General features: G+C 69.7%; 49 protein-coding genes and 3 tRNA genes (2 of these 52 only partly in view). 26 read left to right on the plus strand and 26 right to left on the minus strand.

From position 1 onward, the window contains the following. A protein-coding gene (locus ACFYWJ_RS30375) for an alanine racemase (RefSeq protein WP_355276881.1) crosses the window boundary here: on the plus strand, positions 1–615 show its end. It extends 687 nt beyond the left edge of the window; the window shows 615 of its 1,302 coding nt (coding positions 688–1,302); the start codon falls outside the window, past its left edge; its stop codon occupies positions 613–615. A 101-nt stretch (positions 616–716) separates the two neighbouring features. Then, a complete protein-coding gene (locus tag ACFYWJ_RS30380; RefSeq protein WP_355276879.1) occupies positions 717–1,049 on the plus strand; it encodes a hypothetical protein in 333 nt (110 codons plus the stop codon). A 62-nt stretch (positions 1,050–1,111) separates the two neighbouring features. Here ACFYWJ_RS30380 and ACFYWJ_RS30385 read toward each other — a convergent pair whose 3' ends face one another. Beyond that, complete coding sequence (locus ACFYWJ_RS30385; RefSeq protein ID WP_355276877.1) at positions 1,112–2,773, minus strand: helicase HerA-like domain-containing protein; 1,662 nt, start codon at positions 2,771–2,773, stop codon at positions 1,112–1,114. A 102-nt stretch (positions 2,774–2,875) separates the two neighbouring features. Between ACFYWJ_RS30385 and orn the strand changes: the two genes are divergently transcribed. The 3 genes from orn to ACFYWJ_RS30400 all read left to right on the plus strand — a co-directional run bounded on the left by orn (position 2,876) and on the right by ACFYWJ_RS30400 (position 5,075). After that, entirely contained in the window at positions 2,876–3,514 is a 639-nt protein-coding gene (gene orn / locus ACFYWJ_RS30390; protein WP_355276875.1) for an oligoribonuclease, read from the plus strand. Between the two features lie 55 nt (positions 3,515–3,569). Further along, a tRNA-His gene (locus ACFYWJ_RS30395) sits at positions 3,570–3,642 on the plus strand. A 122-nt stretch (positions 3,643–3,764) separates the two neighbouring features. Beyond that, on the plus strand, positions 3,765–5,075 hold the full coding sequence (locus ACFYWJ_RS30400; protein WP_355276873.1) for an FAD-binding protein: 1,311 nt from the start codon (positions 3,765–3,767) through the stop codon (positions 5,073–5,075). Positions 5,076–5,077: 2 nt separating this feature from the next. Here ACFYWJ_RS30400 and ACFYWJ_RS30405 read toward each other — a convergent pair whose 3' ends face one another. Next, positions 5,078–5,605 (minus strand): CGNR zinc finger domain-containing protein, encoded by a 528-nt coding sequence (locus tag ACFYWJ_RS30405; RefSeq protein ID WP_355276871.1) that lies wholly within the window; start codon positions 5,603–5,605, stop codon positions 5,078–5,080. Between the two features lie 25 nt (positions 5,606–5,630). Between ACFYWJ_RS30405 and ACFYWJ_RS30410 the strand changes: the two genes are divergently transcribed. Next, positions 5,631–5,807 carry a hypothetical protein gene (locus ACFYWJ_RS30410; protein ID WP_355276869.1) on the plus strand — a complete coding sequence of 59 codons (177 nt, stop codon included), beginning with the start codon at positions 5,631–5,633 and terminating at the stop codon, positions 5,805–5,807. A gap of 108 nt (positions 5,808–5,915) precedes the next feature. After that, a complete protein-coding gene (locus tag ACFYWJ_RS30415; protein ID WP_218720864.1) occupies positions 5,916–6,269 on the plus strand; it encodes a hypothetical protein in 354 nt (117 codons plus the stop codon). A gap of 65 nt (positions 6,270–6,334) precedes the next feature. On the opposite strand, the gene ACFYWJ_RS30420 is transcribed toward ACFYWJ_RS30415, so the two are convergent. Continuing rightward, on the minus strand, positions 6,335–7,543 hold the full coding sequence (locus tag ACFYWJ_RS30420; RefSeq protein ID WP_355276868.1) for an Ig-like domain-containing protein: 1,209 nt from the start codon (positions 7,541–7,543) through the stop codon (positions 6,335–6,337). A gap of 353 nt (positions 7,544–7,896) precedes the next feature. Here ACFYWJ_RS30420 and ACFYWJ_RS30425 point away from each other — a divergent pair. From ACFYWJ_RS30425 to ACFYWJ_RS30435, 3 genes are all read left to right on the plus strand, one after another. Next, a tRNA-Lys gene (locus ACFYWJ_RS30425) sits at positions 7,897–7,969 on the plus strand. Positions 7,970–8,588: 619 nt separating this feature from the next. Then, positions 8,589–9,218, plus strand: coding sequence for a transglycosylase SLT domain-containing protein (locus ACFYWJ_RS30430; RefSeq protein WP_355276867.1), 630 nt, complete (start codon positions 8,589–8,591; stop codon positions 9,216–9,218). A gap of 74 nt (positions 9,219–9,292) precedes the next feature. After that, the gene (locus ACFYWJ_RS30435; RefSeq protein WP_355276865.1) at positions 9,293–9,637 is read left to right on the plus strand and encodes a hypothetical protein; all 345 of its coding nucleotides are present in this window, start codon (positions 9,293–9,295) and stop codon (positions 9,635–9,637) included. A 9-nt stretch (positions 9,638–9,646) separates the two neighbouring features. Here ACFYWJ_RS30435 and ACFYWJ_RS30440 read toward each other — a convergent pair whose 3' ends face one another. Further along, a complete protein-coding gene (locus ACFYWJ_RS30440) occupies positions 9,647–10,267 on the minus strand; it encodes a LysE/ArgO family amino acid transporter (RefSeq protein WP_355276863.1) in 621 nt (206 codons plus the stop codon). A gap of 72 nt (positions 10,268–10,339) precedes the next feature. Here ACFYWJ_RS30440 and ACFYWJ_RS30445 point away from each other — a divergent pair, with 72 nt between their 5' ends. Beyond that, a complete protein-coding gene (locus ACFYWJ_RS30445) occupies positions 10,340–11,239 on the plus strand; it encodes a LysR family transcriptional regulator ArgP (RefSeq protein ID WP_355276862.1) in 900 nt (299 codons plus the stop codon). A 25-nt stretch (positions 11,240–11,264) separates the two neighbouring features. On the opposite strand, the gene ACFYWJ_RS30450 is transcribed toward ACFYWJ_RS30445, so the two are convergent. Beyond that, positions 11,265–11,609, minus strand: a complete 345-nt coding sequence (locus ACFYWJ_RS30450; protein WP_355276861.1) for a zinc ribbon domain-containing protein YjdM — start codon at positions 11,607–11,609, stop codon at positions 11,265–11,267. Between the two features lie 23 nt (positions 11,610–11,632). Next, the gene (locus tag ACFYWJ_RS30455) at positions 11,633–12,436 is read right to left on the minus strand and encodes an alpha/beta fold hydrolase (protein WP_355276860.1); all 804 of its coding nucleotides are present in this window, start codon (positions 12,434–12,436) and stop codon (positions 11,633–11,635) included. Positions 12,437–12,537: 101 nt separating this feature from the next. Here ACFYWJ_RS30455 and ACFYWJ_RS30460 point away from each other — a divergent pair, with 101 nt between their 5' ends. The 3 genes from ACFYWJ_RS30460 to ACFYWJ_RS30470 all read left to right on the plus strand — a co-directional run bounded on the left by ACFYWJ_RS30460 (position 12,538) and on the right by ACFYWJ_RS30470 (position 16,400). Further along, the gene (locus ACFYWJ_RS30460; RefSeq protein ID WP_355277188.1) at positions 12,538–12,849 is read left to right on the plus strand and encodes a metalloregulator ArsR/SmtB family transcription factor; all 312 of its coding nucleotides are present in this window, start codon (positions 12,538–12,540) and stop codon (positions 12,847–12,849) included. Positions 12,850–12,939: 90 nt separating this feature from the next. Beyond that, complete coding sequence (locus ACFYWJ_RS30465; RefSeq protein WP_355276858.1) at positions 12,940–14,763, plus strand: phosphoenolpyruvate carboxykinase (GTP); 1,824 nt, start codon at positions 12,940–12,942, stop codon at positions 14,761–14,763. 2 nt (positions 14,764–14,765) lie between these two features. Further along, on the plus strand, positions 14,766–16,400 hold the full coding sequence (locus ACFYWJ_RS30470; RefSeq protein WP_355276857.1) for a SulP family inorganic anion transporter: 1,635 nt from the start codon (positions 14,766–14,768) through the stop codon (positions 16,398–16,400). A gap of 503 nt (positions 16,401–16,903) precedes the next feature. Here the strand turns inward: ACFYWJ_RS30470 and ACFYWJ_RS30475 are convergent. Next, positions 16,904–17,884, minus strand: a complete 981-nt coding sequence (locus ACFYWJ_RS30475; RefSeq protein ID WP_355276855.1) for a helix-turn-helix domain-containing protein — start codon at positions 17,882–17,884, stop codon at positions 16,904–16,906. 51 nt (positions 17,885–17,935) lie between these two features. Here ACFYWJ_RS30475 and ACFYWJ_RS30480 point away from each other — a divergent pair, with 51 nt between their 5' ends. After that, positions 17,936–18,322 (plus strand): cupin domain-containing protein, encoded by a 387-nt coding sequence (locus tag ACFYWJ_RS30480; RefSeq protein ID WP_355276853.1) that lies wholly within the window; start codon positions 17,936–17,938, stop codon positions 18,320–18,322. A gap of 261 nt (positions 18,323–18,583) precedes the next feature. Here the strand turns inward: ACFYWJ_RS30480 and ACFYWJ_RS30485 are convergent, their stop codons facing one another. Beyond that, complete coding sequence (locus tag ACFYWJ_RS30485) at positions 18,584–19,450, minus strand: hypothetical protein (protein ID WP_355276852.1); 867 nt, start codon at positions 19,448–19,450, stop codon at positions 18,584–18,586. A gap of 63 nt (positions 19,451–19,513) precedes the next feature. Further along, a complete protein-coding gene (locus ACFYWJ_RS30490) occupies positions 19,514–19,978 on the minus strand; it encodes a MarR family transcriptional regulator (protein WP_355276850.1) in 465 nt (154 codons plus the stop codon). A 69-nt stretch (positions 19,979–20,047) separates the two neighbouring features. Between ACFYWJ_RS30490 and ACFYWJ_RS30495 the strand changes: the two genes are divergently transcribed. After that, positions 20,048–21,025, plus strand: coding sequence for a pirin family protein (locus ACFYWJ_RS30495; RefSeq protein ID WP_355276849.1), 978 nt, complete (start codon positions 20,048–20,050; stop codon positions 21,023–21,025). A gap of 136 nt (positions 21,026–21,161) precedes the next feature. Beyond that, complete coding sequence (locus tag ACFYWJ_RS30500) at positions 21,162–21,458, plus strand: excalibur calcium-binding domain-containing protein (RefSeq protein WP_355276847.1); 297 nt, start codon at positions 21,162–21,164, stop codon at positions 21,456–21,458. Positions 21,459–21,525: 67 nt separating this feature from the next. Here ACFYWJ_RS30500 and ACFYWJ_RS30505 read toward each other — a convergent pair whose 3' ends face one another. Next, the gene (locus ACFYWJ_RS30505; RefSeq protein ID WP_373291758.1) at positions 21,526–21,759 is read right to left on the minus strand and encodes a DUF3618 domain-containing protein; all 234 of its coding nucleotides are present in this window, start codon (positions 21,757–21,759) and stop codon (positions 21,526–21,528) included. Between the two features lie 74 nt (positions 21,760–21,833). On the opposite strand from ACFYWJ_RS30505, the gene bcp reads away from it, so the two are divergent. Then, entirely contained in the window at positions 21,834–22,307 is a 474-nt protein-coding gene (bcp, locus tag ACFYWJ_RS30510; RefSeq protein WP_355276845.1) for a thioredoxin-dependent thiol peroxidase, read from the plus strand. Here the strand turns inward: bcp and ACFYWJ_RS30515 are convergent, their stop codons facing one another. Continuing rightward, positions 22,308–23,024 carry a TetR/AcrR family transcriptional regulator gene (locus ACFYWJ_RS30515; protein ID WP_355276844.1) on the minus strand — a complete coding sequence of 239 codons (717 nt, stop codon included), beginning with the start codon at positions 23,022–23,024 and terminating at the stop codon, positions 22,308–22,310. Positions 23,025–23,136: 112 nt separating this feature from the next. Here ACFYWJ_RS30515 and ACFYWJ_RS30520 point away from each other — a divergent pair, with 112 nt between their 5' ends. Continuing rightward, positions 23,137–24,096: an ATP-binding cassette domain-containing protein gene (locus ACFYWJ_RS30520; protein ID WP_355276842.1), complete on the plus strand. Its 960-nt coding sequence runs from the start codon at positions 23,137–23,139 to the stop codon at positions 24,094–24,096. 23 nt (positions 24,097–24,119) lie between these two features. Further along, entirely contained in the window at positions 24,120–24,896 is a 777-nt protein-coding gene (locus ACFYWJ_RS30525; protein ID WP_355276840.1) for an ABC transporter permease, read from the plus strand. Between the two features lie 58 nt (positions 24,897–24,954). Here the strand turns inward: ACFYWJ_RS30525 and ACFYWJ_RS30530 are convergent, their stop codons facing one another. Beyond that, positions 24,955–26,190: a hypothetical protein gene (locus ACFYWJ_RS30530; RefSeq protein ID WP_355276838.1), complete on the minus strand. Its 1,236-nt coding sequence runs from the start codon at positions 26,188–26,190 to the stop codon at positions 24,955–24,957. A 313-nt stretch (positions 26,191–26,503) separates the two neighbouring features. Between ACFYWJ_RS30530 and ACFYWJ_RS30535 the strand changes: the two genes are divergently transcribed. Beyond that, positions 26,504–27,121 (plus strand): TetR/AcrR family transcriptional regulator, encoded by a 618-nt coding sequence (locus tag ACFYWJ_RS30535; RefSeq protein WP_355277186.1) that lies wholly within the window; start codon positions 26,504–26,506, stop codon positions 27,119–27,121. A 13-nt stretch (positions 27,122–27,134) separates the two neighbouring features. Here the strand turns inward: ACFYWJ_RS30535 and ACFYWJ_RS30540 are convergent, their stop codons facing one another. Beyond that, positions 27,135–27,572 carry a holo-ACP synthase gene (locus ACFYWJ_RS30540; RefSeq protein ID WP_189032848.1) on the minus strand — a complete coding sequence of 146 codons (438 nt, stop codon included), beginning with the start codon at positions 27,570–27,572 and terminating at the stop codon, positions 27,135–27,137. 11 nt (positions 27,573–27,583) lie between these two features. Then, the gene (locus ACFYWJ_RS30545) at positions 27,584–36,922 is read right to left on the minus strand and encodes a fatty acid synthase subunit beta domain-containing protein (RefSeq protein WP_355276837.1); all 9,339 of its coding nucleotides are present in this window, start codon (positions 36,920–36,922) and stop codon (positions 27,584–27,586) included. Positions 36,923–37,293: 371 nt separating this feature from the next. Here ACFYWJ_RS30545 and ACFYWJ_RS30550 point away from each other — a divergent pair. Then, positions 37,294–37,375, plus strand: a tRNA-Leu gene (locus ACFYWJ_RS30550). 913 nt (positions 37,376–38,288) lie between these two features. Here ACFYWJ_RS30550 and ACFYWJ_RS30555 read toward each other — a convergent pair. The 3 genes from ACFYWJ_RS30555 to ACFYWJ_RS30565 form a co-directional block, all read right to left on the minus strand. After that, positions 38,289–39,146: an alpha/beta hydrolase gene (locus tag ACFYWJ_RS30555; protein ID WP_355276835.1), complete on the minus strand. Its 858-nt coding sequence runs from the start codon at positions 39,144–39,146 to the stop codon at positions 38,289–38,291. Between the two features lie 33 nt (positions 39,147–39,179). Next, entirely contained in the window at positions 39,180–40,790 is a 1,611-nt protein-coding gene (locus tag ACFYWJ_RS30560) for an acyl-CoA synthetase (RefSeq protein ID WP_355277183.1), read from the minus strand. 283 nt (positions 40,791–41,073) lie between these two features. Then, positions 41,074–42,138 carry an MCE family protein gene (locus ACFYWJ_RS30565; RefSeq protein WP_355276833.1) on the minus strand — a complete coding sequence of 355 codons (1,065 nt, stop codon included), beginning with the start codon at positions 42,136–42,138 and terminating at the stop codon, positions 41,074–41,076. A 242-nt stretch (positions 42,139–42,380) separates the two neighbouring features. Here ACFYWJ_RS30565 and ACFYWJ_RS30570 point away from each other — a divergent pair, with 242 nt between their 5' ends. Continuing rightward, entirely contained in the window at positions 42,381–43,004 is a 624-nt protein-coding gene (locus ACFYWJ_RS30570) for a TetR/AcrR family transcriptional regulator (protein WP_355276831.1), read from the plus strand. 33 nt (positions 43,005–43,037) lie between these two features. On the opposite strand, the gene ACFYWJ_RS30575 is transcribed toward ACFYWJ_RS30570, so the two are convergent. Genes ACFYWJ_RS30575 through ACFYWJ_RS30595 form a run of 5 tightly spaced genes read right to left on the minus strand, consistent with a single transcriptional unit; the run spans position 43,038 to position 47,765 of the window. Further along, positions 43,038–44,303: an acyl-CoA dehydrogenase family protein gene (locus ACFYWJ_RS30575; protein WP_355276829.1), complete on the minus strand. Its 1,266-nt coding sequence runs from the start codon at positions 44,301–44,303 to the stop codon at positions 43,038–43,040. Positions 44,304–44,326: 23 nt separating this feature from the next. After that, positions 44,327–45,208 (minus strand): SDR family oxidoreductase, encoded by an 882-nt coding sequence (locus ACFYWJ_RS30580; RefSeq protein ID WP_355276827.1) that lies wholly within the window; start codon positions 45,206–45,208, stop codon positions 44,327–44,329. 2 nt (positions 45,209–45,210) lie between these two features. Beyond that, positions 45,211–46,074, minus strand: coding sequence for a MaoC/PaaZ C-terminal domain-containing protein (locus tag ACFYWJ_RS30585; protein WP_355276825.1), 864 nt, complete (start codon positions 46,072–46,074; stop codon positions 45,211–45,213). 2 nt (positions 46,075–46,076) lie between these two features. After that, a complete protein-coding gene (locus tag ACFYWJ_RS30590) occupies positions 46,077–46,508 on the minus strand; it encodes an SRPBCC family protein (protein WP_355276824.1) in 432 nt (143 codons plus the stop codon). A 51-nt stretch (positions 46,509–46,559) separates the two neighbouring features. Further along, the gene (locus ACFYWJ_RS30595; protein ID WP_355276823.1) at positions 46,560–47,765 is read right to left on the minus strand and encodes a lipid-transfer protein; all 1,206 of its coding nucleotides are present in this window, start codon (positions 47,763–47,765) and stop codon (positions 46,560–46,562) included. A gap of 181 nt (positions 47,766–47,946) precedes the next feature. Between ACFYWJ_RS30595 and ACFYWJ_RS30600 the strand changes: the two genes are divergently transcribed. Further along, complete coding sequence (locus ACFYWJ_RS30600) at positions 47,947–48,942, plus strand: AraC family transcriptional regulator (RefSeq protein WP_355276822.1); 996 nt, start codon at positions 47,947–47,949, stop codon at positions 48,940–48,942. A gap of 233 nt (positions 48,943–49,175) precedes the next feature. On the opposite strand, the gene ACFYWJ_RS30605 is transcribed toward ACFYWJ_RS30600, so the two are convergent. Genes ACFYWJ_RS30605 through ACFYWJ_RS30620 form a run of 4 tightly spaced genes read right to left on the minus strand, consistent with a single transcriptional unit; the run spans position 49,176 to position 54,479 of the window. Continuing rightward, positions 49,176–50,879 carry an FAD-dependent oxidoreductase gene (locus ACFYWJ_RS30605; protein ID WP_355276820.1) on the minus strand — a complete coding sequence of 568 codons (1,704 nt, stop codon included), beginning with the start codon at positions 50,877–50,879 and terminating at the stop codon, positions 49,176–49,178. Positions 50,880–50,933: 54 nt separating this feature from the next. After that, the gene (locus ACFYWJ_RS30610) at positions 50,934–51,752 is read right to left on the minus strand and encodes an SDR family NAD(P)-dependent oxidoreductase (protein WP_355276818.1); all 819 of its coding nucleotides are present in this window, start codon (positions 51,750–51,752) and stop codon (positions 50,934–50,936) included. Next, positions 51,745–53,583, minus strand: a complete 1,839-nt coding sequence (locus tag ACFYWJ_RS30615) for an NAD(P)-binding domain-containing protein (protein ID WP_355276816.1) — start codon at positions 53,581–53,583, stop codon at positions 51,745–51,747. The genes ACFYWJ_RS30610 and ACFYWJ_RS30615 overlap by 8 nt, the downstream gene beginning before the upstream one ends. After that, complete coding sequence (locus ACFYWJ_RS30620; protein WP_355276814.1) at positions 53,580–54,479, minus strand: diiron oxygenase; 900 nt, start codon at positions 54,477–54,479, stop codon at positions 53,580–53,582. Before ACFYWJ_RS30620 ends, ACFYWJ_RS30615 begins: the two co-directional genes overlap by 4 nt. Before the next feature lie 151 nt (positions 54,480–54,630). On the opposite strand from ACFYWJ_RS30620, the gene ACFYWJ_RS30625 reads away from it, so the two are divergent. Beyond that, positions 54,631–56,361, plus strand: coding sequence for a GMC family oxidoreductase (locus ACFYWJ_RS30625; protein ID WP_355276812.1), 1,731 nt, complete (start codon positions 54,631–54,633; stop codon positions 56,359–56,361). 13 nt (positions 56,362–56,374) lie between these two features. Next, positions 56,375–56,733, plus strand: the 5' portion of a protein-coding gene (locus ACFYWJ_RS30630) for a TetR/AcrR family transcriptional regulator (protein ID WP_355276811.1). It continues 280 nt past the right edge of the window; 359 of the gene's 639 nt are visible here — the first part of the coding sequence; its start codon is at positions 56,375–56,377; the stop codon falls past the right edge of the window.

Consider the following 56,733-nt stretch of genomic DNA (forward strand, 5'->3'; position numbering starts at 1 on the left):
GTCGGCGAGCTGGCCTGGATCGACAACGAGTACGGCATGCTGCTGACCCACCTCGACATCGGCGGCGGGCACGCGGTGGCCTACCGCAGCGGCGACGCCGAACTGAACCTGCGCGAACTCGCCGACATCCTCGACGACGCGCTCGACGCCGCCTGCGCCCGGCACCGCTTCCCCCGGCCCGCGATCACCATGGAACCGGGCCGCGCGATCGTCGCCAGGGCAGGCGTCACGCTGTATCGGGTGCTCTCGATCACCGAGACGGCCGAGGGCGGACATCGCGTGATCGTCGACGGCGGCAGCTGCGGTGGGCAGTGCCGCGGGCAGGGTGGCGCGCTGGTGGTCAACCGGCATCCCACCGGCGCGCAGCTGACGGCGTCGATCGCGGGCAGGCACAGCGAATCCGGCGAACTCATCGCCACCGAGGTACGGCTGCCCGCCGATCTGCGTCCCGGCGAAGTGCTCGCGCTGCCGTGCACCGGCGCGTACCACCACGGGCTGGCCTCGACCTACAGCACCGTCGGCAGACCGCCGATCGTCGCCGTCGCCGAGGGCCGCGTCCAGCAGCTCCGGCGCCGGGAGACGACCGCCGATCTGCTGATGCGTGAACTCGGCTGAACCGGGCATCGGGCGCCGTCAGGGGCTGGTGGCGACGCCCGTACCGAGCCTAGGATCGGACATGTCGGGGAAATCGAACAAATCCGACCGACGAGGCAGCCATGAAGACCGACACGACACATCAGGCAGGCATGCGCCGACTGCTCCTGGGTCTCGCGGTAGTGGGTGCGACCCTCACCCTTCCGCTGACGGTGGCGGCACCCGCCATCGCCGCGCCCGCCGTCACCCCCGGCGTGGTGCAGACCGAGTATCCGCGCTGCGACGACTGGAACCACCGCGGCTGGGAGTACTGCGACCGCGACCGCGGCTACCGCTGTGACAACGACTGGTACGGCCGCGACCACCGGTACGACCGCAACTGGGAATACTGTGACCGTGGCCGCGGCGGCGGCTACCACAACTGGTTCCCCTGGGGATGGTTCGGCAGCAGCTGAGACCCATCGCCCCGCATCGCACGACCGGGGACGACCGCCGGCCGTGCGATGACCGGTGCTCGCTAGCGCCGCCGCGTGCCGAAGATGCTGCGGCTGATCTCCCGGCCCGCCGCACTGGCCGCTGACCGCAGGAAGCTCTTCACCGCCGGGTTCTTCATGATCCGCTCGGCCGCCGAATCCTCTTCCGGCTGTGCGCGTCCCGATGCCCGCGGCGCTTCGGGGGCCGGATCGGCGGCGGCCACACTCGCCAGCAGCATCTCGTAGGCCGATTCGCGATCGATGCTCTGTCCGTACTTGCCCTGCAGCGGACTCGACAGGGCCTTGGACTTGATCGCCTCGTCGCCGATGGTGTCCATCAGCGAGCGCGGCGGCGCGATCTTGGTCCAGGCCACCGGGGTCGGCGCGCCCTTCTCCGAGAGCACGGTGACCACGGCCTCGCCGGTGCCCAGCGAGGTCAGCGCCTCCTCCAGGTCGTACACCGTCGACTTGGGATAGGTCCGCACCGTCTTCGACAGCGCCTTCTGATCGTCGGGGGTGAACGCGCGCAGCGCGTGCTGGATGCGCGCGCCGAGCTGGGACAGCACCGGATTCGGGATGTCGGTGGGCAGCTGGGTGCAGAAGAACACGCCGACGCCCTTGGACCGGATCAGCTTCACCGTCTGCTCGACCTGCTGCAGGAACGCCTTGGACGCCTCGGCGAAGAGCAGGTGCGCCTCGTCGAAGATGAAGACCAGCTTGGGCTTGTCGACGTCGCCCACCTCGGGCAGCGTCTGGAACAGGTCGGCGAGCACCCACATCAGGAAGGTGGAGAACAGCACCGGACGCGCCGCCTGCTGGCCGAGCTCGAACAGCGTGATCACACCCTGGCCGCCCGCGGTGCGCAGCAGATCGGCCGGATCGAGTTCGGGTTCGCCGAAGAACGTGTCGCCGCCCTCGGCCTCCAGATTCACCAGAGCGCGCAGGATCACTCCCGCCGTCTGCGCCGAGACGCCGCCGATGCCCTTGAGGTCTTCCTTGCCCTCGGGGCTGGTCAGATGGGTGATCACCGCGCGCAGGTCCTTGAGATCCAGCAGGGCGAGGCCGCGCTGGTCGGCCCAGTGGAAGATCAGGCCGAGCGTGGATTCCTGGGTGTCGTTGAGGCCGAGCACCTTGCTGAGCAGGATCGGGCCGAACGAGGAGATGGTCGCCCGGATCGGCACGCCGATGCCGCCGGTGCCGAGCGAGACGAACTCGGTGGGGAAGCCGCTGGGCGCCCAATCGGTGGCCCCGGTCTCGGCGGCTCGCGCGGTGATCTTGTCATTGGTCTGACCCGGTTCGCTCAGGCCGGACAGGTCGCCCTTGATGTCGGCCATCACCACGGGAACCCCCGCCCGGGACAGGTGCTCGGCGATGCCCTGCAGCGTCTTGGTCTTGCCGGTGCCGGTGGCGCCGGCGACCAGACCGTGCCGGTTCATCATCCGCAGCGGAATCCGCACCCGCGCAGCGGGATCGGTGACGCCGTCGACCATCACGGTGCCGAGTTCGAGCGCGGGTCCGTCGAAGGCGTAGCCCGCCGCGATCTCGGCGGCCGCGCCGGACGCCGCGGGCGCCTGCGCCGTTTCGGCGCTCGTCGCGGCGGCTTCCGCCTCGGCGGCTTCCGCGGCCGCGGCGGCCTCCGCGGCGACCCGCGCCGCTTCCTCGGCCGCCTTGCGTGCCGCTGCCGCCTTCTCCTGGGGGGTGGTCATTCGCGCGTCCTCCGTCTGGTCACAACTGCCGTACGCAAGAAATGCTCGAAACGTCTGCCGGGGAATTCCAAGCAAACTGTATCGCCCGTTAGGGTGGCTCAGGTGTCAGACAAACTCTTGGTCTGGATGGATTGCGAGATGACGGGGCTCCGCCTCGACAGCGACAAGCTGATCGAGATCGCCGCGCTCGTGACCGACAGCGACCTGAACATTCTCGGTGACGGTGTCGACATCGTCATCCACGCCGACGACGCGGCGCTGGCCTGCATGCCCCCGGTCGTCGCCGACATGCACGCGAAATCCGGTCTCACCGAAGAGGTTCGGCGCTCCACCGTGACCCTCGAGCAGGCGCAGGCCGAGGTACTCGACTACATCCGCCAGTACGCGCCCACCGCGCGCACGGTGCCGCTGTGCGGTAACTCGATCGCCACCGACCGAGGCTTCATCGCCCGCGACATGCCCGAACTCGACGAGCACCTGCATTACCGGATGGTCGACGTGAGCTCGATCAAGGAGCTGTGCCGCCGCTGGTACCCGCGCATCTACTTCGGGCAGCCGGAGAAGGGCCTGGCGCACCGCGCCTTGTCCGACATCAAGGAATCCATCCGCGAGCTCGAGTACTACCGCCGCACCGCGTTCGTGCCGCTGCCCGGCCCGTCCACCACGGAGATCGCGGCGGTCGCCGAGGCCGTCACCGAGGCCGTCGATGTCACCGGAACAAGCCCACGACCAGCCGATTAGGGCCTGAGGGCCGGGACAGGCTACTATTTACCGCGCCGGTGAATAACCGGTGATGGTGACTGTAGTTCAGTTGGTAGAGCACCAGGTTGTGATCCTGGCTGTCGCGGGTTCGAGTCCCGTCAGTCACCCCTAGTAAGAAAGCCCGGTCCGCACGGACCGGGCTTTCTGCATTCCCGGCACCTTCATGTCACACTCGCGGCCCCGCCGTCGTCGACTCGGTGGACCACCGAGAGAAGTGAGGATTTCGACCATGGGTATCGACGAACTGCGCGGCACCGTCCAGGGCACCGTGCTGCTGCCGGGTGACGCGGACTTCGAGCAGGCCGCCCGGCCGTGGAACGTGGCGGTGACCCAGTCGGTCGGCGCCGTCGTCGCGGCCGCCGACGCCGACGACATCGCCGCCGTCGTGCGCTGGGCGGCCGGCGCGGGCCGCACGGTGGTGACCCAGCCGACCGGCCACGGCGCCACCGGCGACATCGACGACGCCGTGCTGCTGCGCACCGGCGCGCTCGACGACATCGCGATCGATCCGGCCGCGCGGCGGGCCAGGGTGGGGTCCGGCGCCCAGTGGGGCCGCGTGCAAGCCGCCGCGGCGGCGCACGGGCTGTCCGGCCTGGCGGGCAGCAACCCCGTCGTCGGCGTGACCGGCTACACCCTGGGCGGCGGCTTCGGCTGGCTGGCCCGCGCGCACGGCTGGGCGTCGAACGCGGTCCGCGCGTTCGACATCGTCGACACCGACGGTGTCCGGCGCCGGGTCGACGCCGCGTCCGATCCCGACCTGTTCTGGGCGCTGCGCGGCGGTGGTGGCGATTTCGCGATCGTCACCGCGCTCGAGTTCGATCTGGTCGAGCTGCCCCAGCTCTACGGCGGCCGGTTGAGCTGGTCGGCCGAGCGCACGCACGAGGCGTTCGAGCTGTTCACCGCGCTCACCACCGACGCGCCCGCCGAACTGTCGGTGTGGCTGCAGCGCTATCAGCTGCCGGGCGCGGCGCCGACGGTCGCGATCGACTTCGCCTACCTCGGCGACCCGGCCGACGGCCGCGCGCTGACCCGGGGCCTGGACGCGCTGCCGGGCGCGCTCGTCGACACCAGGGCGGCGATGACGGCCGACCAGCTCGGCACCATCACCGCCGAGCCGACCGATCCGAGTCCGTCGCTCTCGCGCGGCGAACTGCTCACCGACCTCGGTGACGCGGTGGTGAAGACGCTCATCGACGCGCCGGTGGCGCCGCTGCTCAACATCCAGCTCCGCGGCCTTGGCGGAGCGCTCGCCGCATCCGGCCCGCACGACGGCGCCCGCGGGCCGGTCACCGAGCCCTACGCGCTCTATCTCCTCGGCCTCGGCCTGCCGCATCTGGTCGACGACGTCACCGCGGGCTTCGCCACCATCCTCGACGAGCTCGGCCCGCACCTCACCGGCGCCAAGCCCTACACCTTCCTGGCGCCCGGCGAATCGGCGAGCGCGGCGTTCGACCCGGCGACGCTGGCCCGGCTGCGCCTGCTCAAGCAGGACCGCGACCCGCACGGCGTCCTGCGGGCCAACTTCCCGGTTCTGGGCTGACGCTAGCGGGCGGCGGCGCGGCTCGCCCGATGCCTGCGCACGGCCGAGCGGTTCGCGCAGGCCGGGCTACAGAAGCGCTGCCTGCCGTTGCGTGAGGTGTCGGCGTACACCCGCGCGCAGCCCTCGGCCGCGCAGCCGCCGAGGCGGTCCATGCCGAGCCCGGTCAGGTGCAGCGCGGTGCCGACGGTGATGAGCGCCGCGATCTGCCGGTCGGTGGGGACGCCGGGATCGCGGAAATGCAGGTGCCAGCCGTCGCCCGCGTGATCGGTCAGCCGGGGCGCCGAGGCGTACTCGCCGAGCAAGTCGTTCAGCAGCGCGGCGCGCGCGGTGTGGTCGGCGCAGTCCAACACCCGGCGCCAGCGCGCCAGAAACGCCGTCACGGACGCGAGATCGGCGGCGGTGGGCGCGGTGGCCAGCACCAGTCCCGACGCCACGCAGCGCTCGCCCAGCTCCGCAGCGTCGGCACACGGCCGGTTGAGCAGATCGACGCCGAGCTGCACCGGCTCCCGTCCGTAATGGTTGTAATGCACAATGCCATTACATCAGACTCGAAGCATGACCAGCCACCCCACGCACACCTGGCGGATCGAGTCCTGCCACCGCACCAGCGAGGGCCTCGTCGCCTATCAGCGGTGCCGCTGCGGCGCCCGCCGCGTCGTCGTCGGCGATCCCGGCGTCAGCATCTCGGGCGAACTGCGCGGCCACGACGACGGGCTCGCCGCGACCGCCTGAGGCTCTCCGACCAGGGCCATGACGAACATCACGTTTGCCCGCTACACTCTGGACCACTGCCCAGATGTGGGGCATATCTCGTCAGCGTTCGACCGGAAAGACCACTTGATGAAGCGTTCCACCGTCGTCGCGGCCTTCGCGGCCGCCACCGCGCTCGGCCCGATCGCGGGGACCGCGGCGGCCGAGTCGCCCGGCCTGCCCCTGTCCCCGTATGTCGCCGCCGCACCGACGGCCACCGGCGATTTCGGCCTGCCCAGCGACAAGCCCGAGTCCGGCTCGGCGCAGAGCGGCTCGACCACCGGCGTCGAGACCACCGGCTCGTCCGGCACCGGCTCGGCCGGCCTGCCCAATCTGGACCGGCTGCTGTTCGGCGGCCGCATCCTCTGCGGTGCCCTCGGCAGCGCGCTGGCCGTCGCGGGCGAGGCGATGATGGACTGCGCCGACCTGCCGACACCCGCCTGACCCACCCCGCAACGAAACGAAGGGCCACCGGAAATCTCCGGTGGCCCTTTCGTTTGTCGGGTGGATCAGGGGGCGTCGGCGTTGCCCGCCTTCCATTCCGGCCACGCGATGTTCCAGTCGCCGAGGCCGTCGACACCGGACAGGGTGCCGCCGACGGTGTTCTTGATGATCGTGATGTCACCACGCTTGGCGTTCTCGTACACCCAGCGGGCGTTCGCCGGGCTCAGGTTCAGGCAGCCGTGGCTGGCGTTGGAGTAGCCCTGCTGTCCGATCGACCACGGTGCCGAGTGGAAGAAGATGCCGCTGTAGGAGATTCGCGTCGCGTAGTCGACCGGGGTGCGGTAGCCGTCCGGCGAGTTCACCGAGACGCCGTAGGTCGAGGAGTCCATGATGATCTTCTCGTGCCGGTCGCTGACGATGTAGATGCCGTTGTCGGTGGGCGTGGAGTCCTTGCCCATCGAGGTCGGCATGGTCATGATCACCTGACCGTTGCGCTCCACCGTCACCTGGTGGGTGTTGTCGTCGGCGGTGAAGACCTGCGCGTCGCCCACGGTGAAGAACGAGTGGATGTTGTCCTGGCCGAACAGACCCTTGCCGAGGTCCTTGCCGTAGACGTTCACATCGATGGTCACCTTGGTGCCCGGTGCCCAGAAATGCTCTGGGCGCCACCGCACTTCGCGGTTGTTCACCCAGTAGAAGGCGCCCTCGACCGCGGGCTCGGTGGTGATCTTGATGGCGTCCTGCGCGGCCCGGCGATCGGGGATGTTCTCGTCGAACTGGATGGCCACCGGCTGACCGATGCCGACCACTTCGCCCTCGCCGGGGAGCAGGTACGGCTTGGTCTGACTGTTCGGGGAGCTCGTGGTGAAGCTGAGCGTGGTCGAGTTCACGCCGCCGAGGCCCATCGCCGAGGCCGTGAGCTGGTAGGTCTTGCCGTAGCCGAGCACCTCACTGGTCGCCCAGGAGCGGCCGTCGGCGGCCAGCTGGCCCGCGACCGCGCGGCCCTCCCGGTTGGTGAGCGTGACCTCGGTGAACTTGCCGTCCTCGACCTGGAAGGCCATCGGCATGCCAGGCGAGACGCCGACCTGCCCGTCCTTGATGGTCGACACCAGCTTCGGCTTGATGAGTTCGGTGATCGGGTTGCGGTCGATCGCGACCTCGACCCCAGCGCCCTCGGCGGCCGAGCAGGCGGACGCGCCGAGCGCGAACACCGCCAGCAACGCCACCGGAACGATCGTCCGCAGCGACCGATGTCGCCCCCGCGTCTTACTCATGTCAACCCCGTTTCCGTACCGACGCAATAACTGTGTGCGCCGCAGATCCCACCGACGCCTATCGCTCGTGCCATCCGCGCCGGCGGGGGCGGACGAGATCGTCGTCCCGCCATTCTGCCAGCCCGCCCGGTCGCCACCAACGGGAAAGGCCCCGCGACACGACCAAGTCACAATCGTTAGATACGCGGCGGGGCCTCCGCCGTTAACAACGCGAAGGGCTCAGCATTGCCGCTGGTCAGAGCCCGATTTCACTTTCCGGCCCCAAGCCTGTTAATGTTTGTTCCGCACCGGAGAGCGGGGCTGAGAGAGACACCGAGAGGTTCTCTCCCAGAGTCGCGGTCCGAGCAAACCAAGCGCCATTAGCTCAATTGGCAGAGCAGCTGACTCTTAATCAGCGGGTTCGGGGTTCGAGTCCCTGATGGCGCACAACAGACCGCATCCCGGCAGTTACCGCAACTGCCGGGATGCGGTCTTTCTACGTCCGGGTCGCCCGTTCGGTAACGGTCACGAGGTCGTTATCGAAATGCCATGGACACCGGTCGTCACATCACAGCAGTCCCGATCCGGACACGCTGGAGCTGCGCAAACGCTCCCGAAACCAGATTTGGGCAAACTTTTTCTGTGACGCGCGGCACATCGTTCGAGGCGGCAAACCCCCTGCATAGATAACGATTCTGCAACTGCGCGGGGAACCGACCAAGATCGGCAGCGTTTGCCGTTCAGATTCCGTTTACCTTCTGTTCACCCGTCGTGACCATTCTGCAATCAGGTCACAAACAGACCTGCGGTTTGGTTAGCCCCGAGGTATCCAACTTCCGGAGCACAGAACCGAACAGCGCGTGGTCTCCCCGCAGCCAGCTGTGGAGCACCGTGCGACGCGCGGACCGCCATCGAGCGAGTCCGACCACTACAGCGTCGCACATTCCCATACAGACAGAAACAACACATCGCCTGACCGGCGTGCGCCGCTGCGCGCGCTGCGCGATCCACCGCGCCCCCATCGGGGCCCGCGGTCGCCAGACAGAGATGAAGGAACAGAACAGCAATGCTCAACAAAGACAAGCTCAGCACCGTTATCGGCCGTCGTTCGCGCCGTGAGGCGTTCACCGTGGCGGTCGCCGCGGTCGGTCTGGTCGCCGTAGCCGCGTCCTCCGCCGTCTCCTTCGCCGACGACAGCGTTCCCGAGCGTGCTGCCATGGTCGTCGAGCAGGCGGAGAGCATCCCCGCCGTCGGCGCCGCCCCCGCCGTCGAGGCGATCCCCGCCCCGGCCCCCGCGCCCCAGGCCGCTCCGGCCCCCGCGCCCGCTCCCGAGGCCGCTCCGGCCCCGATGCCCGAGCCCGCCGCCCCCGTCTACCCGGACAACCTGGACGGCTGGATCCGCCAGGCCCTCGACATCATGGCCGCCAAGGGCATCCCCGGCAGCTACGAGGGCATCCACCGCAACATCATGCGCGAGTCGACCGGTAACCCCCAGGCGATCAACCTGTGGGACTCCAACGCCGCGATGGGCATCCCCTCCAAGGGCCTGCTCCAGGTGATCGACCCGACCTTCGCCGCGTACCACGTCGAGGGCACCCCCTTCGACGTCTGGAACCCGGTGTCCAACATCGTGGCGGCCTGCAACTACGCGGCGCACCGCTACGGCTCGATGGACAACGTCAACAGCGCCTACTGAGCCAGCTGACGGGTGAACGCCCGCGCCCCGGTCATCGCCGACCGGAGCGCGGGCGTTCGTCGTAGAATCGCCGGGTGCCAGACAGCGCCGATCAGGCACCCGATCACGCGCATTCCGACGCGGCCACCGCCAGCCGCGTCGCCAAGGCCCGTCGGCTGGCCGGCTACCTCTGGGATCGCGATATCCGCGGTGCCGAACTGCTCGCCCTGCCCGCGGCCACGCTGCGCAAGCTGGCCAGGGCCGCCGACACCAATCCGCCGAGCACCGGCGAGACCTGGCAGGTGGTCGCTGACCTCCTCGACCAGAAGGACGCCTGGGCCGCCCGCAACCCCGGCCACGCCGCCGCGGTGCGGGCCAACGCCGACGAGAAGCTGCTCTGGGTGAAGCCGCCCGTCACCCCGTGGACCGCCGGGTCCTGAGCGGCGCCGTCAGGAGACGACCAGCCCGATCGCGAGCGCGAACATGATCACCGCGATCAGCGAATCGAGCACCCGCCACGCGCCCGGCCGCGCGAACAGCGGCCCCAGACGGCGCGCGCCGTATCCCAGCGCCAGGAACCAGACGACGCTCGCGAGCATCGCGCCCGCGGCCAGGAACCAGCGATCCGGGCTCGCGTAGGTACTGGCGAACGACCCGAGCAGCACCACGGTGTCCAGGTAGACGTGCGGATTGAGCCAGGTCAGCGCCAGGCAGGTGAGCACCGACGCCCCGACGGCCACCGAGGCGCCCGCCGCCTCGGCGATCAGCGCCGACGAACTCAGCGCCCGTCGCGCCGCCAGCAGGGCATAGCCGAGCAGGAACGCCGCACCCGCGTACCGCGCCACGATCAGCACCGCGGGCACGGCCTCGACGACGGTCCCGAACCCCGCGACCCCGGCCGCGATCAGGACGATGTCGGACGCCGCGCAGACCGCGATCACCGGCAGCACGTGCTGCCCGCGCACGCCTTGGCGCAGCACGAACGCGTTCTGCGCGCCGATCGCCACGATGAGCGAGAGCCCGAAGCCCAATCCGGAGAGGGCGGCCAGTGCCGCGGAGGATGCCGTCACGTCTTTCGACGTTAAGAGACCATCAATTTTCAGACCAGCTAATGATTCTTCACTACCATTAGAATTTCTTACATGGATCTCCAGCTGGACCAGCTGCGCGCACTGGACGCGGTCCTCACCGAGGGCACCTTCGACGCGGCGGCGCGGCGCCTGAGTGTCACCCCGTCGGCCATCAGCCAGCGGATCAAGGCGCTGGAGGAGGCGGCGGGCCGCATCCTGGTGCAACGCTCGAAACCGGTGCGCGCCACCGAATCCGGGCTCGCGGTGCTGCGGCTGGCCCGGCAGGTGGAGCTGCTCACCGGCGACACCGCCCGCGAACTCGGCGACGTCGACCGCCCCGCCGGGCGGCCGGCGCGGATCCCGATCGCCGTCAACGCCGACTCGCTCGAGACCTGGGTGATGCCCGCCCTGGCCGCGGTGGGCAGCGGGATCTGCTTCGAGCTGCACCGCGAGGACGAGGAACACACCACCCGGCTGCTGCGCGACGGCACCGTGATGGCGGCGATCACCGCGACCGCGACACCCGTCCAGGGCTGCAAGGTCGTCCCGCTCGGCGCCATGCGCTACCAGTCGCTCGCCCGGCCGGATTTCGTGGCGCACTGGTTTCCCGACGGCGCGCGTCCCGACGCGTACGCGCACGTGCCGATGATCCAGTTCGACCGCAAGGACGATCTCCAGTTCCGGCACGTCGGCCGCCGATCACCCCTGCCGATCGACCCGCCGATGCACTTCGTACCGTCGTCCAACGCCTTCGGCGACGCGGTGCGGCTCGGCATGGGCTGGGGCATGCTGCCCGACCTGCAGACCGAAAAGGACAGGGCCACCGGCACACTCGTCAACATCAGCGGCCACGCCCATATCGATGTCCCGCTGTACTGGCAGCAGTGGAAACTCGACTCCCCCGCCCTGAGCAAGACCGCGGCGGCCATCGTGGCGGCCGCCGCGGACAAGCTGATCCAGCCGACGCGCTGATCGGCGAACCGTCACGTGGCGGTGATCAGACCTTCTTCACCACACTGGACTTCAGCTGCATCGGGCCGATGCCGTCCACCTTGCAGTCGATGTCGTGATCGCCGACGCCCTGCACCAGGCGGATATTGCGCACCTTGGTGCCCGCCTTGATGCCGGTCGGGCTGCCCTTGACCTTCAGGGTCTTGACCACGGTCACGGTGTCGCCGTCGGCGAGCACATTGCCCACGGCGTCGCGGATCACGTCGTCACCCGCGTCGTCGGCGCCCGCGGGCGACCACTCGTTGGCGCATTCCGGGCACACCAGCAGGGCGCCGAGCTCGTAGGTGTATTCGCAGGAACAGGCGGGACAAGGGGGCAGCGAATCGCTCATCGGTGGTCCTTCGGGGCGGGTGATCAAGCGGCGGAGAGGAATTCGACGAGGACGCGGTTGATCTCGTCGGGCTGTTCGAGGTAGCCGTAGTGTCCGCAGCGTTCGATCTCGGCGTAGCGGGCGCCCGGGATCGCCTCGGCGACCTCGCGGCAGAACCGCGGCGGCACCATCTGGTCGTCGGCGAATCCGACGACGAGGCTGGGCACGGTGATCCCACGGTAGGCCGCGCGCCGGTCCTGGGAGCGGTCCATGCCCAGCTGGGCGCGGGTGCCGGGAGTGCCCTTGCCCGAGGTGAATTCGAAGATGTCGAGCCACTCCTGGGCCTTGGCCGGGTCGGCCAGGGTGTGCGGGGACAGGTTCAGCATCGCCTTGACCGCCGCCGCGTACTCCGGCGGCAGCGCAATTCCCTTGTCGAACAGCGCCTGTTCACCACGGTTGAGCGTGCTCGACACCGGATGCGGCCGCGCGGTGGCGGCGAACATCACCGCCTTGCCCAGCAGTTCGGGCCGCGCCAGCGCCAGCTCGGCCACCACCCGCGACCCCATCGACGTCCCGACCACATGTGCGGGCGCGCCCAGCTGCTCGATCAGCGCGGCCGTGTCGCCGACCAGGTCGGCCATGCTGATCCCCGCCGCCGATTCCGACGACGGCGCGATCCCCCGATTGTCGACCGTGACGACCTGGAAACCCGCCTTCACCAGGGCGGGCACCTGATAGGTCCGCCAGACCCGGCCGGGACTGCCGCTGCCCATCACGAGCAGGACGAGCGGCCCCGACCCGGTGACGTCGTAGTTGAGCTGGATGCCGTTGAGCGAGGCGAGGGGCATATCTCTCCTGTTAGCCTGTTTGCTAAAGTTAGAAAACACCATACCGCCACAGCAGGACGGGGTTCGCCGCGGTGCCAGGACTGAGCAGGCCGCTGTACCAGATGAAGGCCGACTTCTTCAAAACCCTCGGCCACCCGGTCCGCATCCGGGTGCTGGAGCTGCTCAGCGAGCGCGAACACGCGGTCTCGGAGATGCTGCCCGAGGTCGGCGTCGAGGCCGCGAACCTGTCCCAGCAGCTCGCGATCCTGCGCCGGGCCGGATTGGTGACCGCGCGCCGCGAGGGACTCTCGGTGACCTACGAACTCACCTCGCCGCGCGTGAAGGAGCTGCTGGTCGTGGCTCGCGCGATCCTCACCGGTGTCGTCGCCGGACAGGCCGAACTCCTCGAGAACCCCGAGTCCACCGTGGCCTGATCCTCTCCCCTTTCCCTACCGCTACATCGCCGCCCGCTGATTGCAGACTTTCTAAATTAGCCACCTAGCAAGTTGACAAGGAGAACATCCGTGACCGCGAGTTCCGCGCCGACGACGGTTCCGACCGACCATCCGGCCATCCTGCGCTGGGTCGACGAGATCGCCGCGCTGACCACCCCCGACCGCGTCGTCTGGTGCGACGGGTCCCGTGCCGAATGGGATCGCCTGACCGGCGAACTCGTCGAAAAGGGCACCTTCGTCCGGCTCACCGGCAAGCCCAACTCCTTCTGGTGCGCCTCCGACCCCGACGACGTCGCCCGCGTCGAGGACCGCACCTTCATCTGCTCCGCCGACGCCGCCGACGCGGGACCGACCAACAACTGGGTCGACCCGGTCGACATGCGCACCGTCATGACCGAGCACTACCGCGGCGCGATGACGGGCCGCACGATGTACGTCATCGCCTTCTGCATGGGCCCGCTCGACGCCGCCGAACCGAAGTTCGGGGTGCAGATCAGCGACTCGCCGTACGTGGCGGTGTCGATGCAGATCATGACCCGCTCGGGCACCCCGGTCTGGGAAAAGCTCACCGGCGACACCGAATTCGTGCGGTGCCTGCATTCGGTCGGCGCGCCGCTGGCGGCCGGCCAGGCCGACGTGCCGTGGCCGTGCGACAGCACCAAATACATCGCGCACTTCCCCGAAGCACGCACCATCTGGAGCTACGGCTCCGGCTACGGCGGCAACGCCCTGCTCGGCAAGAAGTGCTTCGCGCTGCGCATCGCGTCGGTGATCGGGCGCGACGAGGGCTGGCTGGCCGAACACATGCTCATCCTCAAACTCACCTCGCCGCAGGGCCGCACGCACTATGTGGCCGCGGCGTTCCCGTCCTCCTGCGGCAAGACCAACCTGGCGATGCTGGAGCCCGCGCTGCCCGGCTGGCAGGCCGAGACCATCGGCGACGACATCGCCTGGCTGCGTTTCGGCGCCGACGGCCGGTTGTACGCGGTCAACCCGGAGGCCGGGTTCTTCGGTGTCGCGCCCGGCACCGGCGCACGCACCAATCCCAACGCGATCGCCACCATCGACCGCGGCAACTCCATCTTCACCAACACCGCGCTCACCGATCAGGGCGACGTGTGGTGGGAGGGCCTGACGAAACAACCGCCCGCGCACCTCACCGACTGGCGCGGCGACGACTGGACCCCGGACTCCGGAACCCCTGCCGCGCATCCGAATTCGCGCTACTGCACGCCGATCGAGCAGTGCCCGTCGGTGGCGCCGGAATGGAACGACCCGACCGGCGTGCCGATCTCGGCGATCTTCTTCGGCGGCCGCCGCGCGAGCACGGTGCCGCTGATCGCCGAGACCTTCGACTGGGCGCACGGGGTGTTCACCGCGTCGGTGCTGTCCTCGGAGACCACGGCGGCGGCCACCGGCGCGGTCGGCGTCGTGCGGCGGGATCCGATGGCGATGCTGCCGTTCCTCGGCTACCACGTGGGCGACTACTTCGCGCACTGGCTGCGGCTGGGCGCGGCCGCCGACGCCACGAAGCTGCCGAAGATCTTCCAGGTCAACTGGTTCCGGCGCGACGTCGACGGCACCTTCCTGTGGCCCGGCTTCGGTGACAACGTGCGCGTGCTGAAGTGGGCGCTGGAACGCCTCGACGGCACCGCCGACGCCGAGTGGACACCGATCGGCTTCGTCCCCACCGCGGGCGCGCTGGATCTGGCCGGGTTCGACGACGCCGACCGCGCGCTGGTCGAACGGGCACTGGCCGTCGACGTGGACGAGTGGGTCACCGAGACCAGGTCCATCGACGAATGGTTCGCCGGCATCGGCGGCAACCGGCTACCGGACGCGTTGCGCGAGCAGCTGGCCGCGCTGAAGTTGCGTCTGCTCGGCAACCGCTGACCATGCGGGCACTGCTGCCGACCTGGTCGGAGTGGAAGCCCGCTTTCCGGGCGCCGGGCACGGATCTGATGGCGGGGCTGATCGTGGCGCTGGTGGCACTGCCGCTGGCGCTGGGATTCGGCATCAGTTCCGGGCTCGGCGCCGCCGCCGGTCTGGCGACGGCGATCGTGGCCGGTGCGCTGGCCGCGGTGTTCGGCGGCTCACGCTTTCAGGTGTCGGGACCGACCGGCGCCATGACCGTGGTGCTGGTGCCGATCGTGCACGAACACGGCGCGTCCGGGGTGCTGACCGTCGGGCTGATGGCAGGTGTGTTGCTGATGGCGCTGGCCTTCGCCGGTGTCGGCCGTGCGGTGCGGTTCATGCCGGCTCCGGTGATCGAGGGATTCACCGCAGGGATCGCGGTCGTGATCGCGCTGCAACAGGTTCCGGGCGCGCTGGGGGTATCGGGAGCCGAAGGCGAGAAGGTCTGGCAGTCGGCGTTCGACGCCGGGCGCCGGTTCGCCGAGCATCCGGACGCGACCGCGCCGGTGACGGCGCTGGCGGTCGCGGTCGTGATCCTGGTCGGCGGGCGGTTCCTGCCGAAGCTGCCGTTCGCGCTGGTGGCCGTCGCGGCGGCGACGATCGTCGGGCGCGTCTTCGACCTGGATCTCGCGGGCATCGGGGCGATTCCGTCCGGCCTGCCCGCACCCTCCCTGAACTTCCTGCACCTGGACGAACTGACCACCCTGCTGCTGCCCGCGCTCGCGGTCGCCACGCTGGCCGCGCTCGAATCCCTGCTGTCGGCGACCGCGGCCGACGCCATGGCCGACGGCACCCGCCACGACCCGGACCGGGAGCTGTTCGGCCAGGGGCTGGCCAATATCGCCGCGCCGCTGTTCGGCGGTGTGCCCGCGACCGGCGCGATCGCCCGCACCGCGGTCAATGTCCGCTCGGGTGCGCGCACGCGCCTCGCGGCGCTGACGCACGCGGCGATCCTTGCTGGCATCGTCGCCCTGGCGGCCGGGCTCGTCGCCGATATCCCGATCGCGGCGCTGGCCGGGGTGCTGCTCGCGACGACCGTGCGGATGGTGGAGGCCGCGTCCTTGGCCGCGATCGCCCGCGCGTCGCGGGGCGACGCGATCGTCATGGCGGTCACCTTCTTCGTCACCGTGGCGTTCGACCTGGTCACCGCGGTAGTGATCGGCATCGGTTTCTCGCTCGTGCTCGCGGTGCGCGCTGTCGCCCGCGAGGCGAACCTGCACCAGGTGCCGTTGGACGCGAGCGACCACCTCGGCGAGGAACACGACCTGCTGCGCGACCACATCGTCGCCTATCGCATCGACGGCCCGCTGTTCTTCGCCGCCGCGCACCGCTTCCTGCTGGAGCTGTCCGAGGTCGCCGACGTGCGGGTGGTGATCCTGCGGATGTCGCGCGTCACCGCCCTCGACACCACCGGCGCCCTGGTCCTCGCCGACGCCGTGCGCAAGCTCCAGCACCGCCACATCACCGTCCTCATGTCCGGGCTGCGCGACGACCATCGCGCCCGCCTCGCCACCATGGGAGCGCTGCCCGCCGGCGGCGACGACGCGGTGTTCCCCGACACCGGCACCGCCATCGGCTACGCCCGCCGTTTCCTCCCCACCCACCGAGCCCACTGAGCACGAGCGCCACCCGACACCGCCCGGCCACTGGGTGCCGCAGCCATCGCGCGGCATCCACCTTGCAGACAGCTGGAGCATCTCCCCCACCGCGACTCGGGCCGGGAATCAGCACGCTGGTGGACGGCACACCTCGCGTGACTCCGGCAACGGAAATCAGCCCGACGGGGTCCGACCGGCTGGCGGAGCCGGGGCCGCGCAGTGGCGCGACGCCGACGTGAGCACGATGTCGATCTGCTGGTCGCAGCGGCGTATCCGGGGCGGTGCACGGAACCGGCTGTGGGACAAGAGAGCCCGCGTCTCACGCGGGGTCGGTGCGGAACTGTCTGCGGTAGGCGGCCGGGGTGAGGCCGTTCGCGGTGGCGAGGTGGTGCGCAGGTTCACCGTGGTGCCGAGGCCGCGTGGTGGCGCGACGCCGATGTGAGCGCGATGTCGATCTGCCGGTCCCCGCGGTTGTCCGAGTCGGGGCGTCGAACTGGCTGTGGTGCAAGGGAACTCGTGGATCAGGCGGGGTCGGTGCGGAACTGCCTGCGGTAGGCGGTCGGGGTGAGGCCGGTGGCGGCGGCTAGGTGGGTGCGCAGGTTCACCGTGGTGCCGAGGCCGCTCGCGGTGGCGACCCGGTCGATCGGGAGGTCGCTCGCTTCGAGGAGGCGGCGGGCGTGGTCGAGGCGGCGGGCGGTGAGCCAGGACAGTGGGGTGCAGCCGAGTTCGGCGCGGAAGCGGCGGTGCAGGGTGGCCACGCTCACGCAGGCGTGGGCGGCGAGGTCGGCGACCGTGATCGGTTCGGTGGCATGGTGTTCGGCCCATTCCACCGTCGATGCCAGGGACGGGCCGGGGTCGCGGGGCACCGGGCGGTCGATGAACTGGCGCTGGCCGCCGCGGCGGTGCGCGGCGAAGACCAGGCGGCGGGCGACCGCGGTGGCGATCTCGGTGCCGTGATCGCGGCCGACCAGGTACAGGGCGAGGTCGAGGGCCGCCGCGCTGCCCGCCGAGGTGAGGATGTCGCCGTCGTCGATGAACAGCACGGCGTCGTCGACCGCGGTCCCGGGGAAGCGGCGGCGGAACTCGGCCGCCCACTGCCAGTGCAGGGTGACGGTGCGGCCGGTCAGCACCCCGGCCTCGGCGAGGGTGAACGCCCCGCTGCACATGCCCACCAGCCGGGCGCCACGGGCGTGCGCGCGGGCGATCGCCGCGAGGACGGCCGGGTGCCGTGGGGTGCCGGTGTCGGGGCGGTTCGGGACGATCACGGTGTCGGCGGCGTCGAGCAGGGTGAGGTCGGCCAGGCCGGTCATGGTGAAGAAGTTCTGCCGCATCGGCACCTCGCGCCGGTGCGCGCAGAGCCGGAAGTCGTAGAGCAGGCCGCCGATCTCGGGCCGCTCGATCCCGAACACCTCCGTCATACAGGCGAGCTCGAACGGATTGGACCCATCGTCGACGAGCGCCGCGATACGGTGCAGTCCCGGCTGCGAGAAATCTTGCGACATGTGCCATTCATCGCACTGTTCGGCCCGCCACCGCAACCGCGACGATGAGGCATGACCGATCGACCGATGAATATCGACACCGCGCTCGCCACCTTCGACGCCCTGTGGAGCCCGCGCATCCTGGCCCAGGTCAACGACTGGGACGTCCGCCTGGCCAAGGTGCGCGGCGAACACCTCTGGCACGCCCACCACGACACCGACGAGTTCTTCCTCGTCCTAGACGGCACCCTCGATATCGATCTGCGCGCACCGGACCGTCGAATCACCCTGCACCGCAACGACACCTACGTCGTCCCGCGCGGCGTCGAGCACCGCCCGTCCTCGGCCGAGGGCGCCACGCTGCTGCTGTTCGAACCCGCGGGCACCCTGACCACCGGCGACTATTCGGGCGACGTCCCCGACCACATCACCGCCACCACCGGCACCGCGCTCACCTGAGGCGGGACACCCCCGGCCGATGACCTGAGCGCACCGATTCCACGCCCCGGCCGAATACGGCAGCGGCGGCGCTGCCCAGCCGGACTGGAGGGGTCGGAGGCCACGGGCCGACCGCAGAAGGGCAGCGCAACCCAGCCGGATGGGGCCGGAGGCCGAACACAGAGGGCCGACGTAGCCCAGCTGGCCGGAGGCCGGAGGCCACACCGCCGAGATCCGCCGGACCGGGCGCGACAGTCACGACCGCAGCGGAGGTTCGTCCGGTCAGCCCGCAGTCGCGGCGAAATACGCGGTGCGCACGGCGACCTCCGGCGGGGGCGCGAAGTCGGGGTTGCCCGAGCCGAGCGGGCCGACCTTCACCGTCCAGGTACTCGACGATGTGTCGACCGCAGTGCGCGCGTTCGCGGGCTGCAGCACCACGTCGTGGCCACCATCGCAGGAGTACGCGCCGACCAATCCGTCGGAGCGCCCACCCCAGGCACCGCCGACCCGGATGCGGCAGTGCCTGCCGTCGGCCAGTTCCAGCGCCCACGGCTCGGGCGACTCGGTGCGACCGACGGGCGTGAGCTGCGGCGTCACCGTGTAGCGGCGCAGCGTGCGCTGCCACGGATCGCTCGCGCAGAGCAGGGTGGTGTTGCCGGGCGGCGCCCAGCAGACATCGGCCGAGTCGGCGGACGCGCCGCAGCCGGAGTAGATGCCGGGAGTGTTCCCCGAGCGGCTGGGTTCGGCGTATTTGCAGTCCAGCGCGCCGTACGGATCGGGGCTGACGACGGTGAAGCCGTCACTTGCCTGACCGGCGGCGGTCACCGCGACGACCGAGACGACGGTGGTCGCCGGGCCGGACGGGGCGAGGATGATCTGGCCCGAGGTGACCGGCGCCCCGGGGTCGGTCGTCGGGCCGGGTGTCCCTGGCTGCCCGGACGCCTGAGTCGGCGTCGCGCCCGACGGACCCGGCCGCTCGGTCGCCTGGGTTGGCGTCGCGCCGGACGGTGCCGGTTGCGCCGTCGACTGGGTCGGCGTCGCACCCGACGGTTGCCCAGTCGGCGTCGCGGAATCCGGCGACGACGAACATCCGGCGACGACGATCAGCGCCGCGCCCACCGCACCGGCAACTCTTGCTCGAACAGTCACAGCCACCCCTGGGTTCGACGAGCCCGACCTACGCGTTGTCCATCGACCGGCAGCGCGAGTCCGCTAACCAGGCAACGTGGTTCGGGCGTCGCTCGCCCCGACAACCTTCGCCGACAGCGACCGGATCGCGTCGCTCTCGGCCGCGTCGAGCCGGTCGACGAACACATCGCGCACCAACTCGACATGCTCGGGCGCGGCCCGGCCGAGCACCGCGCGCCCCTCCTCGGTCAGCGAGACGACGATCCCGCGCGCGTCGTCCTCGGCGGGCCTGCGGTCGACGAGCCCGCGCGCGGCCATCCGGGCCAGCTGCTTGGACAGGCGGGACTTGTCCCAGCACACCTCGCTCGCCAGTTCCTTGGCCCGCAGGCACCCGTTCGGCGTGGCGGAGAGCGGCACCATCAGCTCGTAGTCGGCCATCGACAGGCCGTGCTCGGCCAGCCCGGCCGCGATCGCCGCGTCCAGCCGCTGGCGCATCCGGATATAGGCCTGCCAGGTCTGCTGCTCTTCCTCGGTCAACCATCGGGTCACGGGAATGATCCTAGAACCCATTTGGTTGACATGGAAACAAAGCACGTGACCGACCAGGAGGCGCATCCCATGCCCGCAATCACCGTCGACGACATCATGGTGCTGCCCCGGCTGCCCCGGCCCGATGTCACCGAGACCCAGCGACCCGTCCGCCAGATCGTCACCGCCGCGCGCCAGCAGGAAGGCGCGGGCTTCGAGGTGACCCGCCCCTTCCCGAGCATCGATCTGCGCTCGGCCGACCCGTTCATCCTGCTCGACCAGATGGGCCCCGTCGCCTACGAGCCCTACGAGGCCAAGGGCGCGCCCTGGCATCCGCACCGCGGCTTCGAGACCGTCACCTACATGCTCGACGGCACCATGGTCCACCACGACTCCCAAGGTGGCGGCGGCGTCATCAGCGAGGGCGACACGCAGTGGATGACCGCAGGTTCGGGCATGCTGCACGACGAACTGCCCGAGGAGAAGCTCGTCATCTCCGGCGGCACCTTCCACGGCATCCAGCTGTGGGTGAACCTGCCGCGGGCGAACAAGTTCGCCACCCCGCGCTACCAGGACCTGCGCGCGAGCGAACTGACCCTGGTCAGCTCGCACGACGGCGGCGCGCTCGTGCGCGTCATCGCCGGGGAACTCGGCGGCTTCGCCGGACCCGGCTCCACCTACACCCCGATCGCCTACGCGCACGCCTCGCTGGTACCCGGAGCCCAGCTGGAGACGCCGTGGCCCAAGGACTACACCGCGATGGCCTACGTGCTCTCGGGCAGCGGCACCGTCGGCGTCGACCGCAGGCCGATCAGCGCCGGCCAGCTCGTGGTCTTCGGCAAGGGCGACGCCATCACCCTGACCGCCGACCGCACCCAGCACAGCAGCACCGGCGATCTCGAGGTCCTGTTGCTCGGCGGAATGCCGTTGCGCGAACCCGTGATCCAGTACGGACCGTTCGTCATGAACACCCGGGAGGAAATCATTCAGGCCATGGAGGATTTCCAGGCCGGTCGAATGGGTACTGTTCCAGCCGAACATTCGACCGGACGCCGCCTGGGCGAATAACCGACCGCGATTCGCGGCGATTCGGGGCACCCGCGCGGTTGACAACCGGACGCCCCGTTCACGATTGTGGACGGGGCCGCCCGGGGTGCCAAGTGTCCGGGCCCACAACCGAACCGCAGCAGACATCGAGGAATTCATGAACGTTCGCCGGCTCTCCGTGAGCCTCGCCGCCGCAGGTCTCACCCTGCTCGCCGTCCCCGCCGCCCACGCCGATGTGGTGTCGGGCTCGGCGGGCACCGGCTCCTCCAGCTTCGACTCGCTCCTCGGCGCGACCGGCTCGGCCAACCTGGTCCAGTCCGGCTCGGCCGGCGGTGCCTTCCGCAGCTGCGACGACGCGATCGCGGCCGGGCGCGCCCCGCTGTTCCGTGGCGAAGCGGGCTACTCTCCCCACCTCGACCCCGACGGTGACGGGCTGGCCTGCCCCACGCAGTAGTCCCGCGCTCGAACAAGAACACCCGATGTGGCTCGGCCACATCGGGTGTTTTGTTTCGCCTGCTGGGTCAGCGGCGGAAGATCTTGACCAGGACCAGGCCTGCCACCAGGGCACCTGCGCCGATCAGCGTGTATTTGACCTTCGGCTCGTTCAACTTGGCGACCACGATCGCCTTGGTGTCGTCCGCGATCCGCTGTGGATCGGCGCGCACCGCCAGTTCGTCGAGCGTCGTCGCCAACCGGGCGCGCGCGATCTCGATCTCGCGCTCGATCCGGTCGGTGTCGTCCTTGGCCACCGTCACCTCCAATATGTGTCTGCTGCTCGCCGACGAGTCTATCCATGCGTTCGCCGGACCCGGTCGGTTACCGTGCGGTGGTGACCGACAACCATCGCCTCTCCCCCGGAGACACCGCCCCCGCATTCACGCTGCCCGACGCCGACGGCAAGGACGTGTCGCTGTCGGACTACCGCGGCCGCAAGGTGATCGTCTACTTCTACCCGGCCGCCAGCACCCCCGGCTGCACCAAGCAGGCCTGCGATTTCCGCGACAACCTCGCCGAACTCGGCGGCGCCGGCATCGACGTCATCGGCATCTCGCCGGACAAGCCGGCCAAGCTGGCCAAGTTCCGCGACACCGAGGGCCTGACCTTCCCGCTGCTGTCCGATCCCGAGCGCGACGTGCTGAAGGAGTGGGGCGCGTTCGGCGAGAAGATGATGTACGGCAAGACCGTCACCGGCGTCATCCGCTCGACCTTCCTGGTCGACGAGCAGGGCAAGATCGAGCTCGCCCAGTACAACGTCCGCGCCACCGGCCACGTCGCCAAGCTGCGCCGCGACCTGTCGGTGTAGTCAGCCGCCGAAGGTGCGGATGAACACCTCGTAGCCGTCGAGCAGGCGAGCCAGCCCGAACTCGAAATCGGCTGCGCTCCAGTCGATATCGTCGGCGTCGAAGGCGGAGGCGGACAGCGCGGCCGACACCGAGGGAAAGCGCTGCGGGTCGAGCACCCGCGCGAGTACCGAGGCGAAGTCGCCGTCCTCCTCCGCCTGCAGGTCGCGCACGGCCCGCCGCTTGCCCACCACGAACATCGACAGGTTCATCACCAGCTGGAGCTTGACCGGCTCGGGCACCGCCGTCTCGCCCAGCACCCGCAGCCCGGCGTCGAGCCAGGCCATGTTGTTGGGCCCCAGTGGCGGCCGGTTCAGCGGGATGTCGACCCACCAGGGGTGCCTGCCGATCCGCTCGAACTCCGCGCTCGCCCACTGCTCGAGCCCGGCCCGCCACGGCGTCCCGGCCGCGATCACCGGCGGCACGCCGACCACCCGGTCCAGCAGCAGGTCTTCGAGCGTGTTCTTGCTGTCGACATAGCGATACAGCGACATGGCGGTGAAGCCGAGCTGCTTGGCGACCCGGCCCATCGACAGCGCCGCGTAGCCCTCCGCGTCGGCCACCTCGACGGCGGCGTCGAGGATCTGCTCGAGGGTCAGCGTGCGCCGGGGTCCGCGGGTGCCGGGCTGACCCAGCCCCCACATCAGCTCGACCGCCTTCGGTAGCGCCGCGTCCGTCATCCACTCTCCTCCTCCGCTCGGGTCGACTCTAGCGGGACCACTCTTGCGCCGATTAACTGCTTACTCTATAAACTATGTTTATCTCATAAACAGTTTCTCGATCGGAGAACTCATGACGCTCGAACCAACGCCCGCCCTCTCGGTCCGTCGGCTGCGCAAGAGCTTCGGCGCGCGGGTCGTGCTCGACGACCTCGAGCTCGAGGTCGCGCCCGGCACCGTCTTCGCGCTGCTCGGCCCCAACGGCGCGGGCAAGACCACCCTGGTCCGTATCCTGGCCACGCTCGTCCGGCCCGATCAGGGCGACGCGCACGTCTTCGGGCACGACGCCGTGCGGGCGGCCGACACCGTGCGCGGCCTGATCGGCGTCACCGGGCAGTACGCCGCCGTCGACGGCGTCCTCACCGGCGCCGAGAACCTGCGGCTCACCGGCAGGCTCCTGCACCTGGGCACCGCCGAGACCCGGCGCCGCGGCGCCGACCTGCTCGACCGCTTCGACCTCGCCGACGCCGCCGACCGGCCGGTGTCCGCGTACTCCGGCGGCATGCGCCGCAGGCTCGACCTCGCCATGAGCCTGATGGGCAGGCCGCGCCTGGTCTTCCTGGACGAACCGACCACCGGCCTCGACCCGCGCAGCCGCCGCGACCTCTGGACCGCGATCCGCGACCTCGCGGCCGAGGGCACCACCGTCTTCCTCACCACGCAGTACCTGGAGGAGGCCGACCAGCTGGCCGACCGGATCGCCGTGCTCGACGGCGGGCGCATCGTCGCCGACGGCACGCCGGAGGAGCTCAAACGGCTCGTCCCCGGCGGGCACCTCCGGTTCCGCTTCGCCGACCAGCACCTGCTCGCGGCCGCCGCGCACGCCGTGGGCGACCAGGCGGGCCACCTCGACCCCGAACAGCTGACCCTGCAGGTGCCCTCGGACGGCAGCGCGGTCGAGATCAAGCGGCTGCTCGACCGTTTCGCCGAGCTCGACATCGCCATCGACCAGCTCAGCGTGCACACCCCCGACCTCGACGACGTCTTCTTCGCGCTGACCGGCCGCGCCCACCGGGCCGCGTCGGCCGCCTGAACTCCCACGAAACGAGACCGACCATGACCACCCAGTCCCCCGTGCACATCGCCCAGGACTCGATCACCATGCTGGACCGCAATATCCGGCACACCGTGCGCAGTCCCGACACGATGATCATGACCATCGCGCTGCCGGTGATGATCCTGCTGATGTTCGTCTACGTCTTCGGCGGCGCGATGCAGGCGGGCCCCGGCCCCTACATCGACTACGTGGTGCCCGGAATCATCCTGCTGTGCGCGGGTTTCGGCGCCTCCACCACGGCGGTGGCGCTGTCGACCGATCTGGCCGAGGGCATCATCGACCGGTTCCGCACCATGGCCATCGCCCGGTCGGCGGTGCTCACCGGCCATGTCGCCGAGAGCGTGCTGCGCAACCTGCTCACCTCCGCCGTCGTGATCGGGGTGGCGGTGGCGCTCGGCTTCCGGCCGACCACCGATCCGCTGCGCTGGCTCGGTGTCCTCGGGGTGCTCGCGATGTTCGTCTTCGCGCTGTCCTGGCTCGCCGCGGCGCTGGGCCTGCTCGCCCGGAATCCCGAGGCGGCCAACGGCTTCACCTTCTTCTTCATGTTCCTGCCGTACGTGAGCAGCGCGTTCGTGCCAACCGAGACGATGCCGACCTGGTTGCACACCTTCGCCGAGCACCAGCCGGTGACCCCGGTGATCGAGACGATGCGCGGGCTGCTGATGGGCACGCCGATCGGGGACAGCGCGCTGCTCGCCATGCTGTGGTGCGCGGGCATCGCGATCGCCGGGTATCTCGCGGCCGGCGTGCTGTTCCGCCGCCGGACCAGCGTCTGACCGACGAGCAGGGGCCGCGCGACGAATCGCGCGGCCCCTTCGCCGTTTCTCGGGCTGCCTAATCGGCCGAGGCCGAACGCGGGCCCTCCGGCACCGGCGCCTGGGCGGGCTGCATCCCCATCGGGATGCCGGTGCCCGGCAGGGTCGTCGCCGCGGCGGGCGTCTGCGGGACGACCGGTGCGGCGGGTTCCAGCGGCAGCGGCTCGTCCTGCGGCGCGTCACCGTAGAGCTGGGTGGGGTACTCGAGCGGGAACTGGCTCGGGTCGACCAGCTGGGGATTCGGCGACACCGTCTCGTACGGCGAGGTGGCCGACGGCTCGGCCGCCGGGCTCACGTGCAGGCCACTGCTGGAACCGACGCCGCCGGTCGAGCCGGTCTCCGCGGACCCGGTGTCGGCCGTCTCGTGCAGCTGCGGCCCCGGCGACGCGACCGGCTCGGCCGGATGCGCACCGGGCTCAGACGACACCGCGGTGTTGTCGACCGCCTGCGGCCCGCCGTTCATCACCGCGTACGACCCACCGGCGACGAGCCCACCTGCCAGCAGGCTCGCGGCCGCGGCCACCAGCGCCGTGCCCCGCTTGGAATGCGCGGCGGCGGCCACCGGCACGTCGACGGAATCACCGAGCGCGACCAGCGCGGCACCGGCGGCGGGGGCGAACGGCGCGAGCCGGCACGGCAGCACCGGCACGCCGAACCCGGCCGCCGCCTCGCGCACCGCGGGCGCGTCGGCGGTCGAGCCGACCAGCACCACCGCGCCCGGCTTCACCCCGGCCGCCTCGAACTGGTCCCAGGCCGCCGACACACCGGCGCGCAGCGCGTCGGGGGTCGGCGCGCCGGTCTGCGCGGAGGCGGCGAGCACGCGATGCCTGCCCGGATCGAGCAGGGTCATCGCCTGGTGACCCGGCACGGCCTCGTACACCAGCAGATTGTCGAATTCGTCGAGCCAGGTCATCGCGCCCGCGACGAACAGATGCGCCGATTTGGCCGAGACCAGCGACGCCGTGCGCCACGGTGTCGACGCCAGCCGGGTGACGATCGCGCGCCGCTCGGCGGCATCGCGGTAACTCACTGCCACTCCGGCGATCTCGTGCTCGTCGTCGAGTTCGGCGGCCATCGTGTCCAGCGCGGTCTGCACCGCGACGGCGACCTCCGCCTTGCTGTCCCCGCCCGCACGGACCGTGCGCCGCAGCAGCATCCGGTCGGTGAGGGTCGCGCCCGACTCGGCGAAGGCGACCGCGTGCACGGCGCCTCGCTCGGTGCTGACGCCGAGGGTGATCACAGATCCTGCAGCCACAAGTCATGCCTTCCCTGTGCGAAACGATGCGGGACGGGCCCGCACGGGGCCCATCACTTCGCGGTAGGTCGGTTGCGACGAGAGATCGCCGCGAATAAGCGTGCGGATGCACGCACGCTCATCTGATGATTCGTCACCAGCCGTGGCATGGATGGGAGGAATTTCGCCCAGTTGTTGACACGCTGTCGGTAGACGCGTGTCGGGGATGTGTGTATACCGCTAGCCTGGATGGGTGGAAGTACACGCGCAGGCCCGGTCCAAGCAGAGCCGTCCGGACCCTGCGCTGGAATTGCAGGACGACCCGCAGGAGCTGATGCCGCGCAAGCGGCCCACCCAGGAACGCAGCAAGCGCAAGTTCGACGCGCTGCTGGCGTCCTCGCGCGAACTGCTCGTCGAGGTCGGTTTCGAATCGTTCACCTGTGAAGAGGTCGCGCAGCGCGCCGAGGTGCCGATCGGCACCCTGTACCAGTTCTTCGCCAACAAGTACGTGATCGTCTGCGAGCTCAATCGGCAAGACCTGGTGGCGGTTTCCCGTGAGCTCGCCGACTTCCACGGCGAGGTGCCGTCGCTGGACTGGCTGCGGCACATGAACCAGTTCGTCGACCACCTGGCCGGCCTGTGGACCACCGATCCCTCGCGGCGCGAGGTGTGGCTGGCCATGCAGTCGACCCCGTCCACCCGGGCGACGGGCGCGCTGCACGAGAAGGAATTCGCCGAGGTGGTCTCGCAGATGCTGCGGCCGCTGACGCCGCGCACCCCGCGCGCCCGGCGCACGATGATGGCCGAGGTGCTCGTGCACGTCGTCTACTCGATGCTGAACTTCTCCGTGCAGGACGAGCAGTCCAACGCCGACGCGGTCGCCGAGCTCAAGCGCCTGATGGTCGCCTACCTGCTTGTGGCGGAAAAGGAATCGCGCACCGCCACGGAGTGACGGTGCGCGATGTCTAACGGGTAGTTTCCCTACCCTCGATCAGATCGGCGAGTTCGCCGGGATCTTCCAGTACCACCATGGCCGCGGCCGTGTCGCCGTCGTGGGTCAGCGACAGGTGGACGCGGGCGCGCGGCAGGAACTCCGCGGCCAGGCCGTGCAACTTGATGCTCGGCCTGCCCCAGGCGTCGTTCACCACCTCGATCAGCGGATACGGGTTGTCCCCGATCTGCGGGCTGCGCGCGAAGCGAGACGATGCCCAAGCCTTGAGCACCGCCTCCTTCGCGGCCCAGCGTGCGGCGAAGCTGCGGGCCGGGTCCGTCTGCTTGCTCTGGCAGTAGCGGCGTTCACCAGCGGTGAAGCTCTCCCTGAGCATCGTCGTCCCCGACCGTTGCAGCTGCTCGGCGAACTCGGAGATGGTCACCAAGTCCAAACCGATTCCGAGAATCGTCACGAAGCGGCAGCCTACGACGCTTCGGTCGACTGCGGAGCGGAACCGATTCGCCCGGTGCCGCAACCCCATCCGTTCGCCTGGTACACGCCGTCGCCGTCGAGCCTGGCCTCCGGCGAGAGCAGCATGTCGGCCTCGAGCTGACGGATCTGCTTGGCCGGGGTGCCGTCGGCGCCCAGGCGGCGATCCGCCGGCTTCTCGTACAGCGCGCCGCCACCGCACATCGCCTCGGCGAAGCGCTGCCGACCGGCGAGCTGACGCGCCTGCGCCCGCTCCTGGTAGTCGGCCCGCGCCGCCGGGTCGATCGCGGCCAGGAACGCCTGCGGATGCACCACCGCGAGCAGACCCGACACGTGGCCGAAGCCGAGCGAGGTCACCAGACCGGCCTTGAGCGCGAACTTGTCGCCGAAGCGCAGCGGCTCGCGCGCCCACACCAGGTGCGGGTAGGCCGACATCTTCTCGTCGACACAGTCCAGGCTCCGGTTCGGCGGCACCACACCGTTTTCCAGCACCTGGCACAGGCCAATGAGCTGGAAGGCCGCCGCGCCGCCCTTGGCGTGGCCGGTGAGGCTCTTCTGCGAGACCACGAACAGCGGGGCGCCGTCGGTACGGCCCAGCGCGCCGGCGAGCCGCTCGTGCAGCTCCGACTCGTTGGGATCGTTGGCGGCGGTGGAGGTGTCGTGCTTGGAGATCACCGCGATGTCGTCCGGGGTGACGCCGAGCTTGCGCAGTTCGGCGGCCAGTCGCGAGCCGCTGCCGCCACGACCGGCACCCAGCGCGCCGAGACCCGGTGCGGGGATGGAGGTGTGCACGCCGTCGGCGAAGGACTGCGCGAAGGCGAGCACGCCGAGCACCGGCAGACCCATCTCCACGGCCACGTCACCGCGGGCCAGCAGCACGGTGCCGCCACCCTGCGATTCCACGAACCCGCCGCGACGGCGGTCGTTGGCGCGGGAGAAGTAGCGGTCGCTGATGCCCTTGGCGCGCATGGCCGCCGAGTCGGCGGTGGCCGACATGTCACCGAAGCCGACGATGCCCTCGATACCGAGATCGTCGTAACCACCGGCGACCACGACCTCGGCCTTGCCGAGCCGGATCTTGTCGACGGCTTCCTCCACCGACACCGCCGCCGTGGCGCACGCCGCGACCGGGTGCACCATGGCGCCATAGCTGCCGACGTAGGACTGCACCACGTGCGCCAGGGCGACGTTGGGCAGCGCCTCCTGCAGGATGTCGTTCGGGCGCGGCTCGCCGAGCAGGTTGTCGACGTAGAGCGAGCGCATCGAGGACATGCCACCCATGCCGGTGCCCTGGGTGTTGGCCACCAGGCTCGGGTGCACCCAGCTCATCAGCTCGTCGGGGCTGAAGCCGGCGCCGACGAACGCGTCGACGGTGCAGACGATGTTCCACAGCGCGACCCGGTCGATCGAGGCGGCCATGTCGGCGGAGACGCCCCAGATCGTCGGGTCCCAGCCGGTCGGGATCTGGCCACCGACCACCCGCGACAACTTCGCCTTGCGCGGCACCCGGATCTCGGTGCCCGCCTTGCGGGTGACGGTCCAGTCGCCGGAATCGGCGACCGGGGTGATCACCGTGTGCTCGGGATCGGCGGTGTGGAACGCGCGGGCCTCGGCCTCGTTGGCGACGGTGAAGCTCAGGTCCTGGTCGAGGAAGACCGAGGTGAGCAGCGGCGCCGCGTTGTCGAGCATCGCGCCGTCGTCCTCGTAGCGGCGCACGCCACAGCGCTCGACGACGGTGTCGTGGTAGCGCTCGGCCAGCTCCGACTCCGGCACGAAGTCCCCGGATTCGGTGTCGTACCAGCCCGGCTTCGGGTCGTTCTCCCAGCGGATCAGACCGGTGGTCCAGGCCAGCTCGAGCACGCCGGCGGCGGAGAGCTTGTCCTCGACCTCCATCTCGAAGCGGGTGCGCGAGGAACCGTACGGGCCGAGCTCCGCCGCGCCGACGATGACGACCATGTCGGCCAGGTCGGCGGTCACCGCACCCCACTCCGGCACCGGCAGCGCCGAGCTCAGGGTGGGCGGCGCGGGCAGCGCGGCGATGGTGGCGGCGGTGCTCGCCTCCTCCTCGCTCGCGGCCGCGGCCTCCTGGGCCTGCTTGGCCAGTGCGGGCAGGTCGAGCTTGGCACGCGCCAGACCGCCGGTGAGGTCGATCTGCTGCGGGCCGGTCTCGGTGACCTGACGCGCCCGCGAGGTGCACCACTTGAGCAGCTCGTCGGCCATCTCGGTGGTCGACCAGGTGTGCACACCCGCCTTCTCGACGGCCTCGACCATCGGGTCGTTGTGGCCCATCAGCCCGGTGCCACGCACCCAGCCGATCAGCGCGTGCACCATGGTGACCCGCGCGGACCACGACTTCTCGGCCCGCCAGCGGGTGACCACCGCGTCGAGCGCGGCCTTGGACTCGCCGTACGCGCCGTCGCCGCCGAAGAGGCCGCGGTTGGGCGAACCCGGCAGCACCACATGCAGTTTCGCGTCGACGTCGTGGTCGGCGCCGAGGGCGGACAGGCCGCCGATCAGCCGCTCCACCGACCAGAGCAGAACCCGCATCTCCATCTCGGCGCGAGCGCCCGCGTCGGCGAGGTCACCGGCGACGCGCGGTGCCGCGAACGGCAGCAGCAGCGTCGGGGTCATGGCGTCCTTGACCTTGATCTTGGCGCCGCCCGCGTTGTCGACCTGCTCGGTGCCGACCCAGTCGATCAGCGCGTCGAGGTCCTGGTAGGAGGCCATGTTCGCGGGGACGACCCACAGCGCCGCGCCGTGGCGGGCGTTGTCGCGGTAGAGCGCGCGGTAGAACCGCAGCCGCGCGTCGTCCAGGCGCGAGGTGGTGACCACCACGGTCGCGCCACCCGAGAGCAGCCTGCCGGTGACGGCGGCCGCGATGGAACCCTTGCTGGCGCCGGTGATCACGGCGACGTCGTCGGACCACAGACCGGGGTCGGTGGTGTCGAGGGCGGCTTCGGCGATCTGCGCGTACACCCCGGCCAGCACCGAGCGGGCCTCGTGCATGGCCCGCTGACGCCACCAGTTCGCCTGCGCGGCAACGGCCGCGCCGGCGCCGACGTAGCCGCCGATCGACAGCTCCGCGGTGGCGGCGTCGTCGCCGAGCCACATGGTCGCGAGGTCCTCGCGGGCGGTGGCCCAGCGGTCGTCGATCAGGACGGCCTTGCGGGCGTCGAACGCCGGGGCGACCAGGCGCGGCCAGTCGGTGCCGAGTTCGGCCGAGACGAGGTCGACGAGGGTGTCCTCGGTGGCCTCGGGCGCGCTGACCTGCTCACTCAGGCCGAGCTGCTCGAGCACGACCCGGGCCGCGGTGGCGAGCACGCCGTCCCGGCCGGTGATCTGCTCGGTGAATTCACCCAGTGCCGCCGCGTCGACGGTGCCGCCGGACGCGCCACCCGCCGAGGGCAGCGACACCGCGACACCGCGTCGCGCCGCCACCGCCTGCACGGCGGCGTCGATGGCCGCGTCGACCGAGGCGGCGTCGGACAGCGCGCCGCCGGCGAGCCCGCCGAGGTCGCCGCCGCGCACGCTGGCGCCTTCGCGGGTGCCGAGGGAGACCTCGGCGGTGACGTGGCTGGCCCAGCCGTCGCCGAGTTCCCAGGTCTTCTTGACCCGGTCGGCGATGGCGGCGGGCCGCTTGCCGGAGGGACCGAAGACCTTGCGCAGGTGGTCGCCGATGGCGTCGGTGAGCACCGTGCCGAACGGCTTGTAGGTGCGGGCCAGGCGCTCGACGGTGCCCGCCAGGGCGCCCATGTCGGCGTCGGCCGCGCCGTCGATGGCGCCGAGCGAGAGCTCGGAACCGAGGTCGACCAGCAGTTGGTTGCGGCGCGAGGACACGCCGTCGCAGAGGCCCTCGATGGTGTCGACCGGGCCGATCTGGTCCAGCCGCAGCTTGGTCCACAGCGCGATGAGCACGCGGGTGGCGTCGGCGGCGGTGAAGGAGATGTCGTCGGGACGCGGGCCACCGGTGGCGACCGGCGCCGCGGCGACCGGTGCGGCCGCGGCGGCGGGAGCGGCCGCGGGCGCCTCGGCCGGGGTCTCCTCGATGTCGTCGACCGGCGCGGGATCGGTGTCGGTGGCGTAGACGACCGCGGCGTCGCGCTCGACGTTGACCACCTCGACCGTCGCCCCGCCGAACGCGGGCAGCTTCAGCGTCTGCGAGGCCAGGTTGGCCACCGTCGGGGTGGCGCCGAGGCCGATCTCGACGAACCGCTCCACGCCGAGGCCGCCGTGCGCGGCATCGGTGAACAGCAGGTCCTGGGTCTCGATCCAGCGCACCGGGCTGGCGAACTGCCAGGCCAGCAGCTCGATCAGCACCACGCGGCACAGCTCGGCCTCGCGGTCGGCCCAGCTGTCGAAGTCGGCCAGTACCGCGGCGAGCGGCTCCGACGGCACGAGTTCGGCGATCTCGGTGAGGAACTCACGCCGCAGCGAGAACGGGCGCGGCACCAGGTTCGGGATGTAGCGGCCGACGAGCACCTCGGGGTGCACCTCGGCGGGCAGCAGCTGCTCGAGCTTGTGCCGGAACTCCGGGACGCCGTCGCGCAGCACCGAGGAGTGGAACGGCACGTCGATGCCGGGCACCAGGATGAACGCCCGCTTGCCACCGAATTCCTCGCGCCGGCGGTCGATCTCGGTCTCCAGCGCCTCGAGCCCGGCGACCGTGCCCGCGATGGCGTACTGCGAGCCGCGCAGGTTCAGGTTGACGACCTCGAGGAACTCACCGGTCGCCTCGCCGATGCCGTTGACGAAGTCGATGACCTCGGCGTCGGGCAGCCCGATCTGCGACGGGCGGATGGCGGCCATCCGGTAGTCGCTGCGGCCCTGAGCATCACGCGGGACCAGCTCGTGCATGGCCGAGCCACGCTGGAACACCACCTCGAGCACGGCCTCCAGCGGCAGCACCCCGGCGACGGCGGCGAGCGCGTTGTACTCACCGACCGAGTGACCGGCGAGCATCGCGCCCTCGACGAAGGCACCGGCCTCGCGCAGCTCGGCGACCTGGGCGACGCCGAGGGTCGCCATGGCGACCTGGGTGAACTGGGTCAGGTGCAGCACACCGTCCGGGTGCCGGTGCTCGACACCGCGCGCCTTGAGGTAGGTCGGGTTGTCGCGCACCACCGCCAGGATCGAGAAACCGAGGGCTTCGCGGGTGTGCGCGTCGGCGCGCTCCCACACCTGCTTGGCCGCCTTCGAGCGGGTCAGCGCGTCCAGACCCATCCCCTTGCGCTGGATGCCCTGGCCCGGGAAGGCGTAGACGGTCTTCGGGGCGGCGGTGCGCCCGGTCGCGGTCATGACCAGGTCACCGTCGACGCGGCAGGAGACCTCGATGATCTCGCTGCCCGCGTCCACCGCGATCCGCTCCACCCGCACGTCCACGGTCGCGCCGGGGCGGACCATGCCGAGGAACCGAGTGGTCCAGGCCGTGAGAGTGCGTGCGGGAAGGGAGCTTTCGGGATCCACGGCGACGACCGCGTGCTGGGCGGCGGCCGAGAGCCACATGCCGTGCACGATCGGGCTGCCCAGCCCGGCCAGCTTGGCCGCGGCGTCGGAGGTGTGGATCGGGTTGTGGTCACCGGAGACCGTGGCGAACGCGTGCATGGCGCGCGGCGCGGTCATCGAGACGTCCCGGCGCCGGCGGCGCGGGGTGTCGGTGGCCTCGGCGGAGACCGCACCGGCCGCGCGCGGCGGATCGGTGAGCTCGCCCGCCCCGTTGCGGCCGCGGATCGCGAACCGCTCGACCAGCCGGGCCAGCGGGGTCGGCTCGAGGCCCTGATCGAGGATCAGGCCGACGTTCACGGCCACCTCGACGACCCGGCCCATGTCGGTGTCGACGACCGCGCCGCTCTCGGCGCGCACGACGAGAATGCCGGTCTCCGAGGGCAGTTCGGTCAGCAGCTCGATCTGGTGGTCGAGGTGGACCAGGTCCAGCATGCCCTCGATCACCGAACCGCCGTTGCCGGTGCGGGCCGCGCCGAGCACCGCGAAGACCGCGGGCCAGCAGGCACCGACCAGCACGTCGGGCGCGGTGCGGCCGAGGGTGCTCAGGGTGGCGGGCAGACCGGAACCGGTGACACCGGCGTGATCGGCGACCAGGTCGGGCATCCAGGCCAGGTTCAGATGCGCCACACCGGATTTCACCTCGGGCAGCGACTGGCCGGCGGCCACGCCGAGCAGCGCCGACATGGCGGTCTCGGCGTCGGCCTCGGTGATCACCGGCGCGCCACCGGAGTAGACGCTCACCGGCACGGTGATGCGGATCTTCACGGCGTCGCGGCCGAGCAGCGGCACGGCCAGTTCGACGTAGCTGAATTCGGCTTCGGGACCGGAGATCTCGGTCAGCGTCGCGCCGGTGCCCTGATGCACCGCGCTCCCCTGCTCGACGATCCACTCGGCCTGTGCGCCGAGCCGGTGCACCGGGTTCACGGTGGTGCGCCCGGCCCACTGCACGTCGGGCGCCGCGAGCACGGTGTCGAGCGCGCCCGCCACCACACCGGCGACGCGACGCGCGTCGACCGGCGCGGGCACGACGCCGGCGCGGACCAGGCTGTAGGCGGTGTCCTGCTCGAAGCGGTCGAGCAGCTCGCCGACCGGCTCGTCGACGCGGGTGATCCCGGCGACGGCGACGGTGCCGGGGATGACGCACACCTGGTCGGCCGAGTAGCGCGGGTCATGGGCCTGCCACAGCGAATCCGAGCGCCACCAGCGCCGCACGTCGCCGTCGACGACGGGCACGAAGTTCACGGGCTTGCCCGGGGTCTTGCACAGCGCGACGAAGAACGGCACGTCGGCCGGGTGCAGCACGGTCTCGGCGACCGAGGGGTACTGCTTCTTGAGCGCGCACAGCGCCTGCACCGGGTGCTCGAAGGCCTCGTCGTCGGCGAACAGGGTCTCGATCTCGCCGCTGTCGGCGGGGTGCAGCCGGGCCTCGGTGCGCCGCATCATCTCCGCGAACCGGTCGCGCCAGCTGATGTCGAGCCAGTCCGAGCGGGTGGCGTCGATGATCGCGTCGCCGATGTCGCTGCCGCAGTCGAACGAGATCGGGACCTCGCTCGAGACCGCCAGCGAGACATAGCGTTCCAGCCACTGCTGGTAGGTCATGGTGGCGACATCGCCGAAGTAGGGCTTGGCGGTGGCGTCGAGCGCCGCGATGATCTCGGCACGGCGGGCGGCGACGGCCTCGGCGTCACCGGCGACCTCGTCGAGCAGGCGGCCGGTGCGCGAGGCGGCGTTGTCGATCTCGTGGATGTCGGCGCCGAGCTGGCTGCGGCCCGAGGCCATGCCGCCGTTGGCGGTGCCCGCGCCGACCCAGTCGGGGGTGCCGGGGGTGTCGACGAGCAGCTGCTTCACCTCGGGGGCGGTGGTCGCCTCCAGGGTGGCCATGGCGGCGGTGCCGACCAGGACGCCGTCCAGCGGCATCACCGGGTAGCCGTGGGCGGTGGCCCAGGTGCCGGTCAGGTAGTCGGTGGCGCGCTCGGGCGTGCCGATGCCGCCGCCGACGCAGACCACCACATTGGCCCGGTTGCGCAGCTCGGCGTAGGTGTCGAGCAGCAGGTCGTCGAGGTCTTCCCAGGAGTGGTGCCCGCCGGCCTTGCCGCCCTCGATGTGCATGATCACCGGGTAGTCCGGCACGGCGTCGGCGATCCGCAGCACGGCGCGGATCTGGGCGACGGTGCCCGGCTTGAACGCGACGTGGCTGATGCCGGCCTCGGTCAGCTCCTCGATCAGCGCGACGGCTTCCTCCAGCTCGGGGATGCCCGCGGTGACGATCACGCCGTCCAGCGGCGCACCCGCCGCACGCGCCTTCTGCACCAGGCGCTTGCCGCCCAGCTGCAGCTTCCACAGGTACGGGTCGAGGAACAGCGAGTTGAACTGCACCGCGCGACCCGGCTGCAGCAGCTGACGCAGCTCGGTCATCCGGTCGGCGAAGATCTGCTCGGTGACCTGACCGCCACCGGCCAGCTCGGCCCAGTGCCCCGCGTTGGCCGCGGCGGCAACGATCTTGGCGTCGACGGTGGTCGGGGTCATGCCCGCCAGCAGGATCGGCGAGCGGCCGGTGAGCTTGGTGAACGCGGTCTCGACGACGATGCGGCCGTTGGGCAGCCGCACCGGCTTCGGCGCGAAGGCCGACCACGGGGTGGCGGGCTCGGGCGCGGCGCCCGGGGTGAGCAGGCTGCGCTGGCCCGGGCGGGTGGCGGCGGCGATCACGCCGACGCCGGTGCCCTTGAGCGAACCGCCGGTGATCCGGGAGAGCAGGTCGCCGGGGCCGAGGTCGAGAATCCACTCCGCGCCCGCGGCGACGACACCGTCGACGGTGGCGACCCAGTCGATCGGGTCGACCAGCACCTGCTGGGCCAGGGTGGCGGCGAGGTCGGCGTCGAGCTCGCACTGGCGGGCCCAGCCGGTGACCAGGTCGACGGTCTCGGCCAGCGCCGGGTGGTGGAAGGCGACGTCGACGGAGATGTCCTCGAACACGGGCGCGAAGACCGCGCCACCGCGCGCCTTGCTCTCCCGCTCGCGGGTCTGCTCGTCGTGCAGCTGCGCGCAGCGCACCCGCACGCGATCGATCTGGGCCGGGGTGCCCGACAGCACCACGCGCCTGCGGCCGTTGCGGATCGACACCACCGCGGCGCTCGCGGGGTCGACACCCTCGGCGACCTCGGCGACGATCGCCTGCAACTGCTCCGGATCGACATTGGACACCGCGACCATCGGCGAACGCTCGCCGATCGGCATCAGCCCGCGCCTGCGCGCGACCAGCCCGGCCGCGGCACCGATGAACTGGGCGATGGCCAGCAGCTCGGCGTCGCGCTCACCACGGGCCTCGACCGCGGCGGCGGCCAGCAGACCCTGCGAGTGCCCGACGATCGCGACCGGCGCGTGCTCGGTCGTGTCCAGGCCCTGCAGCCGCAGCGCCTTGATGGCCGCGAGCTGGGCGAGCAGCACGCCCGGCATCGAGACCGCGGCCGAGCGCAGCACCGCGTCGGCGGGTGCCGAGGACGGCTCGTCCGGCTCGTCCAGCTCGCTCTCCAGCATCCAGCCCATCGGGTCGAAGCCACCGGGGCGGACCACCAGCAACTGCGCCGCAACCGGCTCGACCAGCGCCTCGGCGGCGTGCACCAGCGCGGTCAGCTCGGATTCGAGCGCGCTGTCGCGGCCGATCTCCTCGAGCTCGCGCAGCCACTGCGCACCCTGCCCACCGAACGCCAACGCGTACCCGGCCCCGTTGCGCAGCTGCTCCAGCAGCGCTGCGCGGACACCCGATGCCTGGCCACGACCACCAGCTTTCGCGGTCGACCCCGTGCCCATCTCGGTGCTCTCGTTGATCGTCAAGACGCTCGACTTCCTTCTCCTGGCGCTCCGCCCACCGACGGCACGCACACGTATCCGGCAGCCCCTCGGGCCTGTTGGCAGCCACGATCGCACAAAATCATGAGGAAAGCCTCACGTTTCCCGCCCCGACGGCAGCTACCGCCGAGTATTTTTGTACGGCAGTACCAGTTTTTTCTGAAACATGACCCCGCCTCATGTTCAAACCGCAGGTCCAGCCTGTTACTTCGCTTCGCAAACATGAGTGGCCCTCATGTTGGGGTTTATCAAATCGTTATAACCCCAGGTCGTGTTACCGACGAGTACGCCACGCCGCCCGAACGCTTCGCGAAGCCGGATTTGCCCGGTAGAGTTTGGACGGTCGTACACATCCAGCGCGAGTGGCGAAATTGGCAGACGCGCCAGATTTAGGTTCTGGTGTCCACGGACGTAGGGGTTCAAGTCCCCTCTCGCGCACAGATTCCTGGCTTTCGGGCCAGATCAGGGCTCCGGCGTGTTCGAGTGCACTCGCACACGGAGGAGACACGACATGCAGGGCACTGACCTGCGTAAACACGATTCATCGGGTGACAGCTGTGCCACTTTTCGCACCCTCCCGGCACCGCCCCAGGCGTGGTGATCGCCGATGATCGAGCCACTCATTCCGCCCCAGACCGCGCTCCAGGACCGCCTCCACGACCCCCTGCCGACGTGCGTCATCCGGGGCACCGCCGACCCGGATCTCGCCTACGGCGTCGCCGTCATCGGCGATGCCGGCCGCGTCGCCGATCGCGCAGTGCTGTCGGCGCTGAGCTGGTCACCGGGGACCCGGCTGACGATGTCGTGCACGGAGGGCTGCCTCGTCCTTATGTGCGCTGCCAGCGAAGGCCATGTCCAAGTTGACCGGTGCCGGATTCTTCCGCGTTCCGTTCCGCCCACGCCGCGCCCAGCGCCCAACGCCGCCGGAGGTGAAGGCTGTGGCTGGGGCGCACTACCACGGCTTCGATTCTCGCCGAGCCCACGCTTGATCACGAGATTGCTCCCACTGCGCCAAGAACCGGTCGATGGTGTCGCGGTCGGTGGCGTGTGATTCGGGAACACCGGCATGGGTATGGCTGAACCGGGGCGCGGGCGCGGGCTGGCGAGTCCGTCGATGTAGATGAACGCGGCGCGTTCGCGGTTGCGTGGGTGTTCGCGCGCTTCCCCGGGGACTCAGTACCGGGGTGACGCACGCGTCGGAATCGGCGAATAGCGCAGTCCATTCGTTCCGCGTCTTGTCCTTGATTCGTGCGCCGATGAAACTCCTCAGCTCACCCAGCCTGTTCGATCCAGCTGGAACGGCAGGCGTCGGGCGGTGTCGCGTTCGCCTGCGGCCGAACCGCGGCCCTCGTTATGCCGCTCGGTGCATCCGGGTGGCGAAGTCGAGGATCAGCTCGGTGGTCACGTCGGGGTCGTCGACCTGCGGACAGTGCCCGGCCTGCGGCAGCACCCGCAACTCCGATCCGGGAATCTGCCGGTGGCCACTCACCGAGGCCCGCACCGGAATGAGGTTGTCGTGCCGACCGTGGACGAACAGCACAGGCACCGCGGGCAGCGCCGAATAGCCGCGGGCGAATTCGGCGAGCAGCGCGTGTGCGCCTGCCAGTCCCGCCCCGACCCGGATGGTCGCCAGCCGAGCGGCGATCGCTCGCGAGTGCTCGACGACCGCGGGCCCGCCCCGGCTGTACACCACCCACTGGATGAGCCGAGCCACCAGCGGACGCAGCACGGCGCGAGGCAGATCGATCATGCCCAGCAGCCGTTCGGGCAGCATCTTGGAGCCGAGCAGCGCCGAGATCCACCGCGTGGTCCCGAATCCGATGGCGTCCACGGCGACGACGGCCCGCACCGGCAGGTCCGGATTCGCGCCGGCGCGCAGCGCGAGTCCACCGCCCATCGAGTTGCCGACCAGGACGACGCCCTCCGTGCCGGCGTGCGCGCGGATCACGGCCGCGACGAATTCGTCCTGTCGGGGCAGCACCGAGGTCCCGGCAAGGCGCTCGTGTGGTTGCGGCAGGCTCACCGCCACCGCCCGATGACCGGCCGCGGCGAGCCTGTCGAGTACCTGGTTCCACGTCTGCGGCAGATCCATGATCCCGTGCAGCAGCAAGATCGTGGGTCCGGTTCCCGGACAGGACAATTCGACTGTCCGGTAGTCGTCGTAGACGCGTTCGGTGGTGGTGATCATCGGGTGGTGCAACGGCGTCATTGCCATCTCCTGGAGGTGTCGGTTTCCCCGAGCTCAGTCGTCGAGCTCGGACGATTCTTCGGCGGCCAGCCGCGCGAGCGAGTTGCGCAGCAGCTTGCCGGTGGCATTGCGGGGCAGGTGGTCGACGAAGACCACGTCGCGCGGCACCTTGTACCGGGCGAGGTTGCCCTTGACGTAGTCCTTGATCTCCGTGGCATCGCGCGCCGAGTCCGGACCGGGAACGACGATCGCGCACAGCCGCTTTCCGTAATCGGGATCATCTACGCCGATGACGGCGGCTTCGTGTACGTCGGCGCGGCCCGCGATCAGGTTCTCGACCTCGATCGGGAAGACGTTCTCGCCGCCGGAGACGATCATGTCGTCGTCTCGGCCGTCGATGTAGAGCAGCCCGTCGGCGTCGAGGTGTCCGACGTCGCCGGTGGACATCATGCCGTTCACCACTTCTTTGGTGCGGCCGTCGGTGTACCCGTCGAACGCGAAACCGTTGTCCACGAAGATGGTTCCGGTGACACCGGGCGTGGTGATCGGCGTGCGGTTCTCGTCGAACAGCGTGATCCGGATACCGACCGGCGCCCGGCCCGCCGTGGTCGGCGCGCGGCGCAGTTCCGCGGGGGTGGCCACGGTCGCCACCGCGCACTCGGTGGAGCCGTAGAGGTTGTAGAGGCTGTCGCCGAAGTAGTCCATGGCACGGGTCACCACGTCGGGGGCGATGGCCGAACCCGCGGCGAAGACGACCTCGACGCCGCGCGGGTCGTACCTCGCCAGGACCTCGGGGTCCAGATCGAGGATGCGCTGCAACATCGTCGGCACCACGATCACCGAATCCGCCTGGTACTTCACGATATCGGCCAGCGTCTTCTCGGCGTCGAACCGGCGCTGCTGGAAGACGACGCGCTTTCCCAGCGCGATACCCAAGGTGAACTGGGACAGACCGGTGCCGTGGAAGACCGGCGCCGCGATGAGCATGGTGCCGTTGGCGGGCAACGGAATCCGGTCGAGGAACTGCGCGGTGACGATCGGGCTCACCCGGTCGCGCGGGGCGCCCTTGGGGGTACCGGTGGTGCCGCTGGTGAGGATCACCATGCCGCCGGGCTTGGCGGGCGGGGTCAGCGGTGTCACCGAACGCCCGGCGCACAGCGATTCCACGGTCGGGATCGCCGGGTCGACGCCGTCGGCCTCGTCAACCCAGGTGAGCACTCGGGGGATCTCGGCCGGGATCGCGCTCATCAGGTCGACGAACTCGCTGTCGTGCAGCACCGCCTTGACCTTCTCGCGCGCGGCCACATCGGCGAACTGCGGCTTGGCGAACCCGGTGTTCATCAGAACCGCGCGCACGCCCAGCTTGCCCGCGGCGAGCAGGCTCAGCACCATGCCACGGTGGTCGCGCGCCAGCAGGGCGATCACATCGCCCGCCCGGATCCCGCTCGCCGCCAGGCCACGGGCGAGGGCGTTGGAGCGTTCGTCGAGCATCCGGAACGTGAGTGAACCGCGCTCGTCGACGATGGCGCTCGCCTCGGGCCTGGCCCGCGCCGCGTGCAGCACGACACCGGCGAAAGGACCGAAGCGCAGCACGTCGAAATAGGACCGGACCGCGAGATCGGGACGTAGCGGGTCGAGCACGCCGCTGCGAACGATGACCAGCATGGATCGGATCACGTCGTAGGCGCTGCTCGCGACCAGTCGAACGGTTGTCAGCACTGTTGAACCTTTCGCGGGCCCGGATGGGCGGTACTCGACACTGCCTGCAACCCGCCGACAACAGCGCGGTCGTGGTCGCTATCGCTCGGCTCCGGGAACGTGTCCGACCGGCGCCGGTCCAGTCCAGCGAACTGGCTCACGGAAACGAGGTGCTCACCGGTGAACGGCGTGTTGATCGGTGCGGGGTCGCCCGATGCCGAAATCGCCGCGACGAGGTCGGTGTGCGACATCAGCGTGGCCCGCCGACGCGGCCCTGGACGACTTGCAGGACCTGCAGGAAACTCCCGACGAAGTCGTTCATGTCCCGCAGATCCCAGAACTTGCTGTTTTCCGGCGCCGTCAGCAGACCGACATCGAGGTGGGTGATGTTGACCTCGGCGACCCAGGACTTTCCCCGGAAGGTGACATCGACGGCGGGCTTGATGGCGTGGAGCTGATCCATGAGGTAGCCGATCGAATCCCCCGCCCCGGCCAGACCCGACATCAGCGCGTTCACGTTGCCGAGAAGTTCCGCCAGCTGATCACCGGTCGTATTCGAGTAGTCGCCGAGGGCGGCGGTGGCGGTGGCGACCTTGGTGAGCAGATCGCCGATCGCGGTGTTGTTCTCGGCGATCGCGCCGATCGCCGAGGGCAGCGTGTCGGCGACCTGCCCCAGTTCGGAGCTGTTCGCCTCGATGGTGTTCGCGAGCGTGTCGAACTCGCCGAGCGCGGAATCGATACGCGCGCTGTTGTTGTTCAATTCGCCGACGACGCCGGTCATTTCGGTCACCAGGTGGGCGAGGTTGCCGCCCTGGCCGTTGAGGATCGCGCCGAGTTCGGTGCCGAGCCTGCTCAGGTTGGCGACACCGCCGCCGTTGAACAGCGTCGAGACCGAGATCAACAGTTCCTCGACGGTGGCGCCGGCCGAGGTGAATTCGCGGGTCAGGGTGTCGCCATCGGCGAGCACCTCCGTGCCGACAGCGTTTTTCGGCCGTTCAAGGGAGACGAACACGTCGCCGAGCGGCGTTGCCTGGCGCAACTGCGCGGTGCTGCCTTTGGGCAGCACGATGTCGCTCTCGATGCGCAGTTCGACGAGGGCCTGGAAATTCTTCGTGGTGATCGAGGAGACCACGCCGACGTCGGATCCACCGATCTTCACTTTCGCTTGATCCGGCAGGTTCAGCGCGTTGTCGAATTCCGCGCGGAGTGTGTAGGTGTCGCCGTCGATGCCCGGCTCCGGCAGGGGTAGGTCATCGACGGCGAACCCGCAGCCTGCGACGACACACACTGTCGAGGCCACGACGAACGCCGTCATCAGACGGCGAGTGTGTCCGAGGGCGGAAGTGATCATTTTCAACGGTCCCAACGCAGCAGCGGATGGAGGAAGCACGATCGGTGACGCAGGCCAGGGCCGCGGCTCGGGACCCGTGGTGCCCACGTCGGCGGTCGAGGCGACCAGCTCGGCAAATAGAAATATAGACACTTTTTGACTATTTGTCTGCCTGTTTGTCGGCCTTGTGCCGGTCGGCGGCGAACAGCAGCGATAGGATCGAGGCGATGAAACCGCTAGCGAAGGCGCCGACCAGCGACGCAGGATCCGACACCCGTCAGCGGATCCTCGCTGCCGCGGTCGAGATGGCGGAGACCACCGGGTTGCGCAAGGTCGCGATGGACGAGATCGCGCGCCGCGCCCGCGTCGGCAGAGCCACGCTCTATCTGCACTTCTCGGGTCGGGACGACCTGATATCGGCCATGATCGAAGACCAGCTGGCGCAGTTCTTCGCGGACGTGCAGGCAGTTCTCGACCAGCACGAGAACAGCGAGGACCGGTTGATCTACGGGTTCGCCCACGCCTTCCGGTTGCTGTTCGGCCATCGCGCGGTGCAGACGATCCTCGAGGTCAATCCGGAGATCCTGTACCCGGCGATCATCGGCGACAGCCAGGCGCTGTCGATGGGGCGGATACTGGTCGAGTCGTCGATGGGCGCCGATGACCTGCCCGCCGAGTCACGCTCGTTGTTCGCCGAGCACGTCGCCCGCATGTTCCACACCTACGTACTGATCCCGACCCAACTGGTCGACATGGCAGCGCCGGGCGTCGCCGAAGACTTCGCCCGGCAATACCTGCTCCCCATACGTGATCACCTGCTCGCGAACGCCAAGGGCGCGACGGCTCGCTGATTGCCGGGGACGACGATCAGCGAGCACGCCTGGTCAGCCGGCGAGCAAGCCCTTGGCGACGTGGGTCACCTGGATCTCGTTGCTGCCCGCGTAGATCATCAGCGACTTCGCGTCACGGGCGAGCTGTTCGACCCGGTATTCGGCCATGTACCCGTTGCCACCGAACAACTGCACCGCCTCCATGGCGACATCGGTGGCCGCCTTGGTCGAGTACAGCTTCATCGCCGAGGCCTGGGCCAGCGTCGGGATCTTGCCCGCGGCCATACTCTCGAGCGCGTTGAACACCATGTTCTCGACATTGATGCGCGCGACCTCCATCTCGGCCAGCTTCAGCTGGATGAGCTGAAAGCGACCGATCTCCTGGCCCCACAGCTTGCGCGACTTGGCGTACTCGATCGAGAGCCGACGGCATTCGTTGATGATGCCCAGCGACAGGATCGCGCAGCCGATGCGCTCGACGCTGAAGCTGGAGCGGGCGCTCTCGCGGCCGTCGCCGCCCTTGTGGTCCTCGGTCTCACCGAGCAGGCGATCCTTGGACAGGCGCACGTTGTCGAAGAACAGCTCACCGGTGGGTGAGGAGTGCATGCCCATCTTCTTGAACGGCTTGCCCTGGGTCAGGCCCTCCATGCCCTTGTCGAGCACGAAGGTCAGGACCTTGCGCTCGCGCCTGTCGCCGTTGTCCCCCTCGTCGAGCTTGGCGTAGACGACGATGGTGTCGGCGAACGGGCCGTTGGTGATGAAGGTCTTCTGGCCGTTGAGGATGTAGTCCTCGCCGTCGCGCCGGACATAGGTCTTCATGCCGCCGAAGGCGTCGGAGCCGGAGTCCGGCTCGGTGATCGCCCACGCCGCGACCTTCTCCAGGGTGACGATGTCCTTGAGCCAGCGCCGCTTCTGGGCAAGGGTGCCGCGCGAGGCGATGGTCGCCGCGCCCAGCCCGAGACTCACGCCGACGGCGGCGACACTACCCAAGCTGACCCCGGTCAGTTCGCTGACCAGCACCGCGGCCATGCTGCCCTGCGCGGCCAGCGGATTGCCGCCGCCCTTCTTCTTCGCCGACTTCTCCGGCGCGGGCTCGCCCGCGGCGATGCGATCGGCCTTGGCCTGTTCCTTGGCCAGCATCGCGTCCACGGCCTCACCGGCCATGACGTCGATGCCGAAGTCGGCGAACAGCTTTCGCATGATGTCGTACGGCGGCAGGTCGCCGTGCTCGAGCTCGTCGAGGTGGGGACGAACTTCCTTGTCGATGAACGTGCGAACGGATTCGCGGATCATCTCGTCGGTCTCAGACCATTCGAACATCGTCGGTCACTCCAGATCGTGAGTCAGGGCAGCCGCGCGGCGATGTCGTCGATCGACCACGCCTCGTCGGTCTCGATGGTCTTGACGTCGCGCCAGCCGGCCAGCTCGCTGATCGCTCCGCCCTGCACCGCGAACACCTTGCCGTTGACCGGGCACTTCTCGGTGGCGAGGTAGGCGACCAGCGGCGAGATGTTGGCCGGGCTGAACGCGTCGAAGGTGCCCTCGGCCTCGGCGTCGGCGGCCTCGGCGGCCATCAGCGCGCCCATGCCGGGGGTGGCCAGGGTCAGGCGGGTCCGGGCGATCGGGGCGATCGCGTTGGCGCGCACGCCGTAGCGCTGCAGCTCGTCGGCGGCGACCTGGGTCAGCGCCGCGATCGCGGCCTTGGCCGCGCCGTAGTTGGCCTGGCCCGCGTTGGGCACGGTGACGCCGGAGGCCGACGCGGTGTTGATGATGGCGGCGTTGGGCTGGCGCCCCGCCTTCGACTCGGCCTTCCAGTACGCCGAGGCGTGGTGGATCACCGCGAAGTGGCCCTTGAGGTGCACCGCGATCACGGCGTCCCAGTCGGCCTCGGACAGCGCCGGGATGAAACCGTCGCGGAGGATGCCCGCGTTGTTGACCACGATGTCGAGGCCACCGAACTCGCTGATCGCCTGCGACACGAGCGCTTCGGCGCCCGCCCAGGTGGCGATGTTGTCGGTGTTGGCGACCGCGCGTCCACCGGCGGCGACGATCTCGTTCGCCACTTCCTGCGCCGGGCCGACGTCGACGCCGTCGCCGCTGTTGCTGCCGCCGAGGTCGTTCACCACGACGGCCGCGCCCTCGCGGGCGAACAGCAGCGCGTGCTCACGTCCGATACCGCGACCGGCGCCGGTGATGACGGCGACCCGTCCTGCCAAAGCACCCATGTCTACTCCTTAATTTCGGCGATGCCGTTGCTGAGGACCACATCGGTCCCACGGACGGTCTCGAACGCGTACGTGGTCACACCGTTGTCGGTGCCCACCTTCCAGATCCGGGTCTCGAGGTCGTCGCCGGGGAAGACGAACTTGGAGAAGCGCACCGCGAAGCGCTGCACCCGCGAGACATCGGCATCGGCGACTTCGGCGAGGACACCCCACCCGGCCATCGCCATCGTGCACAGACCGTGCGCGATGATGCCGGGCAGACCCGCGTCCTTGGCGACTTCCTCGTCCAGGTGCAGCGGCACCGGGTCACCCGAAGCGGGCGCGTAGCGGAACGTCTGGTCGTCGTCCACATGGTGGATGGCCTTGGCGTCGGGCGTGTGCTGCTTGAGCTCGGTGTACGGCTCGACGGTCGGAATCGCCTCGCCGACCGTGACACCGGCGTCGACGCCACGGAAGAAGCCGGACAGGTACTGCTCGTTGACGAGTTCGCCGGTCACCTCGTCCTTGCAGACCAGGTGGATGTAGATCAGCGAACCCGACGACTTGGTCTCCCAGCCGATGACCCGGCCCCGCGAGACCAGCTTGTCGCCCGGCTTGATCGGCCGGTGGAAGTGGAAGTCTTGCTCGCCGTGGGTGATCTTGCCGAAGATCTGCATCGGCACCACGTCGACGGCGGGCATCATCAGGGCGTCGAAGGCCGGGACGATCGCGAACACCGGCGAGGCGACGTCACCGGCGAGATGCGCGGGGATCGGGTCGTTGGTCGCGGCCGCGTACTCGGCCATGCGCTCGCGGGTGACCTCGAAGCGCTCCTCGTCCGACCACAGATTCAGGCCGTCGAGGTCGAATTCGGCTACCTCGGCCATGCTCAGGCTCCCGCGAGCGCGGCGAGCTTGTCCAGCGAGTCCTGCAGCTGCTTGGTGCCGTCCTTCTCGACCGCCTTGCCGAGCGCGCCCTTGATCAGCGCACCCTCGAACTCACCGGAGACCTGTACGTCGGTGTTGTCGCCCGCGGGGGTCAGGGTGAAGGTGAAGGTCGCCTTCACGCCGGCCATGCCGGTGCCCGACATGACCAGCCTGGTAGGCACGACTTCCTGGACGACCCACTCCATCTTGTTGGCCATGCCGAGCATGAAGATCTTCGCGGTCAGGTTCGCGCCCGCGGTCAGGGTGGCCGGCGGCTCGACCATCCAGCGCTCGTGGATGGTGAACCAGTCACCCCAGGTGGACGGATCGATGATCACGGCCATCAGCTTGTCGGCGGGGGCGGCCAGGGTGGCGGACTTCTCGATGTGACCCATGGTTGATCTCCTACGAATGATGTTGGTACAGAGGGGAAGGCGCGGAACCGGTCAGCGGTTGGCGCGCTGGTACGCGGTCACGACGGCGGCGCCGCCGAGGCCGATGTTGTGCTGGAGCGCGGCGGTCACGTTGTCGACCTGCCGGGCCTCGGCGGTGCCGCGCAGCTGCCAGGTGAGCTCGGCGCACTGCGCCAGGCCGGTGGCGCCGAGGGGGTGGCCCTTGGAGATCAGGCCGCCGGAGGGGTTGACGACCCACTTGCCGCCGTAGGTGGTCTGGTTGTCGTCGAGCAGCCGGCCCGCCTCGCCGGGGGCGCACAGACCGAGGGCCTCGTAGAGCAGCAGTTCGTTGGCCGAGAAGCAGTCGTGCAGCTCGATGACCTGGAAGTCGTCGGCGCCGAGACCGGCCTGTTCGTAGACCTCCGCGGCGGCGGCGACGTTCATGTCGTAGCCGATGATGTTCTTGGCGGTGCCGTCGAAGGTCGAGGCGAAGTCGGTGGTCATCGCCTGGCCGACGATCTCGACCGCCTGGTCGGCGAGATCGTGCTTCGCGACGAAGTCCTCGCTAGCCAGGATCGCCGCGCCCGAGCCGTCGGAGGTCGGCGAGCACTGCAACTTCGTCAGCGGGTGGTAGATCATCCGCGCGTCGCGGATCTGGTCCATGGTGTATTCGTCACGGAACTGCGAGTACGGGTTGTTCACCGAGTGCTTGTGGTTCTTGTACCCGATCTTGGCGAAGTGCTCGGCGGTGGTGCCGTACTCCTTCATGTGCTCGCGACCGGCGGCCCCGAACATCCACGGCGCGGGCGGGAACAGCACCTCGGAGATCTCGGCGAGGGCCTGCATGTGGTTGGCCATCGGCTGTTCGCGGTCGTCGAAGGTGGTGCCGAGCGAACCGGGCTGCATCTTCTCGAAACCGAGCGCGAGCGTGCAGTCGGCAAGGCCGCCGCGGATCGCCTGCGCGGCCAGGTAGAGCGCGGTCGAGCCGGTCGAACAATTGTTGTTCACATTGACGACCGGAATACCGGTCAAGCCGAGTTCGTAGACGGCGCGCTGCCCGGAAGTGGACTCACCGTAGACATAACCGACATAGGCCTGCTGCACCTCGTCGTAGGAAATGCCGGCATCGGCGAGAGCTTCGGTGCCCGATTCCCGCGCCATATCCGGGTAGTCCCAGACGCTGCCGTCATCGTTGAGACGTCGCCCTGGCTTCTCGAATTTCGTCATGCCGACACCGACGACGAATACCCGTTGTGTCACAGGATATTTCCTCTCTTGATCAGCTATTCAGCTATCTCCTGTGACGCTATGGGCCCGGATCCGGGCAAACGAGGACCGTGACGGGCCACCTGGGGGACCGAAACGATCATCGATCGCTGGTACGGTTCGAACCGGTCGCCGATATCGATGTCCGAGGAGCCGAGTGGCGCACACAATTCCGATGCGGTTTTTCCGGGCGACGGTGGAATCACTGGTGCGGCGCGGTGTCGACGTGGAGCGGGCGTTGCGCGGAGCGGGTCTGGACTGGCGGCTCTACGCCGAAGACCGTGCCCGGCTGACACCCGAACAGACCACCGGGGTGGTCCGCGCGCTCTGGGAGCAGACCGACGACGAGCTGCTGGGCCTCGGCCCGCGGCCGGTGGCGCGCGGCACCCTGCGGCTGGCCGGTTTGACGATCATCCACACCCGGGATCTGCGCAGCGCGCTGGGCCGCATGCTCGAGCTGGCCAAGGTGTCCACGGGTATCCGGTGGACGCTGCGGACCGACGAAGCGGGGTTGGTCACGCTCAGTAGCGAGGAGCTGCCGGACGCGCGGATCGATCCGCTCGTCGCGTTCTCGATGGCCGTGGGCGTGCACCGGTTCGCCGGGTGGCTGATCGGCGCGCCGATCACGTTGCGGGCCGTCGAGTTTCCCTTCGACGCGGAGTATCTGGCCGGGGAGTACGCGCTCATCTTCGGTGTCCGGCCGACCTTCGGCGCTCCCCGGCTGGCGCTGTCCTTCGACGCGTCCCTGTTGCCCAAACCCGTGGTGCGCGACGAAGCCGACCTCAAGAAATTCCTCCGCGACGCGCCCGGTGTGCTGCTGTACGCGCAGCAGCAGAACACGACCACCGCGGCGCGGGTACGCACGATCATGGAGCGCAATCCGAACGGGCCCTGGCTCGGCGCCGACGAGCTCGCCCGCCGGCTGTCGGTCAGCGCGCCACACCTGCGGCGGCTCCTGCGGGCCGAGGGCACCTCGCAGCGCCGCATCCAGGAGGAGATCCTTCGCGACCGCGCCGTGGAGGCACTGGTCCACGGTGACGAGTCGATCGCGGACCTGGCTGCCCGCCTGGGCTATTCGGAACCCAGCGCGTTCCGTCGGGCGTTCCATCGCTGGACCGGCAGCGCGCCGATCGACTATCGCGCCACGCGGTCCAGCGATCCGCACCCCTGATCGGTACGAGCCTCGCGCCCCTGATCGGCACGCCCTCGACGCCCTCCGATCGGCCGAGCCGCGGGACCCCTGCTCGGCACGCCTCACCCCGGACCTGACCCCCGACACCCCCGGCCGGGACACACGCACACTTCTCACTTCCGCACGGTCTGCGGAGGCAACGAGACGACGGCGGGCCCTCCCCAGGTTCGACCGAGGAAGGGCCCGTCGCGTATCTCGAAATTGTTTGTCGCTCAGCGTGATCGAGTCAACACCGACAGCGCGAGTCGACGACGCGGGCGGTGCCGGGCCGCCTCGACCAGCGCCGTCCGGTCGGCGATCTTGCGCCGTGGTCGGCCCGTCGCGGCGCCGCCGGACCGTTCCGCCCGGTCGATGGCCGCCCAACCGTCCGCGTCGACGGCGTCCGGCCGGCGAGCGCGCACCAACCGGGCCAGCTCGGCGCCCGTGGCGCGCGGTGCGGGCAACCGGTCCGCGAGGAAGTCCGCCAGCAGGCTCGCGACGGTTTCCTTCGCGCACAGGCGATTCGTACCGATCACACCGGAGGGGCCGCGCTTGATCCACCCGCTGACATAGACACCGGTCACCGGCGACCCGCGATCGACCACGCGGCCGACTTGATGCGGAACGGTGCCGGTGGCGTCGTCGAACGGGATGTCCGGCAATGCGGTGCCACGGAAACCGATCGAGCGGAGGACGAGGTCGGTCGCCAGCGTCTCGGTGCGGTCACCGACCCGCGCCTTCCGGGCACCGTCGGCGCCGACCTCCACCTCGGTCGCCGCGACGACGAGGCCCTCGACGCGGTCGGTGCCGACGATCTCGACCGGAACGGTATTGAAGCGCAGCACGATTCGCTTGCGACCTGCCTCGCTCACAGTGTCGGCGGTGGGCAGGCTCGCCAGCAGGGCGAGCTTGCCGCGGGCGGGCTCGTCGGTCGCCGTGTCGATCTCCGCGGTGAGATCCGGCGCGTCGACGACGACATCGACATCGGTCAACTGGGTCAGGGCGAGCAGTTCCGGCGTGGTGAACGCCGCGTCCGCCGCGCCTCGGCGCCCGAGGATCACCACCTCCTCGACTTTGCTCCGGCGCAGCGCCGCGACCGCGTGGTCGGCCATGTCCGTCCGCGCCAGCTGGTCGGGATCGGCCACGAGGAGCCGGGCCATGTCCAGGGCGACATTGCCGTTGCCGACGATCACCGCGCGCCGACCGGTCAGGTTCGGGTCGAGGTCGGCGTGGTCGGGATGGCCGTTGTACCAGGCGACGAAGCGGGTCGCCGCGATCGAGCCGGGCAGGTCCTCCCCCGCGATGTCGAGGCGCCGGTCGGTGGCGGCGCCGTAGGCGTAGATGACCGCGTGGTGGTGGTCCGTCAGATCGGCGTGGCGCACGTGCTCGCCGACCTCGACGTTGAGGAACATCGCGAAGCGGCGGGACTGCTCGCGATCGAACCGGAACTGATCGACCACCTGCTTGGTCGCCGGATGATCAGGGGCGACGCCGTGGCGGACGAGCCCGAACGGGGTCGGCAGCCGGTCGAACATCGACACTTCGACACCCGGCTGGGCGAGCAGTTCCTTGGCGCAGTACCACGCGGCCGGGCCCGCGCCGACGATCGCGACCCGCAGCGGCGCGCGCCCGATGGTGAACAACGGTGACGGCTCCCGGTACCGCCAGCCCGGCTGAATCGGGTTGTCGGCGTAGTAGGCCGCGTTCATGGCCGGATAGGGCGCCTGGTTCGGGGTCAGGGCGCGATCGGACTTGATCGCGTCGACCGGGCACCAGTCCGCGCACGCGCCGCAGTCGATGCAGGTGTCGGGGTCGATGTAGAGCATTTCCGCGGTCGCGAAGTTCGGCTCGTCGGGTGTGGGATGGATGCAGCCGATCGGGCAGGCCGCGAGACACGATGCGTCGTTGCAGCAGTTCTGGGTGATGACGTAGGCCATATCAATCCTCGGTGGGCTCTCCGGAAGAGGTGGAGCGCGGGGGTGAATGCGGGGTCAGGCGCCGATGACGCGGAAGGCGTTCTCGACGGCGACGGTGTAGCGCGCGCCGAGCACCCGAGGCAGGGCCGCGATCGCCCAGGCGTCGGGGCCGACCAGGATGCGGGCACGATCGCGGCGCATGCCCGCGATGATCGTGCGCGCGGCCGATTCCGGGGTGGTCATCGCGACGCGGTCGAACAGCGCCGTCACCGCCGCCTTGTCCTCGCCCGCGCCGACGCGGGCGGTGCGGGCGATCGCGGTCTTGATGCCGCCGGGGTGAATACAGCTCACCGCGACCGGCGCGCGCTCGATCCGCAATTCCTGCCGGATCGATTCGGTGAAGCCGCGGACCGCGAATTTCGACGCGTTGTAGGCCGAATCCTTGGGCGCGGCGATCAGGCCGAACACCGATGAGACATTGGCGATCTGACCGTCACCGGAGGCGATCAGATGTGGGAGGAATGCCCGCGTGCCGTGCACGACGCCCCAGAAGTTGATGTTCATGATCCAGGCCATGTCCTCATCCGACATCGCCTGGACTCCGGCGTGCACCGCGACACCCGCGTTGTTGATCACGGTGTGCACCCCGCCGAAGTGCTCGGCGACGACCTCGGCGTGGGCGTAGATCGCGTCGCGGTCGGCCACGTCGAGAACGAAGTCGCGCACCTCGGCGTTGCGCCGCTCGCACTCGTCGGCGGTCGCGGAGACCGCCTCGGCATCGACATCCGACAACGCCAAGCGCGCGCCGCGATCGGCCATCGCATAGGCCAGCGCCCGGCCGATGCCGCTGCCCGCGCCGGTGATGACGACCGTGCGGTCGCGATACTCACGCATCGGAACCCCCACCGCGCGACACGATATCGGTGATCGCGAACAGCTCCTCGAGCTCGGCGTCGAGCACCGGCGGGTACGGGTAGGCGCCGCGCCCGTGGATGCGCGAACCGCCCCACGGATCGGCGTCGACGAGCACGCCGTCGACCGGTTCGTTGTCGCCGATCTGCAACCGGATGGGCAGGTTGTTGCGCACGTGCAGCGCCCGCAGCTCGGGTGACGGCGCGACGCGGCCGTACCAGCGGATCGTGTTCTCCACCGGTTCGTACACCGCGAGCACGTGCACGCGCACGTCGTGGCGGCCGCCCTCGGCGTCGATCAGCACCGCCGGACCCGCATAGTCCTCGTCCTCTTCACGATCGGTGATGCGGGTGAACTCGAAATCGCTGAGGTTCGCGGTGCGGGTGCGGCGCCAGTAGGCGAGAGTCGTGTCGGGCCAGATCGCCCGGTTGACGCCCTTGTCGTCGAGATACCAGCTGCGGCAACCACCCGCGGTCCACACGGTGCCCGCCGACTTGCGCTGCAGCTCGCGGTTGAACTGGGCCTGCACGTGGGCCTTGGGCTCCACGCGGGTGCATTCGCGGTCCTTCAGCGCGACGAGCAGCTGCACGATGTAGCGGACCTGCGCCTCGATGATGAACACGATCGACTGATTGCCGACACCGGTGTTGGGCCCGACCAGCAGGAAGTAGTTCGGGACACCGTGCGCCGCCATACCGAGGTAGGCCTCGGGCCCCTCTGCCCACAGCTGCTGGATCGTGCGCTTGTCCCGCGCGACCAGGTCCATGTCCTGGGTCTTGTCGGTCACCTTGAAGCCGGTGCCGTAGATGATCGCGTCGACCGGATGGCGCACACCGTCGCCGGTGATGATCGCGTCCTCGGTGACCTCCAGGATCGACTCGGTCACCAGGTCGACGTTGTCGCGCTGCAACGCCGGGTAGTACCCGTTGTCCATGACGATGCGCTTGCAGCCCATCTCGTAGTGGGGCTGCAGCCGCGCGCGCAGCCGCGGATCCGGGACCTGGCGTTCGAGATGCCACTGCGCGATCCTGCGCATGATCGGCATGTACTTCGGATCGAGGAACGCCGCGGTGGCCGCCTCGTGACTGAAGTAGATGCCGGCGCGCACGAGCCGGCGCAGCCCGGGCACCGCCAGGTAGGCCGCTCGCTCGAGGCCGGTGATCGACCGATCGAGCTTGGGCAGCACCCAGTTCGGGGTGCGCTGGAACACCGCGAGATGTCCGGCCCGCCGCGCGACCTCGGGCACGAACTGCACCGCGCTCGCGCCGGTGCCGATGACCGCGACCCGTTTGCCGGTGAGGTCGAAGTCGTGATCCCACTGCGAGGAGTGAAACGTCGTCCCGGCGAAGCGTTCGATGCCGGGCAGCTCCGGGATGCTGGGAATGTGGAGCGGACCGGTACCGGCGATCACCGAACGACTGACGAAGGTGTCGCCGGTCGCGGTGCGCAGGGTCCAGGTGTCGGTGGCGTCGTCGAAGCGCTGTGAGACGACTTCCGCGCCGAAGACGATGCTGCGGCGCAGGTCGCGGTCGTCGGCGAAAGTACGCAGGTACTCCAGGATCTCGGGCTGGCGCGCGTAACCACGCGTCCACGCCGGGTTGGGCGCGAAGGAGTACGAGTACATCAGCGACATGACGTCGCAGGCCGCACCGGGATAGGTGTTCTCCCGCCACGTTCCGCCGACCTCGTCGGCCTTCTCCAGCACGACGAAGTTGTCGATGCCCGCCTCGCGGAGCTTGGCGGCGGCGCAGAGGCCACCGAAGCCCGCCCCGATGACGACGACGTCGAAGAGCTGGTCGATCGCGTCGCTCATGCGAGGAATCCGTAACGCCGCCACATCGCGCGGGACACGCCGTTGATCAGGTTGTTCTCCTCGAGGAAGGCGTGGAAGTCGGCGAACGAGGCGCGGCGGCGGGCCTTGGTGAATTCGTTGGCCCTGGCCTGCCGCATCGCCTCGCGGACGGGCAGCCCGCAGCGTTCGTACATGCGCTTGTCCAGCACCATCTTGTCCAGGATGAAGCCGGCCGCGCCGCTGAAGGTCGCGGCGAAGGTCCGGGACCACCAGGGCGCCTTGGCGATGTGCCTGCGCACGCCTTCCCGGGCGAAGCGGATGTGCCGGGCCTCTTCGGCGATGTGGATGCGCATGGTCTGGGCGACGATCGGTTGCAGCTGGGGGTGATTGAGATACCTGCGCTGGACGTCGTCGATGACTTCCTCACCGCACAGTGCCGCCACGTACAGCATCAGGCCGCGGTAGAAGAACGGCAGCGCCTGCACCGCCATCGCCTGCACCCGCGACAACCGGTAGGGCTCGGCGCCGATCGCGCTGATCATCTTGCCGAACATCACCATGTGGCGGGTCTCGTCGCCCAGTTCGGTCAGGGCGTAGTGGACGTGCGGTGACGTGGGGTCCTGGTAGAGCATCGCCCGCAGCAGACCCTGGTTGAGGGTGTTCTCGAACCACACCGCGCGGCTGAAGGTGTTGGCGACCTCCTGGCGCGACAGCTCCACCCGCTCGCGGTGGGTCATCTTCTCCCACAGCGGCGTGCCGTACAGGCTGATCAGCTCGGGCGGCGCGTAGAAGAGATCGGGATCTTGGGGTGCGTCCCAATCGATCTCGAGCAGTGCGTTGTGCGACCGGCGGATCGACCCGTCGATCAGCCGGGCGGCGACCTCGTTGCGAGCAGTCGGTATCGACGACGTTGTCATGACATCCTCCTCGTCCGCGTGGACCTGACCACGGCGAACTGGGCGTTGGCGACTACAGCCCCCAGGGGCTCGAATAGAAAGATAGACACTTTTCGACCATATGTCTATCGTTGCTCGTCGAACCGCCCGCCGATATCGAGGAGAACGACGCATGACCGAGCCATCCCCCGAGTTCGACGTGGTGATCGTCGGTTCCGGATTCGGCGGCAGTGTGACGGCGCTGCGGCTGGTGGAGAAGGGCTACCGGGTCGCGGTGCTCGAGGCCGGGCGCCGCTTCGCCGACGCCGAGCTGCCCAAGACCAGCTGGCACGTGCGCGACTACCTGTGGGCACCCAAGCTCGGCTGCTACGGCATCCAGCGCATCAATCTGCTCCGCGATGTCCTCATCGCGGGCGGCGCCGGCGTCGGCGGCGGCTCGCTGAACTACGCCAACACCCTCTATGTCCCGCCGGAGACCTTCTTCCGCGATCCCCAGTGGCGCGACATCACCGACTGGCAGGCCGAGCTCACCCCGTACTACGCGCGGGCCGAGAAGATGCTCGGCGTCGTGCGGAACCCGCACCTGACCCCCGCCGACGAGATCTTCAAGTCCGTCGCCGACGAGATGGGCATCGGCGACACCTTCGTCCCGACCCCGGTCGGCGTGTTCTTCGGCGAGCCGGGCAAGACCGTGCCCGACCCGTATTTCGGCGGCGCCGGGCCGGAGCGCACCGGCTGTGTCGAATGCGGCGACTGCATGGTCGGCTGCAAGTTCGGTGCCAAGAACACGCTGGTCAAGAACTACCTGTACCTTGCCGAACAGGCTGGGGCACAGATCATTCCGATGACCACGGTCACCGCGATACGGCCGCGCCCGGAGGGCGGCTGGGACGTCGCGACCGAGCGCACCGGGGCCTGGGTCCGCCGGTCACCGCGGACCGTCACCGCGGGTCACGTGGTCCTCGCGGCGGGCACCCTCGGAACCCAGCGGCTCCTGCACCGGATGCGTGACCAGCGCGTGCTGCCCGCGCTGTCCGACCGCCTCGGCCTGCTCACCCGCACCAACTCCGAATCCATCGTCGGCGCGGTCGGCAAGAAGGTGGTCGACGGCCGCGATCTCACCCGCGGCGTCGCGATCACCTCCTCGCTGCACCCGACACCCGACACCCACTTGGAGCCCGTCCGCTACGGCAAGGGCTCGAACTTCCTGAGCCTGCTCCAGACGTTGATGGTCGACGGCGGCGGCCGGATTCCCCGTTGGCTGCGCTTCATCCTGCTGGTTCTGGCGCACCCGATCGCGTTCCTGCGCGTGTTCGACCTGCGCCGCGCCAGCGAACGTTCCATCGTCACGCTGGTGATGCAGCAGCTGGACAATTCCATCACCGTCTATTCCAAGCGCACCCTCTTCGGCGGCCGCAGGCTGACCTCGAAACAGGGCCACGGCCAGCCGAATCCGACCTGGATTCCCATCGGCAACGAGTTCACCCGCCGGGTCGCGGACAAGCTCGACGGGCAGGCGCACGGCAGCTGGGGCGAGCTGGTCGACATCCCGGCGACCGCGCACTTCCTGGGCGGCGCGGTGATCGGCGCCGATCGCGAGTCCGGCGTCATCGACGCCTACCACCGGGTGTACGGCTACCCGACGCTGAGCGTCGTCGACGGCGCGGCGGTCTCGGCCAATCTCGGCGTCAACCCCTCCCTCACCATCGCCGCCCAAGCCGAGCGCGCCGCCGCGTTCTGGCCGAACAAGGGTGAGATCGATCCGCGCCCGGACCAGTGCCTCGGGTATGCCTCGATCGCGCCGGTCGCGCCGAAGTGGCCCGCCGTTCCCGCCGGCGCGCCTGCGGCCCTGGTGCTGCTGCCCGTTCCCGCCGTTCGCGGCGATCAGCGGCAGCCGAAGTGAGCAGGTTTCAGGAATGACAAGCAGTTACTCGACGCGGTCGCCGCGTACGCAAGCACAGCGCAGCGCGCGGACGAAGGAGCGGCTACTGGAGGCGACGATCGACTGCTGGTCAGAATTCGGCTACGCCCGCACCTCGACGTCGTCGATCGCCCAGCGCGCCGGAGTCACCCGCGGCGCGCTAGACCACCATTACCCGTCGACGGGCGAACTCGTCATCGCGGCCGCCACCTATCTGACCGACAGGTGGTCAATGGATCTGATCGCGGCCTTCGCCGACGGTGAGCTATCGATTCCCCAGCAGCTCGATCGGCTGTGGTCGACTCATCAGGGCGGGATCTGCTCAGCGATGATCGAAGTGACGATCGCGGCCCG

Origin of the sequence: Nocardia sp. NPDC003269, assembly GCF_042888005.1 — a bacterium.
GTDB lineage: Bacteria > Actinomycetota > Actinomycetes > Mycobacteriales > Mycobacteriaceae > Nocardia.

Bases quoted from the DNA above. Each gene is read 5' to 3' on its own strand.
- ACFYWJ_RS30475 (WP_355276855.1), bottom strand. From the start codon at position 17,884: ATGTCGCAAGATTTCTCGCAGCCGGGACTGCACCGTATCGCGGCGCTC.
- ACFYWJ_RS30615 (WP_355276816.1), bottom strand. From the start codon at position 53,583: ATGAGCGACGCGATCGACCAGCTCTTCGACGTCGTCGTCATCGGGGCG.
- ACFYWJ_RS30455 (WP_355276860.1), bottom strand. From the start codon at position 12,436: ATGCCCCTCGCCTCGCTCAACGGCATCCAGCTCAACTACGACGTCACC.
- ACFYWJ_RS30575 (WP_355276829.1), bottom strand. From the start codon at position 44,303: ATGTTCGAATGGTCTGAGACCGACGAGATGATCCGCGAATCCGTTCGC.
- ACFYWJ_RS30400 (WP_355276873.1), top strand. From the start codon at position 3,765: ATGGGTATCGACGAACTGCGCGGCACCGTCCAGGGCACCGTGCTGCTG.
- ACFYWJ_RS30430 (WP_355276867.1), top strand. From the start codon at position 8,589: ATGCTCAACAAAGACAAGCTCAGCACCGTTATCGGCCGTCGTTCGCGC.
- ACFYWJ_RS30385 (WP_355276877.1), bottom strand. From the start codon at position 2,773: ATGACCACCCCCCAGGAGAAGGCGGCAGCGGCACGCAAGGCGGCCGAG.
- ACFYWJ_RS30515 (WP_355276844.1), bottom strand. From the start codon at position 23,024: ATGACGGACGCGGCGCTACCGAAGGCGGTCGAGCTGATGTGGGGGCTG.
- ACFYWJ_RS30555 (WP_355276835.1), bottom strand. From the start codon at position 39,146: ATGACGCCGTTGCACCACCCGATGATCACCACCACCGAACGCGTCTAC.
- ACFYWJ_RS30410 (WP_355276869.1), top strand. From the start codon at position 5,631: ATGACCAGCCACCCCACGCACACCTGGCGGATCGAGTCCTGCCACCGC.
- ACFYWJ_RS30380 (WP_355276879.1), top strand. From the start codon at position 717: ATGAAGACCGACACGACACATCAGGCAGGCATGCGCCGACTGCTCCTG.
- ACFYWJ_RS30525 (WP_355276840.1), top strand. From the start codon at position 24,120: ATGACCACCCAGTCCCCCGTGCACATCGCCCAGGACTCGATCACCATG.
- ACFYWJ_RS30500 (WP_355276847.1), top strand. From the start codon at position 21,162: ATGAACGTTCGCCGGCTCTCCGTGAGCCTCGCCGCCGCAGGTCTCACC.
- ACFYWJ_RS30625 (WP_355276812.1), top strand. From the start codon at position 54,631: ATGACCGAGCCATCCCCCGAGTTCGACGTGGTGATCGTCGGTTCCGGA.
- ACFYWJ_RS30420 (WP_355276868.1), bottom strand. From the start codon at position 7,543: ATGAGTAAGACGCGGGGGCGACATCGGTCGCTGCGGACGATCGTTCCG.
- ACFYWJ_RS30600 (WP_355276822.1), top strand. From the start codon at position 47,947: ATGCGGTTTTTCCGGGCGACGGTGGAATCACTGGTGCGGCGCGGTGTC.
- ACFYWJ_RS30480 (WP_355276853.1), top strand. From the start codon at position 17,936: ATGACCGATCGACCGATGAATATCGACACCGCGCTCGCCACCTTCGAC.
- ACFYWJ_RS30560 (WP_355277183.1), bottom strand. From the start codon at position 40,790: ATGCTGGTCATCGTTCGCAGCGGCGTGCTCGACCCGCTACGTCCCGAT.
- ACFYWJ_RS30610 (WP_355276818.1), bottom strand. From the start codon at position 51,752: ATGCGTGAGTATCGCGACCGCACGGTCGTCATCACCGGCGCGGGCAGC.
- ACFYWJ_RS30495 (WP_355276849.1), top strand. From the start codon at position 20,048: ATGCCCGCAATCACCGTCGACGACATCATGGTGCTGCCCCGGCTGCCC.
- ACFYWJ_RS30445 (WP_355276862.1), top strand. From the start codon at position 10,340: ATGGATCTCCAGCTGGACCAGCTGCGCGCACTGGACGCGGTCCTCACC.
- ACFYWJ_RS30620 (WP_355276814.1), bottom strand. From the start codon at position 54,479: ATGACAACGTCGTCGATACCGACTGCTCGCAACGAGGTCGCCGCCCGG.
- ACFYWJ_RS30565 (WP_355276833.1), bottom strand. From the start codon at position 42,138: ATGACGGCGTTCGTCGTGGCCTCGACAGTGTGTGTCGTCGCAGGCTGC.
- ACFYWJ_RS30460 (WP_355277188.1), top strand. From the start codon at position 12,538: ATGAAGGCCGACTTCTTCAAAACCCTCGGCCACCCGGTCCGCATCCGG.
- ACFYWJ_RS30590 (WP_355276824.1), bottom strand. From the start codon at position 46,508: ATGGGTCACATCGAGAAGTCCGCCACCCTGGCCGCCCCCGCCGACAAG.
- ACFYWJ_RS30585 (WP_355276825.1), bottom strand. From the start codon at position 46,074: ATGGCCGAGGTAGCCGAATTCGACCTCGACGGCCTGAATCTGTGGTCG.
- ACFYWJ_RS30450 (WP_355276861.1), bottom strand. From the start codon at position 11,609: ATGAGCGATTCGCTGCCCCCTTGTCCCGCCTGTTCCTGCGAATACACC.
- ACFYWJ_RS30535 (WP_355277186.1), top strand. From the start codon at position 26,504: ATGCCGCGCAAGCGGCCCACCCAGGAACGCAGCAAGCGCAAGTTCGAC.
- ACFYWJ_RS30470 (WP_355276857.1), top strand. From the start codon at position 14,766: ATGCGGGCACTGCTGCCGACCTGGTCGGAGTGGAAGCCCGCTTTCCGG.
- ACFYWJ_RS30570 (WP_355276831.1), top strand. From the start codon at position 42,381: ATGAAACCGCTAGCGAAGGCGCCGACCAGCGACGCAGGATCCGACACC.
- ACFYWJ_RS30605 (WP_355276820.1), bottom strand. From the start codon at position 50,879: ATGGCCTACGTCATCACCCAGAACTGCTGCAACGACGCATCGTGTCTC.
- ACFYWJ_RS30415 (WP_218720864.1), top strand. From the start codon at position 5,916: ATGAAGCGTTCCACCGTCGTCGCGGCCTTCGCGGCCGCCACCGCGCTC.
- ACFYWJ_RS30520 (WP_355276842.1), top strand. From the start codon at position 23,137: ATGACGCTCGAACCAACGCCCGCCCTCTCGGTCCGTCGGCTGCGCAAG.
- ACFYWJ_RS30580 (WP_355276827.1), bottom strand. From the start codon at position 45,208: ATGGGTGCTTTGGCAGGACGGGTCGCCGTCATCACCGGCGCCGGTCGC.